This is a genomic window from Pseudobacteriovorax antillogorgiicola (assembly GCF_900177345.1).
Lineage (GTDB): Bacteria > Bdellovibrionota_B > Oligoflexia > Oligoflexales > Oligoflexaceae > Pseudobacteriovorax > Pseudobacteriovorax antillogorgiicola.
This window is the reverse complement of record NZ_FWZT01000004.1, coordinates 346030-394867: the sequence shown is the minus strand read 5'-3', so window position 1 is coordinate 394867 and position 48838 is coordinate 346030. Positions and strand designations below refer to the sequence as shown.

Here is a 48838-nt window from a genome sequence, read left to right as displayed (position 1 = left end):
CTTCCATGTAGCCACTTGGGTTGCATAAAGACCCTCCCGACGGAGGATCTCCCCTACAGCACCTCTTTTGCCTTGGGTTTGTTCCAGTTCTGTAAGAATCTTCTTCTTGTACTCAGGGCTGAACTGCCTTCTTTTAGGCTTATCCTCCACCTGATGTGTGTCTCTACTTTTGGTAAGATTTTCTTGATTCTTTGTCATTTTGAGACCTTTCACTACCGCGCAAACATTATACTAATCTATCGGCAGATTTGTCTCACACTCCCCTGGCACATAGCGCACAGTGGTTGCATTCGCTCCGTATTCAGTAATGAGTGGTATATAAAAGACCGACCAGGTATTCATCAAGAAAACAATAAATGATGCAAGATAACCCGCGTAAAAAAAGTAGATAGTTTCTCTAAAGGACAAAAAGGCGAGCACGGTAATGAGAAAACTCATGCTGTAGATAGTGAATAGTGCGACGAAAACCTTTTCAGAGTTGTGAATGTGGTCTTTCAAGTCATCAAGATTCGTCCAGAAACTCCAATTCGATTGATGAATGAGCCCTTCAGTATTCTTCTTAATGAAAACGTCTGTGATTTGGTTTTCCTTAAGAGATATGGGAACTATGCGACTCTGGAGAGAGTTTTTCAAATCTAGGTCACCCACCAACTTACCATCAACAAAGACTTGAAACACATTGTAGAAACTCTGTGGATCATGGAGATAGATTACTTTTGAGCCATCACTGTTTCTAATGGCCACATGATACCAATAGGTATCGTAGGTATAATTTTTATTAATCATTGCTACATCACCATCGGTGAACGCATTGTCATGCTTCCCATTGGTAATATCAAATATTGACTGTTCACTCTGAAGCCAGCGGGTATAGGTTCCAACAGCTTGGCCTACCAGATTATCCGAATCGAGATAGACTTGCTCTTCCTTTGCGGACGCATAATCCATAAAGATTAAAACAACGACAAGGATTTTCAAGATCGATATCATTTCAAACTAATCATTGTTAAACACCTAATAGTTATCGGAAGAAACTTATGGACTGTGAGATTTTGTGCATTAGGCAAAGCGGGTCACTATAGTCTTAGTTTTAGAAGGCGGTTAGGTAAAAGGGAGGTTTCAATCTTACTGGGATTTTAGATACCCTCAGATTGAATGATGAATTGTTTAAGCTTTAGTAAAGTATCAAACGATTGGTCACGCAATATAATAGAAAGAAAACTCGACGGAGCCAGTGATCTCACCCTCTGCTAGCCTACATTTTTAGGAGCCGACCAATTCTGACCTTACATCATAATCAATCCATCTAAGTACTTGATATTATTAACGATTCCAAATGGATTACCCCGCGATTTGGAAACTTCGGAAGGTCACTTATGCGAGGAACAATTGTTGCTTTCTTCAAGCGTAACTTATCGCTGATCAGAGGAAGCTGTTATGCAAACGTCATATCACCCGTTGAAGCAGATTCATCCCAAATTTAATAAAAAGCGAATCGTCAATCTGCAAGGAAAATTATACATCCCTAAGTACACTAAGGAGATGCTCCAGGGTCTCATTAGACCTCATAGGCCAAGCTTTAAAGGCGATGTTAGGGCAGCCAAGTACTGCCTTCGTATAACCCAGAAAGATATTAAAAACTGGAATAAATTTATTGCTAGAAAAGACAGCGATGTAGCATCACCCCTAACATATTATAATAGCGCTGGTGCTTTCGGACTTTTTGATATTCTAAAACAGGTCAATGTCAATTTCTCAACTATTTTACACTTACGTGGTGATGTCGAAATTCTGAAACCCAATGAACCTATTAGCGAAGGTGTTGAGTTCACTTTAGCTTCACACCTCGCAGAGATTATTGTCAGGAAGAAACAGTGTATTCTGGTCGTAGCAACGGATGTCTTTAATCAGATTGGTGAATTGGTTAGACATCACAAAGACTTTTGGTTTGTTAAAAACTGCAGCGAAAAGCACCTGTCTCAGCTGAAGTCACAGTCAAGTTACGATCCAAGGAACTTTTCTGGAATTTCCCGTAGACTAAGCAAACTTTCAATGTCAGATTCAGGATCTTCTGGACACGCGACCATTGCAATCTCTAAAGCAGCTGGACACGAATTCGCAAAAGTCTCTGGAGATTTTAACATCATCCATACTACCAATTGGGGAGCGCGCTTAACAGGTCAAAAAAGAGCATTCCTTCAAGGATACGGGATGATGAATCACTGTATCCACAAACTCACACAAATCAAAAAAAGCCCGCTTAATCAAATCAGTATTACCTTTTGTAGACCGGTTCTCGTAGATCAAGACGTGCACCTGTATACATCAGGCAATAAATTCGAGGTCTGTGATGAAAACGGATCTTTGCTAACCGCAGGGACATTTTCATAACACAGGTCACAACAACCCAAAGAGATTTTAATTCAATTATTTACGATAAAGCGAGGCATTTAAATCATGTGTGGTATTAACATTATCGTCAAAAAGAAAAATAATCTGGTCGACCCCCAAGATCTTGCAGCTATGTCCTCTGCAATCGAGCATCGTGGCCCAGATGAAGCTGGCTTTTCCCTTCTGAATGATAACTCGATCGGACTTGCCCATGTACGCCTTAGTATTCTAGATATTCACTCGGGACAGCAGCCCATGTTTGACAATAAGTCAGGAGAACTGGCAATCGTTTTCAATGGCGAGATCTACGATCATGAAATCTGGCGAAAAAAATTAGAAGCTAAGGGCAGTAGCTTTGCGACAAAAAGTGATACTGAGGTTATTATCGAGCTATATCGGCACTACGGTACTGATGCCTTTGCCAAGCTCAATGGTGAATTTGCATTCATGCTTTGGGATGGGCGCAAAAAAAATCTTTATGCAGTGCGAGACTACGCTGGAGTTAAGCCTCTATTTTTCTATGAAAGCGATCAGGAAATGATATTTTCATCCGAGGTTAAAGGAATTTTCGCCCTACCTCGCGTGCCGAGAAAGATTAGTAAAGACTATCTGTGTGGACCCCTATTCGGTGCATTTTCTCCAGCTATCTCAGCCTTTGAAGGTATTCAAAGTATAAAGCCAGGCCATTTTCTATGTATCAATGCTGAAGGTAAGAAAAGTGAGCATCGCTATTGGCAGCAGTCTTATGATGTTGATCAATCCATGACCTTTGAAGATGCCAAGAAACTCGTTCGCGAAAAACTTCAGAAGGCCGTCAGTAGAAGGCTAGTGGCAGATGTCAAAGTCAACACCTATCTAAGCGGTGGTCTCGATTCTTCCATTGTATGTGCTTTGATGTCTCGGGAACGACAAGACTTTAATGCCTATACCATCGGTTTCGGTGATTCTGTCTATGATGAGTCACATCTGGCAAGGCAGATGGCAGATCATTATGGAGCGAAATTCAATAAACTAGATTGTTCTATGGACACCATTGCAGACAATCTCGAACGCACTGCATATCATACAGAAAGTGCGATTGCCAATCCTGGTGCAGTCGCCAAGATGCAGCTATCTGAACTTGTACACCAGCAAGGAGAAAAAGTTTGCCTTACTGGTGAAGGTGCGGATGAAGTCTTTGCAGGATATCCTTACTTTAAGCTAGAGGCCATCTGGCGCATGTTGAAGCAAGGTGGTGAAGAGCGTAAGCAAGGCCTAGAACTCTGGAAAAAGTTTCAAGCGAAAGAAACTCGATCAGAGGGAATTCACTGGAACCGGAAAGTAGATTGGTCTCGACCCAACCATATATACGGCTATGCCGCCTTTATGCCGCTTAGATCTGAAGAGTATGGTAACCTCATTCAAAAGCTGTTTCAAACAAAGAAACTAGGAATAATGGCAAACGATAATCCTGAAAATTGCTTTAAATCACAATTTGATATTGAAGCCATGAAGGCCTTAGACCCTATAAATGCTTCAAAGGAAATGACCCTGAACCAGCTCTACTGCTATATGATTCCGAATCTAGCTGATCGCGTAGAAATGGCAAATAGCATCGAATGCAGGACCCCTTTCTTAGATAGAGAACTTCTCGAAGCTGTTGGCACGATTCCTCCTAAATACTTTATGGATCTCGCCAACCTTCGTGAAAAGTATGTGCTTTTTGATAGTTATAAGGATGAGCTACCTCAGTTTCATCGAAAGATCCATAAGCACCCCTTTATGTCTCCAGACTGGCTAACATTGAGCAAAACTCACCGAGGTCGTGAATTATTTGGCGAATACCTTTCACAAAGTGCGTTGCAGCAATCTGAAATATTCAAGCCAAAGTTCGTAGCTCTGCTGAAGTTCCTATGGAATACTTTGCCTAGAACTAGTGGGCTGCGAAAGAAAATAGATACCTTAATGGGCTTAACTCTTAGCATGCAAGTTATTCACAAGAAATTGATCGAGAATACAGTCCCACACAGTCGAGATTTTAAAATGATCCATAGAAAGCCAAAAGTAATAATCGAGGGAGAAATGGCCAATGGCAGATAGTCTAGCTCGTTAGGTATTAAGGGGAGTAACAATGGGCGGCTTTACGATGCCGCCTCATTGCATTTATTTGTTTTACATCTATTTAGCCTTCTTCCAGTCTTCTAAATTATACCGGCTTAGGATTTTAGCAAGCTCACCTTTCTTGCGTATGTTCTTCATCCCTTCATCAAACATTTGAGCGTAGCGTTTAGATTCCTTAATCGCAGGGGAGAACGCAACAAACACTTTTTCCTCTTCTAGCTGGCCCACCTTCCTCAGCTTTAATTTTGGGAACTTTTGAGCTAGGCTGTAGGCAACAACATTGGTGTCATCGATAAATGCCATAATCCTGCGATCTCTGACACTTTCAATCATATCATCGAGTGCGTTATTACCATAGAAGAGTTGGGCGAAGCGCTTTTTTTCGGGATCTTTTAGAAGTTCATCGATATCATCACCATAGGTATAGCCGCGGATGATGCCTACCGTTTGACCCTGCAACGATTTAGGTCCTGTGTATTGCCAAGTACTTTTTGGTAAAGCATAGAAAAAATTTCTTGAGATACCCGCATGGCTTTCTGGAAACACAAAGTCTGGTGCATCACTTCGAAACGCACCCACCACAGCGTTGTATCGCCCTTTTCTAGTGCTGTCCAAGGCTCTTTTCCAGCTTAAATTACTGTAGGAAACTTTTAGGCCCTGAGGCTCAAATATCGTTTTTAACAATTCAATCATATAGCCCTTTTTCTCAGACTCATCGTCGCAGGTATAAGGGCACCAGGGATCAGCACGAACCTCTAGAGTCTGAGACCACACTGCTGGGGCATAGCACACCCATAACACCATCAGTAGAACGTGCTTCATAGTATAAAACCTCTTCATTTTACTCACTATTAGCTGATATGTTATCGTATCACTTTGTTGTATTCAAGGATACTGATCATATCGCCCGAAGGCTATTCCATGCAGCTTAGCACCTAGCGGTGGTTATCCCCTACACTATACTGCGTAACCACCTCCCATATCAAAGCGGATTTTTTGTAGCCCAGGGACTTTCACATTTAAATCAAATCACAATGACGTGTTTGTTGTATGGCATTGCCTTTGCAGAAAAATTAGTAAGAATGGAACAACGATATCCATTAGCAGGAGTATTTGATGCCAGAAACTATTACAACTCTAAATCCAGCCAACGAAGAAATTATCAAACTCTACGATACCATGAGTGACGCCCAATTATTGGACCGGCTTGATGCAGCCCACCACCGCTTTCAAACCTGGCGCCATACCAGCCTTCAAGAACGTCAGGACCACCTCCTTGCTATCGCCGATGGACTCGACCGGAAGCAAGATGAATACGCCCATTTGATTACCAATGAGATGGGAAAACCCTTATCACAATCGAAGGCTGAAATCAGTAAGTGCGCTGCCGTGTGCCGCTACTATGCAAATCATAGCGGGGACGTTTTAGCGGAATCGACCAAAGCCCTCGACGACTCTACAATTGCAAGCACCTACACCCGCCCACTGGGAGTCATCTTGTCTATCATGCCTTGGAACTTTCCATTTTGGCAAGTGATGAGATTCGTTGCTCCAAATCTTATGACAGGCAACGTCTGCATGCTGAAGCACGCTCCCAACGTTACTGGCTGCGCCCTCGCTCTAGAATCTCTGATGAAAGAGGTAGGCCTTCCACAAGACTGCTTTTCCGTGATCCTTGCCGATCACAAGCAAGTGGGCCAAGTTTTGATGGATTACCGTGTGAGAGGAGTCACTCTCACTGGTAGCGATCGGGCCGGCAAGGCGATTGCCAGCCAAGCTGGTGAGGCACTAAAGAAAAGTGTCCTTGAGCTCGGGGGTAGCGACCCCTACATCGTTCTCGACGATGCCGACCTCAATCTTGCTGTAGAAACATGTGTCGCTAGCAGACTCATCAATTCGGGGCAAACTTGCATTTCGGCAAAGCGCTTTATCGTTACCAAATCTGTCGCTGGCGAGTTCACGGAGCGAGTCATTCAAGCCATGAGTCGAAAATCCTATGGCAATCCTTTGGATGATGTTGATCTGGGTCCACTGGCCCGCGAGGACTTGCGGGATAAGGTTCATTCTCAGGTGTTGCAGTCAATTGATCAGGGTGCGAAACTCGCGCTTAATGGACAGATTCCCGAGGGTACTGGTTTTTACTACCCACCTACGGTTTTGACAAGTGTATCGTCAGGCATGCCTGCCTTTGACGATGAAATCTTTGGCCCTGTGGCATCGGTGATTGAGGCTCAGGATGAAGCGCAAGCCGTCGCCATAGCTAACCAGTCACGCTACGGGCTAGGTGCTGCAATTTTTTCTAAGGACATTGAACGAGCTGAATACTTAGCAGCCCACGAGATTGAAGCTGGTAGCTGTGCGATCAACGACTTCGTCCGCAGCCACCCTGCGGCAACTTTTGGCGGAATTAAAGATAGCGGCTACGGTCGCGAACTTGGTTCCCAAGGGCTTCTTGAGTTTGCCAATATCAAAACCGTTACAAAACAGTCTTAGGTTTAAAAAAGGCATGAACGAAAGCTTCGTCCATGCCTTTCTAAGGTTCTGCTTACAGTACCTTAGGTAGGTCTAGTTCCACCGAATCGGCTTCACCATTCAACGTTAGACTAATTTTTAGAACCCAGCGGCCCATAACCCGGGTTTCACCATTCATGGTCATCTCACTTGCCATGGGGAAGAATATATTTTCGATGATCCCATGATGAGCCATGCCGTCCATAAAGCGAAGGGTGTGATCATCATCGAAATTGCCATGATCGCGATTGTTCATGTACATCCAAGGTTCGATCGTTTCGATCTTGAAGTTCTTTAGAGGCAAACCCTCAGCATCGAAAAGCATAAACTCTACTTTGTTATTGGCACGACCGTCTTTTTGAGCTTCAAGGTTCGAGGCATCATGAAGTACGATATGAAACAAGCCAGCATCTGAAAGGGTCCCACCCTCAGGCGTGATGACCTTAGGCCGCTCCACATCTTGAACCTTCGGCACGGCAAGAGTCACAGTATCTTCAACTCCATTCACTGTAGCGGTAAGCCGAATGCTCCATGAATGCTGCCCCTGATCAGCCATATTAAAGTATATGTTTTCGACTCGAATCACATGAGCTTGATCTCCAGGAGATAGGACCTTGTGGTTCTTGTCGCTATTGCCATGGCCCATGGTTAGCATCACAGGCACGAATAAATTTGATTGGAGATCTACCGAGTCTGCTGGCTCACCAGCCTTGGTGAAAAAGCTTAGCACAACGAAGTTGCCTGCAACACCATCGCGACCTGGCACTAGGGTTTTGCTCCATTGAGCCTCGACTTTATATACGTCCTGACTTGAAATAAACAAAGTGGTGTCCCCAACAAGCTCTGTTTGCTGACTTTCATCATCAGATGACGAACCCCCACAAGCAAGCTGAAGAAAAAAACTAAAAGTGATCAGTACAAAGTTTAAGAGTCGCATTTGAATAATTCCTACATAATAATTTCTTGGTAAGCAAAGATAATAGAGTCTTGGCGAAAGCCATTTTTATTGGCTTGAGTCATTCCCCGCCGATCCCATGTCAGCCGTAGCTGGCGCTCAGTGGTGAGTAGATAATCGATGGTTACAAAGCTTGAGACATTACGGATCTCACTACCAGGCTGGGCACGATCATCAATTTCAACTTCGCCGCGAAAATCGTACTTCAAACCTCCAATCAGCTTACCCTTGGCACTATAGTCACGACCGAAGGTAAGGATCGATTGACTTTGCCATCCTGGTTGATATGAAACCCCTGAAAATTCCTCTGCCAGTGAATACGTCCAAGCCTGAGCAAGGCCAAACTTCCATGCTGTCATCCCCCACCAGAGATCCGCTCCCAAACCAAGCTCATTGTAGCCGCTACCAAAGACATCGAGTTGCTCAGGATCGAGACTCTCATTCATGCCATCAGCTTGCCGAAGTTTGCCGTTGGCAACCAGCTGCAACTGCGGAACGTGTGGCTCCGAAAAGCTCGGTAGAATTGCAATGTAGTGCAAACCTATACTTGGATCACCAATACCCTGCTGGCTTGCACTGCCTTTGATATTTTGCTGGTACGGCAACGAGCTAGTAATAAATAGCTTTTGGCTGAACCGATAACCTAATGCCAGGGTGAAGCTCCGCTTGATATCAGTGGACTGGGTGCGGAACGACTTTCCCGATGGATCAAAATTCCGAAAGCCAGAGGCTTGAGTCAGCCCTAGGTAGTACTTCAAGTTTTCGCTAGGATACAAAACCAAAGGAGTCTTGCCTCCACTTCCGCAGGAGGCACAGGCTTGGGCTTGTCGGTGCACTGCCAAAAAAATCGCTAGGCAAGCGCACGCCCAAAAGAGACGATGTTTCATGATTACATTCCCACAATTACTGGAATTTCAAAGCGATTACTTAAACCATCCAGATTCACATCAAGATAAATAACCCAGCCGTGGGCTGCCATCGTTGCCATCGTGAAATAGATTTGCTTGACTAGGGCTTGGTTCTCCTCCCCGAACCCCAGATCAACTTGGTGAGTTGCCACGGTCCCATGACCCATGGTTGGCATAAAAGGCACAAAGTCGGTAGCGGTAAACTCCAGCAGGCTAACGGGCTGTCCTGCGATACTTTGAAAGGTTAGCATCAATTGATTGGTTTCTGGTCCTTTTTGACCAGCAACCAGAGGGGCAGTAGGAATAGCCTTAACAAGGTAGTCACCTTCCGTTGATGCAAGCCATCCATCATCCGCTTCGCTGTTAGCAAAGACAGAAGTGGAAACAGATAGAATCAGATTCAGACACAGAAGTGCACCGACGAGTCTTTTCATAAGAAACCTCACAGATAAAAATATACTCATGCAGAAACCAGCCCAGCGCTAGTTCCAGAAAACACAAAGATGAATTTTATTAGATTAGGCTAGAAGGCTGCTTCGCGGCGGCGGACTGAGGCTATCGCCTACAAAGTTTGAAGGTGTTGCGACTATAGAATCGTTATGAATCATGGGAACCGAGTTCAACGATTCATCAAAGCTGATATATAGCTGATCTGGGAGACAAAGGTAGGCAAAGTGAACCTGGCATTGGCACTCTGAGCTTTCTGTATCGTCTTCATCATGACAAGACTCATGAGCTTGCTCGGATTCTGCCAAACCCAAGGCGTCAATGATCACATCGCAGCGGGGAACACTGGCCACGGTCATAAAGAGGGCGGTATAGATCAGGCAGATTTTCTCGATGAAGAGTCGCAAACTATTCTCCTATACTAGACACTTATGTCTGGTTGCAGGAAATTGTCAACTAGATTTGTTAGAAACACATTCCCAAGCATCATCGAGATCAGCCATACCAGCAGACAAAGGAACCTGATACTAGTGAGGTCAATTCTACATACACACAACAAAAAGCTGTCCATCGACCTGCCTTCAGTCAGGCTCACAGAGCAGACGCACGAAGACTTGAAAATGTAGTACTTTAAGTCTCGAATCCTTCAAAGAATTATCATTTATGTGAACTCCTGAGCCATCAACACCGATAGGTTTTTTGTAGAGAACCCAAACTTGATCGCATCGCCAATCGTACGGAATGTATGATTTCGCAAGGAACTCACATGCAAAGACTTACCCGCTCATATACTATTTTTTTGCTGGCGCTAGGATCGCTCCAAGCCTGCACCGACCAGGAGTTCGGTAGCAAGGAGAAGGAAGCAGTAATATTGGAAGAGGATGACGATGATAGTGTTGCGATTCCTCAACCGATCACAGGAGCTTACTTAAGTTGCCGGGTGATCCAAGAGCCTACCAATGATGCGAATCAAGCTGGAGTGGGTTGTTGGTTGGCTTCTGAAACAGACGATAGCAAGTTCCAAGCTGATGGCTATGACATCCAATGGCTCGCTAGGCTTCCAGAAGGATCAGACGATCGAGTGGAAATCGTTAGTACGGTGCTAGCCAGTGACGCTCCATTTCATGTGACTCATCGTCTTTCAGGAGCCCCCAACCCCGCTGCTTTATCAACAGCTTTAGAGTCACTTTGGGTTGGCTACCGAGCCTCACGGGATACACGTGAGCTTGGTGAAGTTTTGGAGCCCGTATCCTCAAGCTTGGAAAGAGATCCATCAGCTCGTATTCCTGCCTTTCTTCAGTATCGAATTCGACTCACGGAGATGGCTGCACCCTGCCCTAACAATACTATTGGCATTGAAGATCTTGCCCTTAGCTGGAATGGTCAGGAGCAAGCGGATAGTTTTTCAAGCCTCATCGATGCTAGTTCTGTCAATGCTAACCAGGGTACTATCGGCGATCAGGATGTACTGCTCTCAAGCTCAAACTCTTTTCCTGGATACTTTGCATATGAGGCGTTTGGAGGCGGTTTTGGTAATGGTTGGTGGGCAGAAGCTGATGCCATGACAGCAACGACTCCATCTCTCGCTCGAAGCGATGTCTATATTCAGTTCGACTTCATCGATTATCCAGGAATCCTCCTTGATGGGGTCTATATCGATGGTGGGAGCTCTAGCGCGCAGCTCGATAGCGAGGCCCGAGACTATAGTTCGTGCGCCCCAAGTGCACTCCAGATCCTTGCCTCTCAAGACGGTGAAACTTGGATCACTCTTCGCGATATCAGAAGTATCGTTACAAACCAGAGGTTCCGCGTACCATTATAAAATGCCAGCTCCCTCTGAATCAGGCCTTGTTGGCAAGCCTCACCTATGCCATATATTGTAAGGCAAATAGCTTGAGAACGAGAGGGTCTATGAATATCGACGAGATCAGCCAGGGTTACGACGGCGCGATTCCGGGCTTTGAGGCGACATTATACAAACTAAAGAATCAGCTCGTCCGCGCACTTAAGGACGCTAAAATTCATGTTCACGGGATAACCTATCGGGTAAAAACAAGGCAGAGCTTAGAAGGCAAGCTCAGCCGCCCAGACAAGATCTATCGAGACTTGTCTGATGTCACTGATATTCTAGGTATCAGAGTTATAACCTACTTTGCTGATGACATTGACCGTATAGCCAAGGTGATAGAAGACAGATTTGATGTAGATCTAAGCAACTCTGTTGACAAACGTATCCAGAGTGCTCCCGATCAATTTGGCTATCAATCGCTCCACTATATCTGCAAGATTGACCACGAATTGATCTCTTCATTTGAAGTTCAGATTCGAACCATTTTACAGCACGCCTGGGCCGAAATTGAGCACGACTTGGGTTATAAATTTCCTGAAAGTGTACCTTTTGAAATTAGACGGAAGTTCTCCAGATTATCTGGCCTACTTGAAATTGCAGATGAGGAATTTGCAGAGATTCGGGATGCGATCAAGCGTTACCAGAAAAAGGTGAATCAAGAAGATCTCGAACAAAACTCTGACCTTAAGCTCGATCAAATCTCCCTTGTATCCATCGTTCGCCATAGTCTTGTGGCTGATGTAGATGCAGCCTTGGCCGAACAACTAGCCCTCCCTCTTTCCGACGATCTATTTTTTCCACATTACTTGATCAAATTATTGCTATCTGTTGAGCTGGACTCAGCCTTCGATATCACATCAACCATGGGTAAGCTACGTGGTCGGCTTCCTCAATTCGTATCTTCCTATTTTAAGTTTACAAAAAAAGCCTGGGACTTTGATGCCAGCCACCTCAATGAATTTCATCGAGGTTATAGCCTCTTCTTTTTATCTCACTTAGTGGCTTTCGAACGAGAAGATCTTCATATCAAGAAGATGGAGGTCATGAGGCAGTTCTATGAGATGTCTGACTATCCCGGCAACACTCAAGAGGCTACGAGGATAGCAAGCATATTTGTTGACTCTATGAATCAAAAGGTTAAACATGAGCTTCCTTCTAAATAGAGTCTAGTCGATTTGATGCCTCGGCGTTGTTGACTTTGTCACTCGCTCCTTGTCGCCTAGCCGAGATTCAACTTGACTAGGCACTAGAGTCTGCCTCAAATTCAGCCTCTAGAATCGCCCAGCCATCCCGTTAGCAAATCCCTGGGTACTTTCCTGAGATTCTAGCACAATCTTAATAATGACTGTGATAGGCGTGGCAAGTAGCATACCAGGGATACCCCACAACACCCCCCAGAACATTAGGCTCATTAGAACAGTAACTGGATGAAGATCTAAATTTTTTCCCATTATCTTAGGCTCTAATACATTGCCAATAGTGAACTGAACCAAGCCCGGCAAACCGATACTCACCAAGATCAGTATTGGATTTGAGAACTGTAGGAGCACAATAGGGATGGGTAACAATGTTGCAAAGATAGATCCAAAAGTTGGAATAAAATTCAAGATAAATGCCAGAAGCCCAAACATCAGGGCCATGTCTAGATTAACAATTTTAAGAATGATTGCTGTTAAGACTCCTGTAGCAGCTGACGTTACAAATTTAGTGACTAGATAAGTCCGAACGCTCTTGTTGATTCGCGACCATACCTCAGTATTGGGTAGCTTTATCTTTGGGCCGCTGAGAATGAAAATAGTAAAAATAGCAACAAGGAAAAAATCGGATACACTTTTAACTACCGTATTCGAAATGGTTTTTAGTGCCGAAAAGATAGGGAGCTCTTTGACTAGGCCTTTCAGCTCTTCTCGATCGAAACCCGCATCGAAATGAGACATGAGATCGACGCTCTTGGTAATTAATGAGGTAAACCGTTGCTCATACACATTCGCGTTTTCAATAAGCTGTCTGACTGAGGAACTAAGAGTTAAAAAGAAAATGGCTGACAAGCCAATCATGAGGATACACAGCAGTAGGATCGCCAGACCACCTCCGATTTTGAATCGACGTTTGATCCATGCAATCATGGGCTCTAGTATAAAAGCGAGAAATACAGATAGAATGAAGGGAATCATTATCCCTTTGGTGAGACGTAGGGAAACAGACGATAGAAATACCGCAATGAGAATGAAGGTAAAATCACGCAATCGATCCGACATAGTAAAAAACACTCCCCATTGGAACATAGCTAAAACAAGTCCTGATCCTTTGTATCATAAGGGCTTGGCCGGAAATTGTAATCACAGAATCAACAGAAATCATCGTTCCACATCCCCCACTAGAGGAGTTTGTGATCTCTTAAAGCCGCGCATTAGTGTCAATCATAAGAGCTGATCCTATCAAAACCCTAACCAAAACAGAAAAAAATGGCCTAAACTACTACATGTAGGCATAGACAAAAGGGCAGCCCCTTGTTACTCTTTGCTATTATAAATTTGCTGATAATATTGCATTGCCACTTCATAGTGAATCTTATGTGCCGAAACATTAAGAAACTACGCCGTGTTAAACCCGTTGTTCGTATCGACGAAGTCGAACAAAGTGCCCGCTGCCTTGTTAGTAAGATTAGCGGGTACCAGAAACCGTCACAAGCCAACTCCAGATGCTTTGAAACCTGTGTCCAAGAAGTAGTGTCACATACCCAAAACTTATTACTTAGCCTAAAACTCAATGGGGTGAGATTATGTGTGGAAACATAAAAAGACTTAGATTTGTTGACCGCAAGGCCAGTGATGAAGAAATACAAAAGGCGGCCCTGCAATATGTGAGAAAAATCGGTGATTACAAGAACTCAAGTGACGCCAACAACCAGGCATTTGATGAAGCGGTGAAGGCAGTATCGAAGTCTCTCAAGAAGATGCTAGACAATCTTACTGTCCGAGACATAAGCTCTGCCAAGCGTTAAGGCTAAAATAGTTGCAAGGGAGCTTACTTTAGGTAGTCCTAGCGCTCCCATTTAGTAGCCACAAAAAATGGAATATTTTTTATACCACTTTTTTTAAATGGTTTTAGGGTTTAACAAATTGTGATCAGTGTTCGCCTTCCTTTGCCGATTCTCTTCAAAAATAAACGGGAGAGATCGATCATGCTGAAAGAGAAGGCGAGCAATACTGCACTGGTAGTCGACGATTCTTCGTTTTCCCGCGATTTCATTGCTAGGATACTTGAATCGCTCGAAGTTATTGTGGAAACTGCGAAGGATGGCTGTGAAGCCTTTGAAAAAATCAAGCAACGGGAATACAACCTCGTAATCTCCGACTTAAATATGCCTCAGATGGATGGTTTGCAACTGCTCAAAAAAGTAAAGTCCCACCGTCCCAACACCCACTTCATCGTTGTATCAGCGCAATGTCAGGGAAAACTACGCCAAGACTTAATTGCAGAGGGAAGCGATCGTGTTTTTGCTAAAGGCGAAGTGAGGAATCTAAGGAGATACCTTAAGGCTAGGCTTGGTCCCCTTGCTTCTATATAGAGAAGCCCCTCTTTCACATTCAACCTCAAACTCAGATTGATTCGATCGCTTTTCTCTCCTTGCTTACCTCGCGTAAGGGCTCGTAAAGCCTGATCCGAAGATCCAATTATATTAATTATTACAGCCAGTTAAATTATAGACCCAGCAAGTCTTCAGAACTTCACGCAGCCAACCGATCAGTCTGTTTATCCCGGCATGGTATGTAGATGAAAATGAACCGTTTGACCTTAGCCTGGGAATCAACATGAAGACACTACCTAAACTAGTCTCTATACTTGCAATGTCCGTCGCATTCACGAGCATCTCTTGCCAGAAAAAGCAGGAAGAGGACGAAGAAAGTACCGAACAAGACCGACAAATCGTTCAGGATTCCGCTAGCAGTGAAGATATCGTGATTCTTGGGATCATCGAAGGGGTGACCCAAGATGCTAACGGCGCGATGCTATCATCTCAAGGAATCGTTATTCCTGATGAAATCATTATCCTTACCGATGATAAAGAAGAGCTTAGCCGCACCAGCCTCACTGGTGGTGGTCAGTTTAGCTTTCTATTCTCGAAGTCCATTTTCTCAAAGGCTCGCTACCTTATTGTCCAGGCAGGAAATTTTAGGGCAATCATCAACCCAAGTGAAGACCTGAGCGAGTATCGCATCTATCTCAATGATCATGCGAGCAAGACCTACGAGCTGTATGAAAAAGTGAAGGCATACCTGGTTGCTAACAATCTAGACCAATCGATTCTGGTCGATATTAAAAAAGTCCGTGAACTCGCTGCGATGCTCAACTCTATGCAAGATTTAGCTGGTGCCGATGATAGCGACGAAGACGTCCAAGAGGCTATGGAACAAGCTCAACGAGAAATTGCAGAAAACTATGTGAAATCTGAGCAAGAAAAGGCAAATCAAGAAGAAGAAGCGAAGCAGGCTAATCAAGAAACGACTGATGGAGTTGCCGATGACGAGGAGAGCATTGAAGAAGAAACCAATGAAAATATCGAAAGCCTGGTAGATAGCAGCGAAGATGAGACACCCATCGAGGCAATCTCCGAAGAGACGCCCATCGACGAAGACGGTAACACCTCTCCTGAGAACATTATTAATTCGGTGTCAAATGGTGACTCCGTGAACACCGAAGAAGATCCTGCCAGCGAGCTAGGGACTCCCGGTGCCGCTGATGCCATAAGTCTAGTCGCCAGCAATAGCGGTGATGAATCAATCTTCACCAGTACAGGTCTCGCTCTTGGCGATAGCACCAGGCACTATTCTCTGGGTAACGGACTTAGCTTTACCAAAAATGGCTTCGCAGTAGACACCCAGATCAAGTTTGGAGATCTGGCTCGCTTGTCGAAGGCCAGCAATCAGTTTCTTCTTAGTATCCGAAATGCCGAAACTTATATCAATAGCAATGGGAAAGAAAAGGTTCGACGCCCAGAAGTGATGCGCATCTGGCTTCAAGTTCCACCTAGCAACAAGTCCAATAAGTTTCCAAGACTATCTGCCAAATGGCTTGTAGCCGCCAGTGAGGCTGATCACCAGAGGTCTGAAGCCCGCGCGATCGCTAAGGGCAAGACCTACGATCGCGACAAAAAACCATATCGAAATCGCGTCATTCGAACTCGTTATAAAGATCAAGTCATAAGTCCAAATACCAGCTATGCCTTGCGTGTGGAATTCGCACCTGGCGGATTCCGAATCCTCCTTGATGGCCAAGAGGTAATCCGCAAGGCAACTGATCGAAGCTTGATTTCCTTTACAGAAAATGCCGATCTTTATGTAGGCGGTCAGAAAGCAACCCGTAAATATCCAGATGGTCGCTACTTCTTCGATGGCCAGATGAGCGATTTGTCCTTCAGCAACTTAGATTGGACAGTCACTCCATAAGCCGAGACCCTAGCCTTAGCTATCATTCAATCGCCCTTAGCCAGTATCTGGTTTTAAGGGCGATTTAGCGTCAAGACGTCCTGGATCGATATGATCATTTGACTACTTGCCAGTTGGTTTGTTTGGGGGATCGCATAGCGATAAGATACTGACGTTGTGATATCGAAAGCTTGGGAACTACTCGTTGCAAATACCTCCTGTGGAATCGATATACTCGCAATCTGGCTCGATGCATCGAAGCTCACTGCTCCAACATACAGCACAACACCCTGCTCATCTGTTACACTCACCTGCGCTTGCTCAATTAGAGAAAATAAGCCGACCCCCAAGGAATACACTAGGTCGATACCTTCAAAAATAATGGCTGGTGCAATGCGATCCACTTTAAAATCGTAGCTCGTCTCCTCTTGAGCATTACTTTCGCTATCAAGGATCTCTGAGCTAATAGTGAAAAAGGTACTACTTTCAAGGGTAGTTGGATAACCCACGCGATTGCAGAAATCGAGAACCTGATCTTCAGAATTTACGGAACTTCCGTTCACCGAGAGTTGCATGTGTTTCGTCAACGGACGATCTGCAGCCGAATAAGACTCTGAGAAACACGTTTCTACCAGTAAATCGCTGCCTGTACTATAAGAGAGAAACTGAATCTGATGCAGGGCGGATAGATCAACATTTATGGTCTCCTGCAAAGCCGGTTCCCGACTACAAGACAACACAACAAGTACAATACCATACCGAGGCTTCATAGTATAACCCCTAACTCTAATGCAACATGGCTAGATGTGAATTGGCTTTCCGCTGCCAAGCTATAGGGCGCAAGACTCGACAGGCCACGAACCGTGATATGAAATGAGGGTAGCGCAACGATTAAGGCCATATCCCAATGAATAGGAAAGTCTTCGCCATTGATAAGCATATCGCGCCGGACTTGTATTCGCTCTTGGCTCAACTCACTAAGCTCGCTGTCTCCCTTAGCTTCTTCGAACTGGCTTTGAAGGCTCCTTAGAGACAGCTCAATACCAAATGACTCAGCAAAATAGAGACGTCCCAATACATCTATCCCCGCTCCGATACGTCCAAAGCCACTGTTGATCTGCTCAGAATCAAGATCCTGTCCATATCGAGGACCTCTGTCAACCTGTGAGATCTGGCCATAATCAAAGTGCACTTGATAAGCGATCAATGAGATTTTCTTACCACCAATTCTCTGCCCATGACCAAAAGCAATCTTGAAACCATTTTCATCGATCCTAGTCCTATTTTCCTCGTAGTAGACAGCCTGGGAATGATATTGGTAGGATTGATTTCGACCTATTGCCATGGCTAAAAAAAGGTGTTCCCACCCATAGCGATAGGTTATCCATTGAGACTCAAAAGTTTGCTGCAACTCTTGGGTAAGGGTTACATCCTCCCCAGAAATGGAATCAAAAACTTCCTCTTGATGCTTTAATTCTGCGACGGCATAGGAACCTAGAAATTGAAGTTCGTGCTGCCCCACTCTGATCGGCAGCCCTTGAACACCCGGGTCCGAAAGCAGTCCCCTACTGCTAAGGCGGCTTCGATCGACAACTGTCTTTAAACTATTTAAGTCGGGTGTTTGCGCGTGTGCCTTGCTGCAAAAGAATATAACTTCCCATAAAATAAGAAATATCATCTGGGATCCTTACGATGAGGGGGAATGCAGATAGGTTATCACGATTGGGCGAATCTACTCAAGGCAGTAAGAATTAGGTGATGAATTTAAACGCTCCGCATATCAATGGCCTATCGCATCTGTGAATCCCAATCTACAGGTCTGAAACCATGAAGAAAATATGCAATTCTTGCAAGCGAGAGTACCACCACGGCAATGATTTTCTAAACAATACTAGCCGCTGGCGCATGGGTCCCCAAGATACGCTCTATTTCAACTGTTCTTGCCAATCCACCCTCGCTATGAGGCTTGGAAAGTATGATTGGTACAAACCAGATATCAACATCGCAGAAGGACGAAAGTCACTTTTCCATAAACTTAAACTTTCTGAGAAGTTACCACCGATTCAACCAGCGGTCTACGAGATTCAATACGAGCTTTCTAAAGCTGACGTATCCATTCAAAAGGTTTGTGGATATCTTCGTAAGGAACCAACCCTCACGGCTACTATCCTTGGAGCTGCAAGTTCGAAAGCGGATTGCAATATCTCACAAGTGGACCATGCAATTCCTTACTTGGGGTATCAACAGGTCGCTGATCTCGTTTTAGCTGCTGCAATGAACCAATTCAAGGTTCCGAGTCGCTATTTCTCCTGGGACGACTTTTGGGCAGAAGCGTTCCTAAATGGTCGCATATCAGAAAACTTGGCCAAAGAGTATTTAAGCTGAGACCTTGTGGATATTTCTTACATTGGTGGTTGCTTAGCTAATTTAGGAAAGGTCGTCATCGCGCTCTACAACTTCAAGATTTATGACAACATTTTTGAAGCTTCCCAGGAAGGCTGGTATTCCATGGATCGTGGCTGAAAGCCAGTATAGCCTAGACCATAGTGTCTTAGGTGAGATTGGGGCCTGTTTTTGGGCATTTCCAGATCAAATCACCTCTATCATCGAACACCATCACGACCCAGAACCATCTTTAAGCCCTCAAGGAATGGTCGCTTTTGCTAATCAAATAAAGCACTACCTCCAGGATCAGAAAACACTCGTTGATCAAGGTATTTTAGAATCCTATAATAAGTTTCTAGGGATCGATTATCAGGCATATGATCGATTCTTATCGAGCAAATTTGCCCGCCGACAGGAGTCGGCTTAATTCTGGTGTAGGAGATTACTCTTCAAATTTGCTTGCAAAGAAAGCAAGATAAGAGATTCCACCGTTAACAGTATCAACATCAGCTTTCCAGTCATCTGTTGAAAATCCTGCCATCGCCGCGATGAGATTGGTATTATTGGCCTGAGATCCCGACGTATCATCGAGCACCGTATCATTGGCAACGGTGTTAAACGTCGATAATCCCAGCGAGTAATAGACACCTAGAGCAGCACTCTCATAGCCTTCTGTGCTGTTCATAGAAAGGCCAATAAGCCCACCATAGGAGTGAACGGTTGAAATCGAAGCATCCATATTCCCAGCGAACAGACTCTGGCTAATTAAAACCTTACTACTCTCACCAATGAGTCCTCCGGTCGCCACTGCATCTCCTGAACTTATTGTAGTTGTCGCGTAGATATTCTGGATGAGTGAAACATTTCCAGTCGCTGGAAGAGTTTGACTTGCCCGGCCCAAGACTCCACCCACTTGCTGCTCTACAGCAATTGATCCACCCACATATACTTCGTTGATCCCAAAGTTATTGGCATTGTCTGAAGTTTGTGATATTCCAGCAAGGCCACCTGTATACCCTGAACTTCCGAGGTTTGCGATATCGAGGCCGTCTAAATAGATTTGATTGATCGTGCAGCTATCACAGGTCGCTACCAAACCACCAATGTTACCCAAACCAATGATATTAAAATTATCGATCACAAGATTTTTGACAACCCCACCTGCTCCCACAGTGGCAAAAATTCCACCCAAATCTTCCCCAGTAATTTCAACTCTTCTAAGCCGCTCTAACTTGTGACCATTGCCATCAAACTCTCCGGTATACGCCGTCGTTTTTCCTGCAAGTTTTGTTGCTTTGTAGTCACTCAGGGCGAAGTTAATGTCCGTCTGGAGAGAAACTGAGTGAGTGCAGCTCGTATCAACATCGGTACACTTGGTAAGAAAGTCATCAAATTGAGCCTTCGTGCAAAGATAGTATGGCTTTGCCGGAGTTCCATCCTGGCCATTACTAGCGGAGCCATCGTAATCATTCCCACTGAAGTTGCAGATTGCTCTTTCTACAGAAATACTATTCGAACTGGCAACGGTCTCCGATTGACCTCCCTTTCCATCTACCAATGTAAGTGAGCAGCCGACACTCGCATCAGCGTCCCCTTGTAAAACGATATAAGAGCAATTGCTTGCCGATCCGGATATGCCGGTCCAAGAACATATTGCCGACACCTCATCGCCATCAGCATCCTCAGTAGCATTGGCCGTATAAGCACAAGTGAGACTATCGCCACTGACTGCCGGTGTGGAGCCACCCGCACCCAGTTCAATGCTTACGGTCAGTGGATTATCGGGGTTTTGATTGCAAGTGTTTTCGGAAAAAGTGCTACTATCGCCGTCCCAAGGACTCCATACACCATCGGTACAAACCCTCTGCTGCACTTGCGATTCACAGGCACCCGCAACAGGTGCTTGGGCCAAGCGATAGCGAACCCTTGAATCCTGCTCTCCGTGAGAGATCCCATCGCAGGACGCCTCGGGGTAGATACTGGGGTTGGTGTCATCAGTATCATCGCCGTTATCAACGAAGGCGATGTCGGAGCTTTCAATCTCGCTGAAGCAAAGCTGAACTGCTTGACTACTATCTCCTCGCCCATCTCCATCTCCATCTGCATACATAGTCTTCTGTTCTTCACCCGCATCCTGAGGACAGATATCGACCGCATCCAAGATACCGTCTCCATCAGTATCCACCGATGAGAAATCTGAAGTTTCTGAGTTGGTCTCTTGTTCGGGGACTTCAAGGATTTCTGACTGATCGTCACTATTCTTTTTCTCGCAAGACGCGATGCTCATAATTATGAGTAAGGTTGCTAGACGCATAGGTGACTCCCATTATTCATGAGCGCTGAGGACCAATCTCTCTAGGGTCTCAATTGAAATGCGTTAGCTGTATAGGACTAATCGGCATAATCGATACTTCTCTCAAATATAGGAGAGTATTCTTGTGAATTTAGTGCTTTAGCATATCTCTTTAGCTCAGACGCTCGCTTACATCGTAAAAGACTTTGAATTCATTGAGTTTTGCCAGAAAGATCTGCAATTTGCCTTGGAAATGAGTTAAGACTGGAAGACTTCAATTGCCCTTCTGATGGATGGCGAAGTTGATAATGAAACCGTCATCCGACACCGATTCCTTACCATTGCCGGAAAGTGCAAGGGCTCCCAACAGACCACCAATGTTGATCTCAAGACGCATAATCTGAATTGAAAAATCGATCCCATATCGAACTTCGGGTTGACTGTGCCAGAACAATTCGATGTCGTTCTGAAGTTCTGTTTTATTGATACTATTGCCAGCTTCCTCCTCTGCGGTAGCATCAATCGCAGAAGTGTCAGTATAACGATAGTCTGCCCAAGGAATGATGGCAAATCGTCGCAAAATTTTAAACTTCAGATTCAACCCCGCATTGAGTTCGTTGACATTGTAGCGGTAGATTTGATCGCTAAAACTGCTGCTTGGGCTATTGTAGCTTGCTGTCGTCGCACCGACAGTATGTTTGGCGTTGATGCTTCGCCCGCCTAGTATCACGGTTGCCCTTAAACCTTTGCTGATTTTGGGGTAAGGAATAAAGTAGGCGAGAAGACCCACATCACCATAAGCTAACTTGGATTCCTGAGCAATAAATGTCGAGTTCCCACCGTAGTTTACATTGTACTCATAGGCAGCCTTCTTCTCACCACGGCCTACAGAAAAGCCCAAGCCGATATTCTTAAGCGATACGGCAAGATGTGGGGCTACGCTCCAGCCGGAAATCTTCAAGCTGGCATCAACCCCTTCTTGTTCCTGATAGCTAGGATCTTCGGTATCTGCTGTGATCGTATAATCAGGCCACTCAAAACCCAATGCATAGGTAATTTGATTCTGATCGGGACTGATATGGGTTAAAGGTGCAGAACCATAAAGCGCTTGATTCTTGTTGTTTTCTACGAACTGTGCCCGTAGGCCCTCATTAGAGCGCAAGGAATCCTGAGCGTAGCAAGGCTGATAACAAGCCAGTAGAAAACTAAGAATGAACAACAATAACTTCATGGTAAGAATGTCTAGTAGTTAGGCCTATGGTGACCATCGGAATCTCCACCCAACAGTTAAAGAAATCAGCCACTTTTTCTTTGACTGCAGATATTTCCTATCTAATGCTTCCCCTATCCGTCGATCAGAGAATAGCCTAAAACCCAAAATGGAAACCGATGCTTCAAGCATTTTTGATAATTTTTTCGTGTCTTTACAGCACTCTAGTGACAGCTGATCCTGTACTGATCGATCGCAATATTCAGCACATCGATTTAGATGAGAGAATGAGATTTTTTATCGACGATCATCAGCCTCCCCTCCCTTTCGACACTATCGCTAACTCGCCAACTCTGTTCAAAGACATTAAAACTCGCAGCACTCGGTTTCTGCCTAGCTCCTTACCACATTGGGGCCAGGTTGAAATTATCAACAGGGAGTCAATTCCTACGAAAGTGATTCTCCATGCTCACTACGCACCGACGCAGAAGATTTCCGTCTACATGATGACTGCTACTTCTACTCAGGCATTTAAATTTGGCCCCTGGAACAAGCCCCATAGTAAGTCTATGAAAAGCCGTTTACCGGCAATTTCTCTTGCCATTCCCCCCGGAAAAACTACGATGTTTATCAAAGTTGAAACCCAAACATCTGTTCAAATGGACTTTACCATCAGCAAGCCGAAATCGTTTTGGGTTCGCATGAACTCTAGCGGTATCATCGTCAATGTCTGGTATGGAGTTTTTATTGGCCTCTTCTTTTATCACATCTTCCTGTTTTCACTCAATCCCAAGCGTGTCTTTTTCTACTACACAGCACTCCTCTTTTTCTATGGCATGGCACAATCATATCTACACGGTACGGCCTATCAAATATTTTCTAATACCAACCCTGAGTGGATAGCCAAGCTCTACCTGTCGTTTCTCATTTTGGCACTACTAAGTTCAGCTCAGTTTACACGATACTTTCTTGCAAGTGACAAACGCATACCAATAATGAGCCTTTTTCTAAATACTGCTTGTGTGATGTGCATTCCAGCTCTGATCTTTACGTGGATCGATTATCAATGGGGAAGATTTCTTCTTACAATTCTTGCTGTTTTGGTAAGTGCATCCATCAGCCTCACAGCACTCATTAGTCTCTTCAATCAGTATATTCCAGCGTATTTTTTTAGTATTGGCTGGATATTCTATATCTCAGGAAATTTAATACAGGTGTCTGTTATTGCTGGTTGGATTCCCAGCAGTGTATTTACCGAGTATGCTAGTTTACTGGGATCAGGTATCGAAGTCATCATTCTGTCTTTAGCTGTCGGCTACAAGCTTCGTCTTGCGGAGTCCCTCCAGCGCAAGGCGGAATTTGAAAATACTCTCATCCAAAGAGATCTCAATGCGGCTAGGGAAGTTCAAAAATCCTTCGCTAAAAAAGTTCCAAATATTGAAAACTATCTTATTGAGTCTCACTACCAGCCTGCAATCCAGATCGGTGGAGACTGGTATTCGTTCCATCACGACCCGATCAATCACCTGGCCTTTTTCTACATTGGCGACGTTACGGGCCATGGCCTTGCCTCAGCGATGGTCACTGGTTCCGTCGCAGGAAGCATTCAGTCTTCGACAATACTTTCTCAAGGTAAAGAAAAGCTTGATCCAACCAGCCACTTAAAACTATTGGCTAGTACTGCAAACAAAACGGTTCTGGCTATGGCTCAAGAAAGTCGTCGTTGGATGACGATGAACTTCATTTGCATCGACTACCAGAAAAACCACTTATATTTTCTCAATGCCGGCCACCCTTTCCCTCTTATGAAGAGTCGTGATCGTGTTACACCTCTCGTAGCACGGGGCTCCCCTCTCGGCGTTGCTATTGATTCAACTTGGGACGTCCTTGAATTAGACATAGAGGCAGGAGACAGAATTCTTATCTATACGGATGGATTGATTGAGAACCTGGATCGACGGGGCAGTTCAACGAGTATAAGGCAGCTCATTAGAGTTGTCGAAAGTCTAAAAGACAGCCACGAACTGAAGGCAGCCTTGCTCAATATCGTACAAGATTTTGCTAAAACTGAAGACACGGATGACTCAGCTTTTATCATTCTCGATCGGGTTTCATAGGTAATTTTACCTGTGCAACACCTTTTCAAAATAAGCCGCTTACTTTGTGCTTGCTCGAATCGAGATTAATAGATTTGATGATAAAATATTTTTTACCGCATATTATCTGCTACTTACCATCATTTTTGGAGTTTTCCTAAACTCTCTTCTCAGCCAGCCGTTGAGCTGCGTAAGCCGACTCATTTAGGGGTGAGCAGTGTTGAAGGAGGGATACATGAGCAACAACAGTAGTTCAGCAGAAGACCTGACCACAAAATCAGACTCACATGCTTCTGACGAGCAGAATCTTATAGCCCAGAATTTACGTGCAAGTCACAAAATTTTAGAAGCTCTTTCGCAATCGAAGGAAGAAACTGAACTTATCATCGATCGCCTTCACGAGATGTTCTTCATCATCGATCACTCGGGCCATGTACTGAAGGCAAACCTAAGCGCCAGTCGAATTTTTGGAATACCTGAAGAAAAGTGGCTGAGATTCGACTTTGCGACTCTTTTTACCTCAGAGATTCGCAAGATCTTCTGGTCCAAACTCAACGAAGTTGATCAGGATGATTGGGATGCGAATAGTGTTATCAATTTTGAGTTACCTATAAAGATTGGTAACGTGACACAGGACTACCATTGGTCAATCAATAAACTTAGTAGCCGGTCCCGCGATGGGAAGCACCTCTTTTCAATCGTAGCCAGTGACATTACCGAAATTCGACAGCTAGAACGACAGCTCTCTCAGATTTTTTCTGCGGTGCCTCTTGGTATCTTTATTCTTGATGAAGAAGGCTATATTGTAGGGCCTTACTCGGCATTCACAAGACACATCTTCGGGTTGCACAACTTGGAGCAAAATAGTGTTTTCAAAATTCTCTTCGAAGATAACGTTGAGAACCTGACACCCGTACAAAGAGACGGTGTCGCTGAAATGAAGCTTTGCATCGGTGAAGAGGAGATGTGGTTTCAGTTTGCGAAAGAACGATTTCCTAAAGAAGTAAAATTTGAACGAGGTGGAGATATTCTCTACTTGGGGACTCAGTTTCATGCCATTGCCAAAGAAGGTAAGGTGACTAATATCCTTGTCGTCATATCAGACATCACGGAAGTCGTTAAGATGCGCATGGAAAATATGGACGAGAATAAGCAACTTCAAAAAAAGGTTCGCTACTATATGTGTATCGAGAAGGCACCTGTAACGACACTTGAATCGATCATGCAGGACTATCCACGATACGAAAAGCAGCTTTATCATGGAATTGCGACCACAAACATCAAAGATATAAAATTCGCCCTGCATAGCATCAAATCCCTTTTCCGTGCCGTCGACATCAACAATCTGACTGAAATGATTCACGGCTGGGAAATAAACTTGGAAGATAACATGATGAGTTCACAAGAACTCGATGCTTTCCTTCATGTGATCGGTAAAAACCTCGCTGGTGAATGGCGCGAGATATCAGGGATGATAACCCTAGCTCTTGATAATCACTCGATCGACCCTAAAGAAACCGACCGGCTAGCGGAACAAAAAACTGACACCTATAACCTGCTAGAAACATTGAATTTGAAAGCTGATTTAAAAGAACAAATTGTAAATTCTATCGAGAAAATAGGCTTTCATCGCTGTAAAGATTTGGAAGAGTTTCTCAAGTCCTATGCTGAAAAAACTGCTACAAATCTATATAAGGACGTTGATATTATCTTCGACTGGAAGGATATTACCTACAGCCCTCATCTAGAGCACTTCTTCCGTGAGTCGTTCATGCACCTTATCACCAACGTTATCGATCATGGCTTACCTGAAAAGGAGAAAGCTAAGGAACGAGGAAAGATCAATGTCAAGGCTTGGTCGGATGGTCGAAAGATCAACCTCCGCATTGAAGATAACGGTTTAGGCTTCGACCTACTCAAAATCCATAGTAAAGCAATCCAGATGAATGTAACCGATAAGCCTCTTACGGACCTGAGTGAAGAAGAGGTCCTGAAGTTCCTACTACTACCGAGCTTTAGTACCAAGGAGGTTGCTACAATTCACAGTGGTCGAGGAGTAGGTTTATCGACCATTCATGAACGAGTTATCGAACTCGGTGGCGAAGGACTTCGAATCTACAATCACGAAAATGGCGCCGGCTTCGAATTTTCAATCAAAAACTTTGAGGAGGTGGCAGCATGAGCCTTCAAGTTCAGCAAGTTGATATCAATGAGGCCCACGAGCCATCTCCAGCTCTCAAAAGTCTCTTTTCGATCGTCGAAAGTGTCTCTAAAGACAAACTAGATGTTTCGACCCGTAGCAAAGTCGATATCAAAGTGGAGCCCCACGAAGTGGAGTCTATGGTATTTGGCAAATGGATGGCGATGATTTTGCTATGTGGCCCGGACCTTGAGGTCACCTTCAAGCTTCATTATGATCTGCCGATAGCTATCAAGATTTTAGAATCCTGCCTCCCTAAAGGACTCAGTAATGACCCTCAAGGGAAAGTATCAGATTTTTTTCAAGAGCTTTGTAATACCTGCGCAGGGGAAGTGAAAGCCATTCTAGATAAACAGAAGATTGTGGTAGGGCTTAGCTTGCCACTAAGTTTACGCGGCTCCGATGAAATCATGTTTTCCCAGAGAAAGAACTATCACCATCAGTCGAACTATTGGTTGCTAGCCACAGATCAGGGTAACCTCGTCTGCTCGACTCATATCGACATTGTTCGACCTGAAAGGGTTGCTCATATTGAAGTTCCTAAAGAACCGATTAAAACCAAGAAGCGCAAGATCGCATTTCTCTAGAAGGGAGAGGATACACCATGGCAAAGATTTTGATCGTCGACGATTCGGAAACACTACGGGATCAGCTTCGAGACGTCATTGAAAAAGCAGGGCATCAAGTTGTAGAGGGGCATCATGGCCGTCACGGTTGTGAAGTTGCGGAAGCCAATCAAGATATTGACCTGATCATCAGCGATTTCAATATGCCGGAACTAGATGGCATTTCCATGATAAAGAGGATCAAAGAGCAGGCTCAGTTTAAAGAAACTCCAGCCTTTATGCTAACAACTGAGTCAACGAAAGAACTGATGCAACAGGGCAAGGAAGCTGGTGTGATGGCTTGGATTGTGAAGCCTTTTGATGAGGAAGAAATAATCGAAGCAATTGACGCTGTGTTAGAAGATGCAGCTTAGGCTGCATGCCGAGCACTTTCTGGATTGCGAGCAGATAGATGGGAAAATGGATTCATGAAGACGCCAAAAAAAAGTATATCAGGTAGATTACAAGCCGTTATTCTTTCCGTTATCTTTGGAAGTATTACACTTTTTGCAGCAGCGATAGGAATATACACAACCCAGGAAGTTAATGAAAATATCCAGCAGAAAAGTGAGAATGTCCGTGGGTTAGCCAAACTAGCTCTCACTGACCCCATTTGGAACTACAACAACGAAGCTATAGAGCTTCTATCCGAGGCGATAGTTCAGGACCCAGATGTGGTTGGCTTTCTTGTCCGAGATAAGGACGGAACAGAACAGTATAAGAGAACGACAGATGGATTCTCCAATGAGATTGAGGATTATCGATCTGGAAGCAGTTACATTGTTAGCGACGCTGATCTTGTTAAAGAAGGGGAAATGATTGGAACGATCGTGGTTGTCGTCTCCAAGGCCCGCCCCATTCAATCCATAAAATTCACATTGATGGGAGTCACTGTTCTCGCCCTATTCCTGTTGATTTTCGTTGGAGCCACCCTTAATATTTCAATACGAAATCTTATAAAAAAGCCCATTGATGCCCTTCAACAAAATTCCGTCAAGCTTGCTGAAGGAGACTGGGATGTAGAGATCGATACAAGCCGTGAGGATGAGTTAGGAGTCTTGGCTTCTGGCTTCGACTATATGCGCGATAAGATAAAAGCTTTTACCAATAACTTACAAGAGATGATCGAAGAAAAAACAGAAGATATCTCATCCATGTTAAAAAACATCGAGCAAGGTATATTCACCATTACTAAAGACTACAAAGTTCACCCAGAGTACTCTGCTTTTCTTGAGAATATATTTCTTGACAAAGATATCGCAGACAAACCGTTTGAAGAATTTCTATTCCAAAGGTCCTCCTCCATGGGCAGCGAGGAAATTGATTGTGCAAAAAGCGCGATTATTGCATCACTAGGCAATAAGAGCGTCGCTTTCAAACTCAACCATAAACATCTTCCTGATGAGTTTCAAATCGAGATAGACGGCCAAACTAAATTTTTAGAGCTCGATTGGTGTCCGATCCTAAAGCACCAGAAGATCGAGAAAATGATGGTTACCGTACGTGACGTCACAGAACTAAAGAAACTCCAAGCAGCATCCCTAGAAAAATCTAGGGAACTCGAAATAATCCAGCAAATTGTCCAACTTGATGTTGGAAAGTTCCAAGAGGTAATTGGTAAATCTCGGGTCTTGCTCGACGAATGTGTGACACGACTTACCAAAGGGTCTTTTGATGAGGATGACATTGCCATACTCTTTCGAAATTTGCACACTGCCAAGGGGATATTGCGAACGTATGGCTTTAAAATCGTCAGCAGCACCGTTCACGAAGTTGAGGAAAGGTTCCTAGAAATCAAGAATAGTCCAAAAACAGACTTTTCAAAAGACGTGTTGAGCCAACTCCACGATTCCACCCAAACAATCTTAAACACTTTGGATGAGTATCAGACGATCAACGATGAGAAACTAGGGCGTAAGGAAGGTCCGGGCCAAATTTCTGATGAAGACATGGCCGAAGTCAAAAAAATCATTGATCAGTTCCTCATAGACACCAAGCAAGCTGAGTCAATGCTTTATGAAATGTCAAATTTACTTACCAGCCGAAACCACCGAACTCTCCAAGATCATCTTCACGAGATTATAGAAAGAGTCTCGGAAGTTGCTCCTGAACTTGGAAAGATCCCACTGAGTTTCGAGTACTCGGGGCAAGACATGATCGTGTCTGGAGACGACTGGGATAAACTAGACGGCGCTTTCACACACATGATTCGCAACTCCATGGATCACGGAGTCGAAACTCCAGAAGCGCGAGAAAAGCTAGGTAAAAGCCCTGAAGGTCGGATCTATCTTCATTCGAAAATCAACAATGATACGTTAGAAGTCACTTTACGAGACGACGGTCGAGGCCTCAATTTGAAGAAGTTGCGCGAGATCGGTAATCTTCCTCAGGATGCTCCCCTAGAGCAGGCCGTCGAAGTTATCTTCAAACCCCATATGAGCACAGCGGAGCGGGTTTCAGACATTTCTGGTCGCGGTGTAGGAATGGATGCAGTGAAGTATACCATCGAAAACGATCTAGGTGGCCGAATCATTGTTGAGCAACTGTCGAAGGAAAAAGAAGGCTTTGCTGCCATTCAATTCAAGATTCAGATTCCTCTCACCAGCTTGAAGAAAACTCCAGAAACGGTGCTCCAAGCAGGATAGATCGGGAGGCAAACCTAGAAGATCTTCTCGGTCAAAAAATCATGGCATTTATCTGGTTGCATGTTCATGGAAATGCACTAACCTATAAGCTAATTATCACAAATTAGAGCTTAATAAGGAGCTAGCGGTGAAATTAGCCTTTGTCGCCATGGCACTAGCATTGTTAACCAGTCCCGTCCAAGGTGCTGATAGTAGCAGTGGCTGCGGCCCTGGTTGGTACATCCTCAAAAAAAATAGTTTGCTTTCATCTGCCGCTCGGTGGGTGACTAACGGTGTCTTGCTCCCCATTTCAACGTTAGGGATGACCCTAGGCACCTCGAACTGTGCAAAGCATTCAATCGTGAAAGCTGAAAAGGAAAGTATCATGTATGCTGAGCACAATCTTTATCAGCTGAAGCAAGACATTGCGCGGGGTCAGGGAGAGTACCTGAATTCCTATCTAGGTACGTTCGGCTGTAACTTCTTGAGCAGCCCTAGGATCAAAGCTCACCTCAGAGCTCATTTTACGACACTCTTTAATGGCCAGGATACACCTATGGCAGTAGTAGGTAGCACCGAGCGACTTCTCAATCAACTACCCATAGCTGTTGAAACGTGTCAAGCTTAGCGCCTTCTAGATACAACTATCTCTTGTGGCTTCTTCTGAGGGTACTTATATCAGAAGAAGCCTTCGCCGATTCCAGACTCACCGCCCTCGACCCACAGTGGCTAAGACTTTTGCATTATCAGAAGTCGTTGTTTGGGTACGAAAGTACCATAGACCACCCATCGTTCTTCTTTCACCCAGAGGGCAATAGTGATCCAGTCGCGGAAAAAGCTGCTACAATTCAATTTATGAACTCCGGAAAGAAACTTCGCCATAAAGGTCAATATATTGATCCTATATGCCTATTCCCAGCCCGATACCGTTTCCTAGAGAAGTTCATTCGCAGGAAGAAACCACATTGCGAGGGAATCGCACACTGGCGAACAAAGCTTGCCTTAGAAAGTATTAGCCTTGTCTATGCCTCGGCCTACGAAAATAATCCATCATCGCTTTTTGGTCATACTTTCATAAAACTAAATCTGAAACGACAGCAAGGGTATGACTACCTAAATTACGGACTATCGTTTGCAGCGGCACTCGACCCTAACGACGGCCTGCTATACATAGTGAAAGGCATGGTCGGAGGCTACTACGGAGTCTTTAGTCTAGAACCCTACTATAAGATGGTTAACGAATATAACCTGAGTGAAAATCGTAGCCTTTGGGAGTATGAAATTAGCTTATCTGAGCCTCAGCGTCTTCTATTCATCGAACATATTTGGGAACTCTATCAAACTGCGCTGATTGACTACTATTTCATCGATGACAACTGTGCCTCTATTTTGCTAGAGATTATCGATGTTCTCTTTCCAAACGCGATGCTAGCTGACAAAACAGGTGTTTTTGTATCTCCACACCAGATCGTATCAATTCTCGTCGAAAATATCTCATTAACCAGTATTAAGTATAAGCCCTCATTGCGTGATCAAGTGCTCTACAAAATCTCGCACCTACCTAATAGTCAAGTAAGATCATTGGTAGCATCGATAGATCAACTCAACATGCAGAACGATCAGATCGCAAGCCCTGCTTATCTGGATGCCCAGCTGGATTTGATTACTTACAAGAAAAGAATATCGTCTTGGGACGAACAACAGAAGATTATCGATTTCGAGAATCAGGTACTTCTTAAAGTTGCTAGCATCGATCAACCAGTCCCTTCAAAGGCTCTACGCTCTGCGAGCAACGATCCTAGCTTAGGACACAAAGTTAGAAAAGTTCGACTTGGATTAAGTATGCAAGGAGATCGATGGGGTCCCGAGTTTCGATTTAAGTATGGTTTTCACGACATTCTAGATTCCTATAAAGGCTTTGAGCCTCACTATCAAGTGAACTATCTGGACATCAAGGCCTTCTATCATAGCAATTTCAATTACGATGCTAGTCTCATCCATATTCTTGCCCTAAATGAAGATACAGCATTTGACACAGCTTGGGCTTGGGAAGCCGGAGGAGGCGTTTATCGCCCCGATGGCCTTGCTTATGATGCTGCCTACTTTACAGGTGGCATTGGTAAGGCCCAGTCATGGGCTTGGCATGGTCAATGGACGGTCTTTGGCCTTCTTTCTGCAGACTTAAGCTATGGTAGCTCGGAATGGCTAGCGCCGTTATATATGAAGCTTGGAGTTCTGAGCCGATGGAATCATCGAATCCGAAGCCTTTTTCAGTCGCACTTTAGACTGTTTAGTTTGGGAAATTCTCCAACTGATAGAGACGACAAAACGACCATAAGCATGGAAACCAGGCTTGAACTAGACGAATCCAGACAGATACGAATCGCCCTACAGCGAAGTAGATATGAATCTAACATTAGTTTTGGAATAGCCAAGTTCTTTTGAATCTCTGAATTATTCCTCTGCGGCAACCAGGTCACTGGAAACTGCAAAGGGTGCGAGGAAGTCTTGACGAACAAGATCAAGTGTTATGAGCACTTCAGCTGGCAGCAGTGGAAAAGCAAAACCGATTGCATCAGCAGTTGCGAAACCTAGATCAAGCCTTGGAATTGCCACAGGATCTTCATGAAACATCACTTCCATTAGTTTGAAGTTAAAGCCGTCGAACGGTGAAATACCGGAAAAACCTCGGGCATTACATGAAACATGACGAACTTTTCTCAACTCACCCAACCCTTCTACAGTTTTTGCTGCACTTAAGTTCAAAACTGAAAACTCGTAAGATCCTTGCGCGCTTTCACCTTGGGGCGTTTTTAGAGTTAAACTCCTCAGTTCTGAAAACCCAGTATAAAATTCCTCATCAGGAAAAAAGGGTTTGATAAATACTGGTCTCGGAGGATCATAACTCGCCCCCATAAATTTTGAGATGCGAATCAGCCCATCTACATATAAGACGTCCTTCAAGCCTATTCCTAGGCCATCGATACCATTTAACGCGGTTTCAGAATTAATTAGCCCTGAAAGATCGATCCCTAGACAGTTCAAACTCAAGTTGGTACTTGGCTCAAAATTGTCCAAGAACATTACATCAAGAGATCCACTGCAGGTGGGGATTTCAGTCCCAAGTCTATTCAATACATCGTCCATAAAGGTCACTGACAGGTTATACGCCATGGTCAGAGCGGGGATAGGCTGAATTTTCTCAGGCTCCTCATCATCTGCTAAGTCTGGCTCTGAAGTAGTTGAAAGACCTTGAGCCCTTCCTGTTACTTGCTGTTGCGTAGGGCCTTCAGTAACTAGCACTTCATTACCACAAGCGCATAAAAACATGGCAAACCATACGCCAAAGAGTTTTTTTAATTGCATAATATCCTCACAGTAGCAAACATGATCAAACCAATTTAAAATCTATATGTAATATCAAGGGGAACAGAAAAGGATTTCTGATAGTAAGCTCCGGGTTGATCGCCTTCGTCATCAACTCCTAGGCTCGCCTCCTTGTAGACTAGGCCACTACTTATAATAAAACTATAGAAGCTTTTACCTTTGGCCTTCTTGCCTTTCTTACCCTTTACTCTCACCCTACCTAGTCTCACTTGCCCACCAACTGAAAGCTGGTGGAAGGGGGTTAGATCACTCCCAAATGCAACTAGTTGGATCATCTCAAATGTTCCGAATCCAGCTTTGCTGTCAGGTCCCGATCCACCTGAACCGACGCTCGCAGGTTCATACCGATACCCAGATAGCAGTGATAGCCTTCTACTAAATTTTTCTTGGAGACCGGCCCGAAAAGATATTGTTGTATAGTTATCTTTTGGCTTTAACGTTCCAGACGCAAGAGAAACGGTTTCCTCCTCCTTGGCTCTTTTATAGTAGCTATCAAGCCACAGGCTCCGACTCTTATTTCGATATTCAATACCAACAGCAAAGCTATCTGTTGGATTCTGTAGTTCATAGTTTGTCTCACCACTAGGGGATGGTACCAGATCCGTTTTGATGTCAGTAAAACCCATCGAAAAAAGATCGAAAACTAAGCCCAGACTGAAACTCGAACTGAAATCATATCTCATTCCCATTGATATATTACCTATGGCGATCTCTTGATCTAAACTTAGAAAGGAAATCTGGCTCGCAGACTCTATGACGTCCGCCTCAGCAGCCAGAGATAGATACCTAATCGAACTACCGATAGAGAAAGATTTACCAAATCGCTTGCCTATCTTTCCTGCAAGATAGCCATTTAACTTTAGATTTTTTACCTTGATATCCACATAGTTTTGAGATTCAAGAGCAACCAAAGGAATATTCCTCAGGGTTAGGCTAGAGCCAATAGCTACTGGAGGAACGAAAACGAATGTATAAGCAAGTTTATACTCAGGATGAGAAAGAGTTGCACTCACGGGAGTTCCCGATTGAAATGCACTAAGTTTAGTATTTATAAACGACCCTTTCTGCTTTTTTACGATTGGATCAAGCCCTCGATACTGAATCGCTAGGGTATCTTCAGAGTAAATCAAAAGTTTAAAATCTAGGTAATTGAGGGAGGAAAAACCCAAGTTAGCAGGATTCAAATTAAATCCATCAATGGTTGATTGACTTAATCCGGCATCTCCTATCAGAACACCGCCATCACTCTTTGATGAATATAAGATCAGGGCTATCGTTACAAAAAGAGTCGCCTTATGGATCGACATTGCTAACATGCTATTGACTCAATTCTAAGGAGAGTGTTGAGTCTTCTGCCGGCTCGATGAAAACTTGATCAAAGACAAACTCTAGACCGAGAGATAAAATTTGGTCGAGCTGCTCCTGCAAAACAGCCGTCAGACCAATATTGATCATTTCAATTCCTGCATAAACATCAACATAAATATCCCCTGCATGGGGAACGAGGAAGAAGGAAAGGTCTAGATCCTTGAATGCTGACTCTTCAGATGATCGAGTGGTATTAACAATCGCAACAATCCTTCGATCAAAAATGCCAACGGTTATTTTGATATCCATATCCACATCGATAATGCCTTTGATATCAATTGCCAGTTCGAAGTCAATGAGTAGGTCGTCAAAATCAACTTCAGGTATCGATAGAAAGCTTATATTGACCTCTACCAAGTTGTTAAGTGATTGAGTTTCACCAAAGTCTAGGGAATCACCGGCTTGAATTCCGGAAACACTCTCTACGCTGTTATTATTCAAGTCTTTCAAAATTCGCCCGAAGAAACCTATTAAACTCGTCCCTAGCCAGACCTGACCACGGGATGCAAGCTGCATCGTCTCTTCTTGAACAATGGGATCCGAGCCTTTGAACCTAACCGTTTGTCCAGATTGATAATCAGTGGCATAAAGACCAGAGTCATCGCAACGGCTATCGCTGATGGATTGCGAAAGATCGTCTCCTCTTGCCTCTAAAGCCAAGCAAAGACTTTTTACTTTTTCATTGAGGGTGCGAGGCTCAGCTAACATTTCTCCTACAGAGCTAGCAGTTCGAGTTGGCGCTCCGCATGACATCTGAAGGCCGATAATAATACCAAGCATAGTATAGTTATACATAACAGCAATTCCGCATCTGGTCTAAATATTCTTACAACACTGGTGCAAGAGGCATTCCTTAAGAATGTGATGAACAGAAAAGCGGGAAGGGTAATTGGTTTTATTGTTAAAACTCATAATTCTCTCAAAATTAGGTCACAAAATTGAGACTCTCATCCAAAATAATTTTTTGGATAAGCAGCGGAACTTATGAACTTATGCGACCTTCAGCTTCGAACAAATCCAGCCCGACATGTTACGATCCCAGAGAGTAAAAGATTAAAAAAATACTTTCAGCTGGTTAATTCATGGCAACGATTTCTAAGTGCCACGGCATCTGTACAGAACACCTTAGAAATCGTGGCTAAATTTATGGTAGCGGTTCTTGCATTCTTAAAGTCAAACTTTGCTGAGGGTCTCAATGAACTATATAGTCCTAACTGTATTGGCACTACTGTTTCTAGCTTGCGAAAGCGAACGTAACTTTATTTCTGAAAATACAGAGCAACGATCCAATGCATCTGGTGCAACTCCTGATTTTGAAATTTCTGAAAGGATCAAACTCATTGCCGATGCCAGCTATGACCTAACACTCTCCGATCAAGACGGTGGAAATTACTGCACTGGCAAAGTGCGGCTTCAGATTTTGTCTAATATCGATCTAAACTTTGAAACGTCTCAGCTAGACTGCCTGGGGTTAAGCTTCGATTTCTCTCGGATTCTAAATAGCGACCTACTGGGGAGTAGTTTGAGCACCGAGGAAGATACTGACGGAAACCTTCTCGAAGGTTTGAGCCATGATGGCGATATGCTATACATTGGTCAGGCTGGGAGTGTGAGCTATAACCCGCCACGCCCCGTACTTCTAGGCCCGTTAATCGTAAAAGCGGAAAAATATGCGGGATACTACAATCAAATAGAATCTACTATGGAGTGGACAGATGAACTCGAAAACATCCAAAGCTCCCGTGGAGTCTTCGAGGTCGAAGTCAATCAAGCTGATTTTTCATTTGATACTCCTCAGGAAGCACTTCCCCATGTTATTAATTGGCAGATAACCAGTACAGGCTTTAGCCCTGAAGCTGTTCTAGAAGGAATCATATTTCAAAAAATCGAGTGGTGGTGGAGTACTAGCCCCTTGATGATTCCCCAAATATCAATAACAACAAATCCCCTTGTCTTTCTTGGAGAAGATGCGGAAGGAATCAGCAACCTGGTAGGCGATTTGACATTAACTCTTTCAGTAGAAGATTTTTCCTTCCCTAGCGACTAATCACTGACATAAAAGATTGAAAATCAGCACATTACAGATCAATTGTAGAACCTTCTTTCGCGAGCAGATGGTGGGTCCCATAGTGTCCGCGCCCTCATAGACCCTCACACCATCTATAATCCGCAATAGAAAGAAATAAGCGACGCCCAACCACATTTCAAACAATAATATTCATAATTTACAGACAATCTAACAATGGTAGCCGATCAATAGACAGACATCCGGAATGGGCTAAGTAGCAAATATTTGTGACCTTATACTTTGGCCCTAAGTTTGCTTCTCCTCAACTATTAGTTCTAATCAAGCACTCTTGGGAATCCCTTGGTGACCTGATTCCAATTGAGCAAAACTAACAAGAGAGGTAGCCATGAAACAACACCTTGTCGTTGGTCTAATGACCTTCGCCAGCATTTCTTGTACGGCGAAGTCGAATACCCAAGAAGCAAATCGCACAAAATCTAAAGGGGCTCAATTCGCAGCCAAGGCGGTAATATCTTCAGCATCCATTCAACCAAGTTTAGAAAACCTGTGTATGGGTCTTACCGAACTTTTGAACAAGACCAAACAAGACTTTGCCAATGAGGTTGCCATACTTTGCCCTAACGGCCTTCCATCAGAAGATCTTCAGAGGATGATGGACAACCCATATCAAGGTAGCGGAAACGTTGACAACTTCATTAGGAATCTCGATCGAGACGACCTTAACAACGATGAGATGCAGGTAAAGTTTTATTATGGGATTAAGATGACGAAGGATATTGTTAAAACCGTCATCAAAGAAGAGCCTATTGCAGTCCTACCCTACAATGGTAGTGTTCTTAAGATCCAAAATGCCTTTATGGAACCACCAAAAAATTTAGGTGACTCGAACTCAGCTTTCCTCGTCCAGCAGTTCATCGATGTCAATAACGAGCGCCGGGATGTGAAATTCAATGACACATCTCTCCATGACCTTAAAGTCTATCAGCTATTTCCTGACAATTTTAACTTCTTCTTAGCTGCACGAACCCAAGTCGAGGTTACTGAACAATTCAAAAGATCAGTTGTTCTTAAAGCATTTCTAACAGACCCGCAGAACCCAAACATGGTCTATGGCTTCAATCTTGTGAATATGGTTATGAATGATCGTGGTGGTGGTAATGTTGAAGATGGCCAGAGAGATGAATTCATGCAGTTCTTCGAGATATCGATTCGCGAGTCTTATCAGGAGCACATGAAAGACGCAGCGCAGTAATCTTTACTTAGCTTTTAAGGCTAGGTGGTTCTGAAGCCACCCGGCCTTGAGCCATTCCGAGAACGCCTCCTTAGCAACCCTCAACTCTCTCTGAGAAGACTAAAGAATCTTTTAAATAAATCATGATAATATTACTAATTTATATTTTAAGATATATATAGTATTAAAATATTGGATTATCAAAAAAATCTATTTCTATTCTTTTAGAATCATCGCAATTCAAAGCTAAAACTAGTGATAATACTCAGGCTATATGTTAGCACTAACGGTAGATAAGTACGGACTTTAACATTTCCAACCTGATTGCTATAACACTGCAAACAAAACTTCACTATCAGGAGACAAACCCTTGAAGATCTATGCAAGAGGGCGGAAACAGAAAAGTTGGGCCATCATTCTCTTTAGCGGAGCACTAAGCTTGCCTGCAGTGGGGCAAAACTCTGTAGAAAAGATGGAAGTCACAGGATCGCGTTTGAAGCGAACGGACGTTGAAGGAGTCTCATCAGTCATTCAGATTGATCAGCAAACCATAAAGCAGAGCGGCATGTCTACCGTGAGCGAATTGATCAAAAACATGGCGATCTCTTCCGAAGGCTCTTATTCATCGGCCACAGTCAACGAAAACAATGTTTCTGTGACCAAGGTTAACCTTCGTGGCTTGGGAGCAGAAAACACGCTTATCCTCCTCGACGGTCAACGGATTCCAGATGAGTCTGGGGAAGGCGTTATCGACTTGTCAACCATTCCTATGGCTGCAATTGAACGAATCGAGATTTTAAAAGATAGTGCATCTGCAATTTACGGTTCGGATGCAACGGGTGGGGTGATTAACATCATCACTAAGAAAGATATGGAAGGTAGTTCCTTCTTTGCTCGCACCAGCGTACCAGATGGTAAAGGCGGACAGGAATCGCAATTTAGCTATGTTACAGGTATCAACACAAACAACTTCCGCATGCTAACAGCATTAAGCTATCGTCAGGTGGAGCCAGTGTTTCACCGAGATCGAGAGTGGACAGAGATCGGATTAAGCTCATACTCGTTCCCAGCAAACTACGTGGAAGACGCACCAGGTGCCAGCCTTCAGAAACACCCCAACTGTGACTCTACAGCGATTCAGGTGGGCGATAACATGGTTTGTAGCTACAATTATGGTGCGACCATGGCATTTTCCCCAGAAACCACTGAGATTGGTCTGCTTAACAACCTAGAATATCGCATTAACGACAATATAAGCCTTGTATCCACTTTAAGAGCTGTTAAGAATACCAACGAATGGAATATGGCACCCAATGCTGGTGAATTTACCATCCCCCAAGAGATCGCAACTGATAAGCAAGAAGCATTCGGACTCAGCGGGATCAATAGTGATGTCAAGGTTCGCTATCGAGCCATTCCGTGGGGATTGCGCACATGGGAAGAGGAAAAAACTCTATTTGGCGGCAATCTGGGCCTACGCGGCTCACTCGGGCTCTGGGATTGGCAGGCGACAGCCGGACGAACTGTTTCGAAGAAAACCTCCATTAGCCCCAACGGCTTCTTTCTTAAGGATGGAGTCGTCCGAGCCATTTCCGAAGGCCGCTTCAACCCGTTCGAAACTGAGCTTTCTGAAGCAAGTTTAGCTGTGGTATCGGAAACGTCTTACCAGCCGTTTATCGTTACAGACACCGCTATGAGCACCTATGACATCAATGCCGCAGGAGAGCTATTGGAGCTTCCCGGAGGCAGCCTCGGTCTCGTGATCGGAGCAAATCGGATCGAACAGAACTATGCGAAAACAATCGATAAACAAACAGAGAACTTCAATACCTTCGGCGAGCCGGAAGATAAGTCGGATAGTGGCGAAAGATCGATCAATGCAGTTTATGCCGAACTTGGAATTCCCATGTTCCAATCCCTAGAGTTTCAGCTTGCCGTACGACTAGACTCCTACAGCGACTTCGGTGAAACAACCAACCCTAAATTCGGCTTTATGTATCGCCCACTCGACCGCTTCCTGGTGCGCGGTAATGTAGCAACAGGATTCAAAGCCCCAACTCTTCGAGAAATCTATCAAGGAACTCAGGTAAGACTGGTAAATTTAGCTGACAAGCAAACCTGTGGCGAACCCTGTGATACCCTGACAACTGAGGTAGAAATCGAAACTGAGGGCAATCGCGATCTTAAAGAGGAAACCTCCCTATCCTATAACCTGGGTTTCGTTACTGAGCCTATCGATGGCTTATCTTTAGGCGCAGACTATTGGTATACTAAGATCGATAATATCGTGCGTGTCATGGACCCTCAAAAACTCTTAGATGCAGTATATGGGGGAGAAAGTATTTCTGGAGTGGAAATCCAGAGAATTGGTGGCGACGAATCTGGTCAACTAGAACGTATCAAACTGCCTATCCAAAATCTTGGTGAATCTGAGGATGCGGGATTCGACTTAAATCTCGCATATCGCACGCAGCTTAGCTCATATCGCTTGAGCTACTTTAGCAACTACTCCACAAAACTCTATTCTCGGGAGCTTGACTTTCCCGGCGCTCCCCTTACCGATACCCTTGGCGAACGAGGAAAGCCTGAGTGGCGCTTTGTGAATGGAGTCAATCTCGGCATTGGCACCAGCCACATCATTGGCATTCGGAACAACCGTATTGCCAGCACCAAAACAGCCCAAGGTGACGAGAGAATTGGCGAGTTTTCTACTTACGATAGCCAATATACTTGGAATCATCCTTGGGATGGTTCGATTACCATTGGTGCTATCAATGTGCTTGATACAGACTTTCCAAGGGACAGCACGGAGCGAGTTGGGGATGACACGCGGGTCCAGGAACTCTATTCTCCTAACGGTCTTACCTATTATGCTCAGATGAACCAAATGTTTTAGCAGTAACCAGGCCCCTTCCGGGGGCCGTTCCGTCACAAAAATGACAAGGTCTTAGGTCTGATCACCACTTTCAAGCATAAGTAACTAATATCTGGTTTATAAATTAGGCCTTGGAATTGCATTTCCGCTGGTTTAGTCACTCTAGTGACCAACGAATGTGATTGTTTGGACGGATAAACCATGCGCTACCTGATTCTAGTACTGACCTTAGCCTTATGGAACTGTACGAAACCACCTAAACTGATTGAGTCGAACCCTTCAGAATCTCTACTGGACGGCAACGTTCCTACTTCACGGCAAAACCCTATGGAACCTGAGTTTCAGCAGGAGCAAAAAGCGCCTAAGAATGATGACGATGATACCAGTCAAGAAGCTGAGGACCTTCTACCGCCCCCTGGAGAAACTAGGGAAGATTTGTGCAAGCAATGGTCTGCTGGGGAATCTCTTGGCTCTATTCAATTTATTTCAGAGGCCTCTGGCCTAGCGATATCCGCAAGCCAAGATGATATGTACTATCATATCGACGATTCAGGCAATGCGAACGCTGTTTACCGGGCTCGCCAGGATGGATCACTCAGAGATCAGGTATTTCTTGGTCAGAACACAGACTGGGAATCCCTTTCACTTGGGCCTTGCCTGGATAGTAAGCAGTGCCTTTATGTTGCAGATATCGGCGATAATATGTTCATTCGAGGGACTTATACGCTCTACAGCATTGACGAATCCCAGTTAACTAGCGGCAATGGGGTACGAACCATTCGTTTCCGTTATGAGGATGGCGCTAGCCACAATGCCGAGGGAACCGCTGTCCACCCCCAAACCGGTGACCTCTATATTTTTACCAAAGAAGATCAAACCGATGTGTTTCGCATATCTCGTCAGGACCTTGATCAAAATAGCGACATGCTAACTGCGTCCTACGTTCGATCCTTCCCGTTTCCTATTAGCACAGGAGCATCCATTTCCCCGAGTGGAGATCGGATATTAATCCTAGACTATCAAGACGTCTACGAGATTCGTATGAATCTGAGTAAGGCTGATCAGGTCGCCGAAGAATTGATACCAGGTACCAACTACCAAAGAGTGACCATTCCTGGCCAACCTCAGCAAGAGGCTGTAAGTTTTTTACCAAATGAAAACTCGTTTATCTTTAGTTCTGAACAAAGCGGCAACCAACTCTATAAAGTAAGTTGCCTCACAGATTCAAACTAGGCAGCCTATGAGGCCAGCTCTAACTATCTCCATCTGCTAGAACGACATCCGCATACCATCTGGCGAATATAGCTTGATCCGTTGCACTCAATGGCCCAAGTGGTGGCATTGATCCATCCGAGATCCGTGCGTTGATCAGTGCTGCATTAGCTTCTACATCAGCTTGATTATCGAGATTCACGCGAGGCGCTGTATTCCCGTTATGACAAGCGACGCAGTGCTGGCCAAGTAGCTTGTTGATGTGAATACCATAGGATAACGTGACTCCTTCTAGACAGAATCGTGCGATATCTTCAGCAACTGTCACCGTTGGACAAACATCCTCTTGGCGCTCGACATTATTACCTTCAAGGCTAACAGATGTAAGCTGGGGAAGTGACGCTAAGATTGTAAGTGACGATACTGCGGTCGATTCCAGAGCAACTGAATTTAAGTTCACCAAATCTTTGATGGGGCCCAGATCAGCCACGACCGAATTTGAAATATCGAGAACCTCAAGGTTTTGCAAGTTTTCGAGGCCAGCTAGTGTTGAAAGACCCGGGTTATCGCGCAACATGAGGCTCTTTAATCCTAGAAGCTGAGACAAAGGCTGAAGATCTTGGATTTGATTTTGACTAAGATCTAATGATTCGATGGCTGGAAACTCACTGAGCAGAGACAGATCGGAGAGCCCTGCACCGGCTAGGTCGAGAGTTGTGACCCGCTCGCGTACCTGAGTAAGCTGATAGCAATCATCTGCTGCCGCAGCAAGCAAAAGCCCTTCGATAATGGGGCTAGCCACTCCTTGCTGCTGTAAGCAGCTCGACAGAAAGCCTGAAGGAATATCGCTAATCGCCACGGAAAATTCGCTCACGACATCAGGGGTATCCCCAAGGGCCCGAAGTGTATAGAGGTAGCTTTGTCCCGGAGCCTTGATATGGGTATAGGGACTAGCAACTCGCTCTAGTACGATCGCTTCATCAATGCTAACGCTCTCTGGGGCTGAGATGTAAAGATCGTAACGACTCGCCCCCTCGATAGCGTCCCAAGATATCTCATTGGTATCCTGATTCATTGTGATCCGCAGCACCGGCGTCGCTAAACTAGGAGTCACGCTGTCTAGCGAAGCTTGTGCCCCGCCATCGCCGCCACTGTCATTCTTGGGGCTACACCCCAATCCAAGTAAACCTAACGCAAACGTAAGAAGAATTTGAACGATGATGGCATCGCCATTGGTAAGCTTTTCCATGGGTCCCCTCTTGATCCCGTTTTGATGGGCGAGGCTTCGGATTGGGAATCACCTTCCTTTAGTCTTCTGATGTAAAGCGTCGGTATAGCTATCATTTAATAGCTATTGGCAAATCAGCAACGTTACCCTTGGTAAAAGAGAGTTCCCTATTCCGGCCTCGTTTCCAAAAATGATTGCCGACCCTTCCAATGATTCAACCATGCTTCCAAATCTGGCAAATCCTTACGCCATTGAATTTCTGGATGTCGGAAGTCCAGGTACTCAAGCGCACAGACAAGGCTCACACTAGCCAGGCTCATTCCCTCGCTGAGGTAGCTCTCATAGCGCTGCCAAATCCACGCCAACCCTCTTGGAATTGCGTGCTTGTATCGCTCAATCCAGTAGTCATAGACAATCTCTTCTGGCCTGCGCTTTTCAATGATCATCGTAACAGACTGATCGAGGATGCCTTGGATGGAGGCTTCAAGCTGCTTGTGATCCCAAGTCTTTGCTTGCCAATGGCGATCGTTATATTTTTCGTCAAGATAGTAGCCAATCAAGCCGCTATCGAAAATTATCGTATTATCTTCCAAGGTCATTGCTGGAACTTTTCCAAGAGGGTTACTCTTGATGAAGTCAGGATCATTGTCACTGGTGTTGATCTTTTTTTCAGTCACAGACACTTCGAATTCTCGGATCAGTACCCTAACTTTGCGCGCATAAGGTGAGGCACTGGAATAAAATAACTTCACAATCGTCTCCTCTTTGTGATTCAAGCCTCACAAGACTCGCACGCCATTGAATGAGGGGCAAGCACATCTTTATCCCTGCCCTCGCCCTCACAGAACCCCAAGTATACTTGCCATACTGTACCGGGGGGCAGCCCAAAACTTCAGCATCAGCAGAGAATGGTTACCAGATTGGCAGTTTTGAGATCAACTCTAGCAAGCCCAACGAAAAATCAGGTTATAATAGGAGCTGTTGGCGTTTAGAACAGACTTAGCTGGTCTGACTGGATGAAGACAAGGCTAGGAGAGAGGACGAGGCATATCGGGAATATGTTGACGGTGAGCAACGACGGATTACGTTTATCAAGGCATACCAGATGCTTGTGCTCCAAACGTCGACAGCTCCCAGAGTACGAACAACGGACGCGAGGTTGGTATGGTAGAAACTAAGGAATTACTGCAATTCAAGGACGGGCAGGTTCTCTTTTCCCACGGCGATCCGGGTGGTGACTTATTTGTCATCGAAGAGGGGCAAGTTGAGATCTACCGGGAGAAAGATACCATCCATCTAACTCTCAGTTATATGCACCCCGGAGAGGTCATTGGCCTTTTAACCTGCCTTAATCGAAGGCCGCGGACAGCTTCTGCCAAGGCTGTTGGTCATGTTACCGTTCGCAAGATTCCTGCCGACAGCGTTAAAAAAACCCTTAAAGACGTGCCTCCGTGGATAGAAATCATCATCAAAGAATTCTCAATACGGTTGACTGACCTACTCGATTTTATGATTCGTCAGCAAGAGCAGCTAGAGTCAGCACGCCTAGAACAGATTGACCTCACGTTCCAGGCACAGACCCTTTGCGGTACCCTCTCAACCCTCGCCAAGTATCATAAGCAAGACATCGATGGTTCAAGTTATGTAGCTCTTGATGAGATTCAAGATGAACTCATGGATTGCCTATCACTCAGTGAGGAACGAATTCATGCCATCATCAAAGTGCTTCAAGATGCTGGTCTGCTGAAGCTAGAGAAAGATCCCGATAAAGATCGACATATCATTCCCTACAATGTCATGGTTTCTATAATAGACATGGCCCGCTTCATTGAAGATGCAAAGCTTGGCCTGACTAAGAAACGTGCCCAGCATCATTTTCGTGATAAAACCATTCGGACTGCCCGCGCGATTGTGGTCTATGCCCGAAACATGGGCTACGACACTAAGAAAAGCATCACTCTAAGCTATGATGAGCTTACTGCTCACCTAGAGCGTAAGGCGGGCGTAAAGTTTGAGATTAGCTCCCTCGATGACCTAGGAGATTTACAGCTTCTCGAACTCTATGATTCGTCTATACAGCTTATCCCCCACAAGCTGGGGCGGTCTATAGCTCATATAGTAGCCTATCAAAAGCTACGGACCCATCCGAGTACCGTCGGCAGATCGCAGAATGCTAGCTAAATGAAATGGCCTAACTCAAAATCACTACTATCTGCCTGATTTATCATATTTTTCCCCTGGAAATCGCGTTTTCATAGGAAGGAAGGACGGAAATAAATTGCAAAAAAATCATATTTCCATAATAAATTCAAGGAACTATAATATTTACGAGGAAATATTCAAGGCCACCCTCATCCCACCGAGCGGGAATATTAAGGGAGGGCAAAGCCATTCAACTTGCAACGCATGAAAAACGACAATTCGTCCGTTATCCTGTTGATAAGGATATGCAGATTATTCTGAAAGGACGGTCCGTACCTGCAAGGCTCTTAAACGTGAGCGAACGAGGTGCCGGAATTCTCGTGGCGCCAGAATTGATGTCCCCCGAAGAGGAGGGTCTAGTCATCCTCCGCTGCGAAGTGGGTAGCGAGATCATCGATGTCTCGCTTGAGATCCGACATTTCTCTCTTCGAGACACCGGCCTCTATTTAGGCGCTGAGGTCATCACAGACCTCAAGAAGGGCCTGACCCACTACATCCACCACCACGAAGATTTCGATCGTCAGGACTCCACTTTGGAGGTCGGACACACGGACGAATTCTTACAGCAGATCAAAGTTCTTTCGAGCCAGGCTTTCCAACGGTCGTCATCGGAGCGGCTCGGCAAGGAGAAGGCTTGGGTTGAACTTTCACAGAACCAATGGACATCGTTTATCGGACTCTCGTCCCAAATTCTCACAACCCGCTTTTACATAAATTACAACCTGGATTCGGCTCGCTCGTTCGCAAGGCTAGGAGACGATGCTCCCGATTCGAAAATCCATGATTATATGAGAGAAAAGACCAACATCATCGCTGGAAGCATAAAACGTTGGTTGCTATCCCACCAAAGCGTCGATCAAGCCACCTGCGAAAACTTTCGGGTTCGAATGCCGTGCACAGAGAAAGTCGATCAAGCGACATGCAAGAGCCTCGGCTGTGCCGATCATGGCATGGTTTGGAAAATTTTCGATGGTGATGATCAAAGCAGTGAGATCTTATGCTGTGTCATGCTTCAAATTGATGAGTATGAGAAGGCCAGCGAGTTTCTTCGACTTCTCACTATCGCCAGCAATGAAGAGCCGCCCGAAGATGATGATATCGAGTTCCTGTAAAGAACTCAATATCAGTTTGGCCCTCAGTGAGCAACTCTACCTGTTTTCTTGTGAGAGCTAACGAATTCCATTAAATCCCTGCCGAGCGCTTCCAAAGAAGGTTGATGAACGTACATCATGTGTCCGGCCTCATAGTATTGCATTGTCACGCGCTTCGGGTCGATGCCATGGTGAGCCAATGTATATTCTGTCGAGTGAAATGGAGTTGCTAGATCATAATAGCCATTGGCCACAAATATTCTGAAATCCGGGTTTTGAATCATTCCTGTCGCCAGAGTTGGAGTTAAGTTTAGGTACCCAGTGGCAGTTTTTTGACCTTTGGCTTGGCCCCAGTTCCAGCTACTGCCCACTTCGCCATTAAGGATCAGGTACTTGCGGTCGGTTTTTAGTTGTAGGGTGTGTCCCAAGTAATGATTGATACTAGCAACGTAGGCACCCGTGATGCCATAGGCAGAAGCATCATAATCAAAAAACTCCCCCGCTGCATCGTAGTCTTTCCCAAGGTAGCGGCTATCAAAGCGCCCAATAGTCTTACCCTGATCTCTGAGCAACTCTTTCATAAAGCGAAATGCGTGAATTCTGAGGTTGGTTTGTTCGAGATAGGCTTTGTCTAAACCAGTAAACCGATGGAGCTGATCTAAAACTTTTTGTCGATCCGCTACTGACAAATTATTTCCCTTAAATAAAGCTACCACATAGTCTGTGCTGGCGAAGTCCCTTACATCGGCAAGGAATTCTTCCAGGGGTCGATCATGTTCTGGAACTTTCTTATGATACCAAGCAGTAGCTGCATAGGTGGGCAGAAACGTAACAAAAGGGGTATCATTGCCCTTCTGGAATCGCCCTGCTTGAAAGTCCAGAATCGCAGAGATCAGCATCACGCCGTTTAGAGCAATGCCCTCCCACCCTTCCTGCAATTCCCTAACTAAGGCCGCCGCACGAACTGTGCCGTAGCTTTCCCCAGCCAGGTATTTCGGCGAATTCCAGCGTTTCTCGCTACTGATGTAGGAACGGATAAACTCCCCAATGACCTCTGCATCTTCCCGAACTCCCCAAAACTGCTTATCTTCATATTTACCCAGGGCTCGGCTATAGCCAGTTCCCACAGGGTCGATAAACACAAGATCTGATGCCACTAAGAGGCTCCAAGGGTTAGACTCCACCTTGTAGGGCGCAGCTCCAGCACCAGCCCCGTCACTTGGAACCCGAGTAACCATGGGCCCCATCACCCCCATATGAAGCCAAACAGACGAGGACCCTGGCCCACCGTTGAAAATAAATGTCACAGGCCTCTTGGCAGGATCGTCAATATCTAGCGCAGTGTAGGCTGTGCTAAAGATACTGGCTTTGGGCTTTCCTTCCCGATCGTAGAGGTAGGTTTCCCCTGCTTTAGCCCTATACTTCATACGCACCTTGCCAAACCGCCCCTCATGCTCCGTCTTGGCCAAGAGGGGTTTGGGAATTTCCTTTTCCTTTTCTGAGCTATCCTTTTTAGTCTCGGCGATAGCCCCACCAGCGATGAGCAGGCCTAGAATCGCTACCTTAATCATAATAAGACTCCAACAAATGATATTTTTGACAAATCATTCAGTCTTAGCTCATTTTTGGGGGAGTCTCAAGGTTATCTAGGATTTGAGAGCGTTCTGGCGATAGAGCCGCTTTCAAAACGGCTCTATCTGTTAGCGATATTCAGTTCGGTAATTGGCAGTACCAATTGTGTAGGACACAGACATGTAAGCAGCGTTGCTCGTCGCTACAGCCTCATCGAAAGTTAACGTGGCCTCGGTTGCCCCATCAGCAAACGTCGCTGTACCGCGGACCTCGCCATTGGTATCTTCTTTCGTGATACTAGCGTTAACCTGTGATACCAGCCTTTGGAATGCCGTGATATCGGTCAACTCGCTCAGCTCCGTGCCATTCCAAATATAAAACTTGATCGTTACTGAATTAATTTGACTATTACTTGTCACAAACTTAGCACTCGGGATGAAGACGGTGGGATTGCCATCACTATCAAACGGCTTTGTGAGCGCGACATCGAATCGGGCAACCTCGGTACCGTCCCAAGTCATGCGCCATAGCCCTGAAGGTAAATCACCCTGAATTCCTCCACCAGTGCCAAAGTTAATCATGAAGTCATTGGTTCCATCTTCGCGGCCATAGAAGCTTCCACCGCTGCAAATTCGATTAT

The 48838-nt window shown here is 44.8% G+C and carries 42 protein-coding genes and 1 pseudogene (1 of these 43 cut by a window edge); 24 read left to right on the top strand and 19 right to left on the bottom strand.

Features of this window, described 5'->3' with window-relative positions; all coding sequences use genetic code 11:
- Window positions 1-198, bottom strand: a pseudogene (locus B9N89_RS07795) (hypothetical protein); the annotation flags it as partial.
- 33 nt (window positions 199-231) lie between these two features.
- Window positions 232-978: a hypothetical protein gene (locus B9N89_RS07790; protein ID WP_143478140.1), complete on the bottom strand. Its 747-nt coding sequence runs from the start codon at window positions 976-978 to the stop codon at window positions 232-234.
- Window positions 979-1437: 459 nt separating this feature from the next.
- Between B9N89_RS07790 and B9N89_RS07785 the strand changes: the two genes are divergently transcribed.
- Together B9N89_RS07785 and asnB are read left to right on the top strand one after the other, a co-directional pair.
- Complete coding sequence (locus B9N89_RS07785; RefSeq protein WP_132316409.1) at window positions 1438-2391, top strand: MaoC family dehydratase N-terminal domain-containing protein; 954 nt, start codon at window positions 1438-1440, stop codon at window positions 2389-2391.
- Window positions 2392-2457: 66 nt separating this feature from the next.
- A complete protein-coding gene (gene asnB, locus B9N89_RS07780; RefSeq protein ID WP_132316411.1) occupies window positions 2458-4470 on the top strand; it encodes an asparagine synthase (glutamine-hydrolyzing) in 2013 nt (670 codons plus the stop codon).
- Window positions 4471-4548: 78 nt separating this feature from the next.
- Here the strand turns inward: asnB and B9N89_RS07775 are convergent, their stop codons facing one another.
- Window positions 4549-5313 carry a substrate-binding periplasmic protein gene (locus tag B9N89_RS07775; protein ID WP_159455224.1) on the bottom strand — a complete coding sequence of 255 codons (765 nt, stop codon included), beginning with the start codon at window positions 5311-5313 and terminating at the stop codon, window positions 4549-4551.
- A gap of 294 nt (window positions 5314-5607) precedes the next feature.
- On the opposite strand from B9N89_RS07775, the gene B9N89_RS07770 reads away from it, so the two are divergent.
- Window positions 5608-6984: an NAD-dependent succinate-semialdehyde dehydrogenase gene (locus B9N89_RS07770; RefSeq protein ID WP_132316416.1), complete on the top strand. Its 1377-nt coding sequence runs from the start codon at window positions 5608-5610 to the stop codon at window positions 6982-6984.
- A gap of 52 nt (window positions 6985-7036) precedes the next feature.
- Here the strand turns inward: B9N89_RS07770 and B9N89_RS07765 are convergent, their stop codons facing one another.
- The 4 genes from B9N89_RS07765 to B9N89_RS07750 form a co-directional block, all read right to left on the bottom strand.
- The gene (locus tag B9N89_RS07765; RefSeq protein WP_132316418.1) at window positions 7037-7939 is read right to left on the bottom strand and encodes a hypothetical protein; all 903 of its coding nucleotides are present in this window, start codon (window positions 7937-7939) and stop codon (window positions 7037-7039) included.
- Between the two features lie 11 nt (window positions 7940-7950).
- Window positions 7951-8844, bottom strand: a complete 894-nt coding sequence (locus B9N89_RS07760; RefSeq protein ID WP_132316420.1) for a hypothetical protein — start codon at window positions 8842-8844, stop codon at window positions 7951-7953.
- Window positions 8845-8846: 2 nt separating this feature from the next.
- Window positions 8847-9299 carry a hypothetical protein gene (locus B9N89_RS07755; protein WP_132316422.1) on the bottom strand — a complete coding sequence of 151 codons (453 nt, stop codon included), beginning with the start codon at window positions 9297-9299 and terminating at the stop codon, window positions 8847-8849.
- Between the two features lie 84 nt (window positions 9300-9383).
- Window positions 9384-9719, bottom strand: coding sequence for a hypothetical protein (locus B9N89_RS07750; RefSeq protein WP_132316424.1), 336 nt, complete (start codon window positions 9717-9719; stop codon window positions 9384-9386).
- A 359-nt stretch (window positions 9720-10078) separates the two neighbouring features.
- Here B9N89_RS07750 and B9N89_RS07745 point away from each other — a divergent pair, with 359 nt between their 5' ends.
- Window positions 10079-11134, top strand: a complete 1056-nt coding sequence (locus B9N89_RS07745) for a hypothetical protein (protein WP_132316426.1) — start codon at window positions 10079-10081, stop codon at window positions 11132-11134.
- 89 nt (window positions 11135-11223) lie between these two features.
- Window positions 11224-12324 (top strand): GTP pyrophosphokinase, encoded by a 1101-nt coding sequence (locus B9N89_RS07740; protein ID WP_132316428.1) that lies wholly within the window; start codon window positions 11224-11226, stop codon window positions 12322-12324.
- A gap of 108 nt (window positions 12325-12432) precedes the next feature.
- On the opposite strand, the gene B9N89_RS07735 is transcribed toward B9N89_RS07740, so the two are convergent.
- Window positions 12433-13419 (bottom strand): AI-2E family transporter, encoded by a 987-nt coding sequence (locus B9N89_RS07735; protein WP_159455223.1) that lies wholly within the window; start codon window positions 13417-13419, stop codon window positions 12433-12435.
- 315 nt (window positions 13420-13734) lie between these two features.
- Between B9N89_RS07735 and B9N89_RS32395 the strand changes: the two genes are divergently transcribed.
- From B9N89_RS32395 to B9N89_RS07715, 4 genes are all read left to right on the top strand, one after another.
- Window positions 13735-13959, top strand: coding sequence for a DUF2277 family protein (locus B9N89_RS32395; protein WP_132316432.1), 225 nt, complete (start codon window positions 13735-13737; stop codon window positions 13957-13959).
- The gene (locus B9N89_RS07725; protein ID WP_132316434.1) at window positions 13944-14165 is read left to right on the top strand and encodes a DUF2277 domain-containing protein; all 222 of its coding nucleotides are present in this window, start codon (window positions 13944-13946) and stop codon (window positions 14163-14165) included. Before B9N89_RS32395 ends, B9N89_RS07725 begins: the two co-directional genes overlap by 16 nt.
- Window positions 14166-14345: 180 nt before the next feature.
- Window positions 14346-14732 carry a response regulator transcription factor gene (locus B9N89_RS07720; protein ID WP_132316436.1) on the top strand — a complete coding sequence of 129 codons (387 nt, stop codon included), beginning with the start codon at window positions 14346-14348 and terminating at the stop codon, window positions 14730-14732.
- Window positions 14733-14976: 244 nt separating this feature from the next.
- Window positions 14977-16611 carry a hypothetical protein gene (locus tag B9N89_RS07715; protein WP_132316438.1) on the top strand — a complete coding sequence of 545 codons (1635 nt, stop codon included), beginning with the start codon at window positions 14977-14979 and terminating at the stop codon, window positions 16609-16611.
- Between the two features lie 53 nt (window positions 16612-16664).
- Here B9N89_RS07715 and B9N89_RS07710 read toward each other — a convergent pair whose 3' ends face one another.
- Together B9N89_RS07710 and B9N89_RS07705 are read right to left on the bottom strand one after the other, a co-directional pair.
- Entirely contained in the window at window positions 16665-17360 is a 696-nt protein-coding gene (locus tag B9N89_RS07710) for a hypothetical protein (protein ID WP_132316440.1), read from the bottom strand.
- Entirely contained in the window at window positions 17357-18268 is a 912-nt protein-coding gene (locus B9N89_RS07705; RefSeq protein ID WP_132316442.1) for a hypothetical protein, read from the bottom strand. Before B9N89_RS07705 ends, B9N89_RS07710 begins: the two co-directional genes overlap by 4 nt.
- Window positions 18269-18417: 149 nt before the next feature.
- On the opposite strand from B9N89_RS07705, the gene B9N89_RS07700 reads away from it, so the two are divergent.
- The gene (locus tag B9N89_RS07700) at window positions 18418-18975 is read left to right on the top strand and encodes an HDOD domain-containing protein (protein WP_132316444.1); all 558 of its coding nucleotides are present in this window, start codon (window positions 18418-18420) and stop codon (window positions 18973-18975) included.
- Window positions 18976-19057: 82 nt separating this feature from the next.
- Complete coding sequence (locus tag B9N89_RS07695; protein WP_132316446.1) at window positions 19058-19402, top strand: hypothetical protein; 345 nt, start codon at window positions 19058-19060, stop codon at window positions 19400-19402.
- Between the two features lie 15 nt (window positions 19403-19417).
- On the opposite strand, the gene B9N89_RS07690 is transcribed toward B9N89_RS07695, so the two are convergent.
- Both B9N89_RS07690 and B9N89_RS07685 read right to left on the bottom strand, forming a co-directional pair.
- The gene (locus B9N89_RS07690) at window positions 19418-21289 is read right to left on the bottom strand and encodes a hypothetical protein (RefSeq protein WP_132316448.1); all 1872 of its coding nucleotides are present in this window, start codon (window positions 21287-21289) and stop codon (window positions 19418-19420) included.
- 253 nt (window positions 21290-21542) lie between these two features.
- A complete protein-coding gene (locus tag B9N89_RS07685; protein ID WP_132316450.1) occupies window positions 21543-22499 on the bottom strand; it encodes a hypothetical protein in 957 nt (318 codons plus the stop codon).
- 158 nt (window positions 22500-22657) lie between these two features.
- Between B9N89_RS07685 and B9N89_RS07680 the strand changes: the two genes are divergently transcribed.
- From B9N89_RS07680 to B9N89_RS07650, 7 genes are all read left to right on the top strand, one after another.
- Window positions 22658-24595 (top strand): PP2C family protein-serine/threonine phosphatase, encoded by a 1938-nt coding sequence (locus B9N89_RS07680; RefSeq protein WP_132316452.1) that lies wholly within the window; start codon window positions 22658-22660, stop codon window positions 24593-24595.
- Window positions 24596-24809: 214 nt separating this feature from the next.
- Window positions 24810-26756 carry a PAS domain-containing protein gene (locus B9N89_RS07675; protein ID WP_132316454.1) on the top strand — a complete coding sequence of 649 codons (1947 nt, stop codon included), beginning with the start codon at window positions 24810-24812 and terminating at the stop codon, window positions 26754-26756.
- Window positions 26753-27361: a hypothetical protein gene (locus B9N89_RS07670; RefSeq protein WP_132316456.1), complete on the top strand. Its 609-nt coding sequence runs from the start codon at window positions 26753-26755 to the stop codon at window positions 27359-27361. Before B9N89_RS07675 ends, B9N89_RS07670 begins: the two co-directional genes overlap by 4 nt.
- A 17-nt stretch (window positions 27362-27378) precedes the next feature.
- Window positions 27379-27753, top strand: a complete 375-nt coding sequence (locus B9N89_RS07665; RefSeq protein WP_132316458.1) for a response regulator — start codon at window positions 27379-27381, stop codon at window positions 27751-27753.
- A 54-nt stretch (window positions 27754-27807) separates the two neighbouring features.
- Window positions 27808-30024, top strand: a complete 2217-nt coding sequence (locus B9N89_RS07660) for an ATP-binding protein (RefSeq protein ID WP_132316460.1) — start codon at window positions 27808-27810, stop codon at window positions 30022-30024.
- A 127-nt stretch (window positions 30025-30151) separates the two neighbouring features.
- Complete coding sequence (locus tag B9N89_RS07655; RefSeq protein WP_132316462.1) at window positions 30152-30631, top strand: DUF3015 family protein; 480 nt, start codon at window positions 30152-30154, stop codon at window positions 30629-30631.
- A 23-nt stretch (window positions 30632-30654) separates the two neighbouring features.
- Window positions 30655-32448, top strand: coding sequence for an Lnb N-terminal periplasmic domain-containing protein (locus tag B9N89_RS07650; RefSeq protein ID WP_234996075.1), 1794 nt, complete (start codon window positions 30655-30657; stop codon window positions 32446-32448).
- A 9-nt stretch (window positions 32449-32457) separates the two neighbouring features.
- On the opposite strand, the gene B9N89_RS07645 is transcribed toward B9N89_RS07650, so the two are convergent.
- The 3 genes from B9N89_RS07645 to B9N89_RS07635 are packed head-to-tail and all read right to left on the bottom strand — an operon-like array spanning window position 32458 to window position 35553.
- On the bottom strand, window positions 32458-33369 hold the full coding sequence (locus B9N89_RS07645) for a hypothetical protein (RefSeq protein WP_132316466.1): 912 nt from the start codon (window positions 33367-33369) through the stop codon (window positions 32458-32460).
- Between the two features lie 35 nt (window positions 33370-33404).
- Window positions 33405-34706 (bottom strand): hypothetical protein, encoded by a 1302-nt coding sequence (locus B9N89_RS07640; RefSeq protein ID WP_132316468.1) that lies wholly within the window; start codon window positions 34704-34706, stop codon window positions 33405-33407.
- Between the two features lies 1 nt (window position 34707).
- A complete protein-coding gene (locus tag B9N89_RS07635; protein WP_132316470.1) occupies window positions 34708-35553 on the bottom strand; it encodes a hypothetical protein in 846 nt (281 codons plus the stop codon).
- Window positions 35554-35953: 400 nt separating this feature from the next.
- Here B9N89_RS07635 and B9N89_RS07630 point away from each other — a divergent pair, with 400 nt between their 5' ends.
- The 4 genes from B9N89_RS07630 (at window position 35954) to B9N89_RS07615 (ending at window position 42126) form a co-directional block, all read left to right on the top strand.
- Window positions 35954-36805, top strand: a complete 852-nt coding sequence (locus B9N89_RS07630; RefSeq protein ID WP_132316472.1) for a hypothetical protein — start codon at window positions 35954-35956, stop codon at window positions 36803-36805.
- A gap of 367 nt (window positions 36806-37172) precedes the next feature.
- A complete protein-coding gene (locus tag B9N89_RS07625; protein ID WP_132316474.1) occupies window positions 37173-38039 on the top strand; it encodes a hypothetical protein in 867 nt (288 codons plus the stop codon).
- Between the two features lie 349 nt (window positions 38040-38388).
- Window positions 38389-40914, top strand: coding sequence for a TonB-dependent receptor plug domain-containing protein (locus tag B9N89_RS07620; RefSeq protein ID WP_132316476.1), 2526 nt, complete (start codon window positions 38389-38391; stop codon window positions 40912-40914).
- A 180-nt stretch (window positions 40915-41094) separates the two neighbouring features.
- On the top strand, window positions 41095-42126 hold the full coding sequence (locus tag B9N89_RS07615; RefSeq protein WP_132316478.1) for a hypothetical protein: 1032 nt from the start codon (window positions 41095-41097) through the stop codon (window positions 42124-42126).
- 19 nt (window positions 42127-42145) lie between these two features.
- Here the strand turns inward: B9N89_RS07615 and B9N89_RS07610 are convergent, their stop codons facing one another.
- Together B9N89_RS07610 and B9N89_RS07605 are read right to left on the bottom strand one after the other, a co-directional pair.
- Entirely contained in the window at window positions 42146-43354 is a 1209-nt protein-coding gene (locus B9N89_RS07610; protein WP_132316480.1) for a leucine-rich repeat domain-containing protein, read from the bottom strand.
- Between the two features lie 146 nt (window positions 43355-43500).
- Window positions 43501-44085 carry a glutathione S-transferase family protein gene (locus tag B9N89_RS07605; RefSeq protein WP_159455222.1) on the bottom strand — a complete coding sequence of 195 codons (585 nt, stop codon included), beginning with the start codon at window positions 44083-44085 and terminating at the stop codon, window positions 43501-43503.
- A 412-nt stretch (window positions 44086-44497) separates the two neighbouring features.
- Here B9N89_RS07605 and B9N89_RS07600 point away from each other — a divergent pair, with 412 nt between their 5' ends.
- Both B9N89_RS07600 and B9N89_RS07595 read left to right on the top strand, forming a co-directional pair.
- On the top strand, window positions 44498-45514 hold the full coding sequence (locus B9N89_RS07600) for a Crp/Fnr family transcriptional regulator (RefSeq protein ID WP_132316484.1): 1017 nt from the start codon (window positions 44498-44500) through the stop codon (window positions 45512-45514).
- A gap of 125 nt (window positions 45515-45639) precedes the next feature.
- On the top strand, window positions 45640-46647 hold the full coding sequence (locus tag B9N89_RS07595; protein WP_327354584.1) for a PilZ domain-containing protein: 1008 nt from the start codon (window positions 45640-45642) through the stop codon (window positions 46645-46647).
- Window positions 46648-46670: 23 nt separating this feature from the next.
- On the opposite strand, the gene B9N89_RS07590 is transcribed toward B9N89_RS07595, so the two are convergent.
- Together B9N89_RS07590 and B9N89_RS07585 are read right to left on the bottom strand one after the other, a co-directional pair.
- Complete coding sequence (locus tag B9N89_RS07590) at window positions 46671-48197, bottom strand: S10 family peptidase (RefSeq protein ID WP_132316488.1); 1527 nt, start codon at window positions 48195-48197, stop codon at window positions 46671-46673.
- Window positions 48198-48326: 129 nt separating this feature from the next.
- Window positions 48327-48838, bottom strand: the 3' portion of a protein-coding gene (locus tag B9N89_RS07585; protein WP_132316490.1) for a hypothetical protein. The gene runs 1066 nt beyond the window's last position; 512 of the gene's 1578 nt are visible here — the last part of the coding sequence; its start codon lies beyond the right edge, outside the window; it ends in the stop codon at window positions 48327-48329.

Excerpts from the sequence above, each read along its gene's own strand:
- B9N89_RS07785 (WP_132316409.1), top strand. The coding sequence starts at position 1,438 with ATGCAAACGTCATATCACCCGTTGAAGCAGATTCATCCCAAATTTAAT.
- asnB (WP_132316411.1), top strand. The coding sequence starts at position 2,458 with ATGTGTGGTATTAACATTATCGTCAAAAAGAAAAATAATCTGGTCGAC.
- B9N89_RS07775 (WP_159455224.1), bottom strand. The coding sequence starts at position 5,313 with ATGAAGCACGTTCTACTGATGGTGTTATGGGTGTGCTATGCCCCAGCA.
- B9N89_RS07770 (WP_132316416.1), top strand. The coding sequence starts at position 5,608 with ATGCCAGAAACTATTACAACTCTAAATCCAGCCAACGAAGAAATTATC.
- B9N89_RS07765 (WP_132316418.1), bottom strand. The coding sequence starts at position 7,939 with ATGCGACTCTTAAACTTTGTACTGATCACTTTTAGTTTTTTTCTTCAG.
- B9N89_RS07760 (WP_132316420.1), bottom strand. The coding sequence starts at position 8,844 with ATGAAACATCGTCTCTTTTGGGCGTGCGCTTGCCTAGCGATTTTTTTG.
- B9N89_RS07755 (WP_132316422.1), bottom strand. The coding sequence starts at position 9,299 with ATGAAAAGACTCGTCGGTGCACTTCTGTGTCTGAATCTGATTCTATCT.
- B9N89_RS07745 (WP_132316426.1), top strand. The coding sequence starts at position 10,079 with ATGCAAAGACTTACCCGCTCATATACTATTTTTTTGCTGGCGCTAGGA.
- B9N89_RS07740 (WP_132316428.1), top strand. The coding sequence starts at position 11,224 with ATGAATATCGACGAGATCAGCCAGGGTTACGACGGCGCGATTCCGGGC.
- B9N89_RS07735 (WP_159455223.1), bottom strand. The coding sequence starts at position 13,419 with ATGTCGGATCGATTGCGTGATTTTACCTTCATTCTCATTGCGGTATTT.
- B9N89_RS32395 (WP_132316432.1), top strand. The coding sequence starts at position 13,735 with ATGTGCCGAAACATTAAGAAACTACGCCGTGTTAAACCCGTTGTTCGT.
- B9N89_RS07725 (WP_132316434.1), top strand. The coding sequence starts at position 13,944 with ATGTGTGGAAACATAAAAAGACTTAGATTTGTTGACCGCAAGGCCAGT.
- B9N89_RS07720 (WP_132316436.1), top strand. The coding sequence starts at position 14,346 with ATGCTGAAAGAGAAGGCGAGCAATACTGCACTGGTAGTCGACGATTCT.
- B9N89_RS07715 (WP_132316438.1), top strand. The coding sequence starts at position 14,977 with ATGAAGACACTACCTAAACTAGTCTCTATACTTGCAATGTCCGTCGCA.
- B9N89_RS07710 (WP_132316440.1), bottom strand. The coding sequence starts at position 17,360 with ATGAAGCCTCGGTATGGTATTGTACTTGTTGTGTTGTCTTGTAGTCGG.
- B9N89_RS07705 (WP_132316442.1), bottom strand. The coding sequence starts at position 18,268 with ATGATATTTCTTATTTTATGGGAAGTTATATTCTTTTGCAGCAAGGCA.
- B9N89_RS07700 (WP_132316444.1), top strand. The coding sequence starts at position 18,418 with ATGAAGAAAATATGCAATTCTTGCAAGCGAGAGTACCACCACGGCAAT.
- B9N89_RS07695 (WP_132316446.1), top strand. The coding sequence starts at position 19,058 with ATGACAACATTTTTGAAGCTTCCCAGGAAGGCTGGTATTCCATGGATC.
- B9N89_RS07690 (WP_132316448.1), bottom strand. The coding sequence starts at position 21,289 with ATGCGTCTAGCAACCTTACTCATAATTATGAGCATCGCGTCTTGCGAG.
- B9N89_RS07685 (WP_132316450.1), bottom strand. The coding sequence starts at position 22,499 with ATGAAGTTATTGTTGTTCATTCTTAGTTTTCTACTGGCTTGTTATCAG.
- B9N89_RS07680 (WP_132316452.1), top strand. The coding sequence starts at position 22,658 with ATGCTTCAAGCATTTTTGATAATTTTTTCGTGTCTTTACAGCACTCTA.
- B9N89_RS07675 (WP_132316454.1), top strand. The coding sequence starts at position 24,810 with ATGAGCAACAACAGTAGTTCAGCAGAAGACCTGACCACAAAATCAGAC.
- B9N89_RS07670 (WP_132316456.1), top strand. The coding sequence starts at position 26,753 with ATGAGCCTTCAAGTTCAGCAAGTTGATATCAATGAGGCCCACGAGCCA.
- B9N89_RS07665 (WP_132316458.1), top strand. The coding sequence starts at position 27,379 with ATGGCAAAGATTTTGATCGTCGACGATTCGGAAACACTACGGGATCAG.
- B9N89_RS07660 (WP_132316460.1), top strand. The coding sequence starts at position 27,808 with ATGAAGACGCCAAAAAAAAGTATATCAGGTAGATTACAAGCCGTTATT.
- B9N89_RS07645 (WP_132316466.1), bottom strand. The coding sequence starts at position 33,369 with ATGCAATTAAAAAAACTCTTTGGCGTATGGTTTGCCATGTTTTTATGC.
- B9N89_RS07640 (WP_132316468.1), bottom strand. The coding sequence starts at position 34,706 with ATGTTAGCAATGTCGATCCATAAGGCGACTCTTTTTGTAACGATAGCC.
- B9N89_RS07635 (WP_132316470.1), bottom strand. The coding sequence starts at position 35,553 with ATGTATAACTATACTATGCTTGGTATTATTATCGGCCTTCAGATGTCA.
- B9N89_RS07630 (WP_132316472.1), top strand. The coding sequence starts at position 35,954 with ATGAACTATATAGTCCTAACTGTATTGGCACTACTGTTTCTAGCTTGC.
- B9N89_RS07625 (WP_132316474.1), top strand. The coding sequence starts at position 37,173 with ATGAAACAACACCTTGTCGTTGGTCTAATGACCTTCGCCAGCATTTCT.
- B9N89_RS07615 (WP_132316478.1), top strand. The coding sequence starts at position 41,095 with ATGCGCTACCTGATTCTAGTACTGACCTTAGCCTTATGGAACTGTACG.
- B9N89_RS07610 (WP_132316480.1), bottom strand. The coding sequence starts at position 43,354 with ATGGAAAAGCTTACCAATGGCGATGCCATCATCGTTCAAATTCTTCTT.
- B9N89_RS07600 (WP_132316484.1), top strand. The coding sequence starts at position 44,498 with ATGGTAGAAACTAAGGAATTACTGCAATTCAAGGACGGGCAGGTTCTC.
- B9N89_RS07590 (WP_132316488.1), bottom strand. The coding sequence starts at position 48,197 with ATGATTAAGGTAGCGATTCTAGGCCTGCTCATCGCTGGTGGGGCTATC.